We start from the raw sequence: 51091 nt of genomic DNA on the forward strand, positions 1-51091 counted from the left end.
AGGCAAAAATTCAAAGGGAATCTCAAAAAGGGGTTCGGAATTTTTTAATTCCGAACCCCTTTTGTCTACAAACTGAGGCGTTTCTACAAAAGTAGAACGCCTTTTTATTATTAACATTAACGAGGATTCAATAATTCTTACAGCGATAAAGAGTTGATTATCGGCATTAATTAGGTAATGATTGAAATAGTAAAGAATGGAAAAAGGGACTTGGGGGGAGGGGATTTGGATGGAAAAAGCATTTCCGCTTATTGAAACACGCCGATTGATTTTAAGGAAAGTTACAATAGAGGATGCTGGAGATATGTTTACATACCTATCTGATACAGATGTCGTGAAGCCAATGGGGTTATATCCATGCCAATCAGAAAATGAAGTATGGGATGAAATTAAGTGGTACGAATCTATATTCAAAGAAGGTACAGGAATTAGATGGGGAATTACATTAAAAGAATCCGGTAAGGTTATAGGCAGTTGCGGTTTCCTGAATATGGTCACCAAACATCATCGAGCTGAAATTGGATATGAATTAAATAAAGATCATTGGGGAAAAGGCATTGCAAGTGAAGCATTGGAAGCCGTTGTAAAGTATGGTTATCGTCACTTTCACCTGGAAAGGATAGAAGCTTTAATTGAACCTGCTAATAGCCCATCCTATAAACTAGTGGAAAAACAAGGATTTAGAAGAGAAGGAATGCTGAGGCATTATGAATATACTTGTGGCAAATTCGATGATTTATATATGTACTCACTTATAAAAGAAGATCTTAATGACATTTTCTTATTACAGTGTGAAGACCGCTAAAAAGCGGTCTTTTTCTATAGCTGAAAATTCATAAACACAACATCTATGTACATGAAGTCTTAGTTTGCTTACTTGATTGAATAATCTCTTTCAACCTTGCAAATTCGGGTTGTGTATGACGAGTACCAATCTTTCATTCCTTTTTCTTGTGCTTTTTTGTGGGCAGCATTTTCTTTCCAAAGCTTAATGGCATCTAGGGATTTCCAATAGGATACTGTAATTCCTACTCCGTTTTGATCTCTTACGCTTTCGACTCCTAAATAGCCATCTTGTTGGGCGGCAAGTTCGTCCATGAAATCAGCGGTTGAATTGTAGCTTGTAGCATCTCTATCGTTTCTTTGAGAAGTGAAAATACAAGCGTAATAGGGTGGTTCAGGTGTATTTGCAAGAAACATGGAATGGCGCCTCCCTCTATCTTAATATTCAAAATAATATCACATAGGGAAGAACGTGGATAGGGGCTATTCCACAATATAGAAAACTGATTGTAAAATTGAAAATCGGTCCAGGTAAGAAAATATTTACAGACAGCCTGTGCAAGGTGAAGTGGGGCCTTGATCTCTAGCCAAGAAACTAATAAAAGCCTAAAAAGTTTTCAGAAGCTCTTAATTTCCTTAATAAGCCTGTTCAGCGGAAGGTTTTTTCTCCTGATGCACGAATATATTACATTTAAGGTTTTTACAAAAAAAGGAGATGGTTTCTGTGTGCGGGATTTGTCAGTAAACATAAAGAAAGAGATGTATTTTTACCGAAACAACGCGATATTCATTTGAAAAAGGCATTAAAGGATCTATCAGCAGATCCTGATGTTTTAGCTATTTACCTAGCCGGTTCATTAGCAAAAGGAAACTATGATCATTACTCTGATATAGATTTGCACACCATTGTTATTTCAGAAAGGAAAGCAGATTTTTTAAAGGGAAAAAGGGATAGAGCCAATAACTGGGGAAATGTTTCATTTCACGAAGACTACAATCCTTCTTCACCGTATGTCGTAACTCATTATGATACCTTTGTGAAAGTGGATAGCTGGTATCACTCACCTGAGGAAATGGTACCTTCCATCTGGTTAAAAGAGGTTGAAGTCATTTATGATCCCTTTCATATTATGGGACATGTTATTGAGGAATCAGCAAAGCAAGTGTATAAACCTTCACCAGATGAAGTTGAACATTGGAGAGGAAAGCTGCTTGCTTTTGTCCAGGAACCCACAGAGCCGTTATGAGGAGAGAAATGTTATATGCACTATCCAATCTTGATAGGATACGGTGGCTGATTGTGTCTGGGTGGTATATGGAAATGGGAGAACATATAGATGGGCCCTATGGAGTTTGGTCGAAAATTGAGGGCAAAATAAGTAAATTAGATGAAAAACAATTATCCCTTTTAGAAAGTTGGAGTTGTGGACGTAATTCAAATGAAATTATTAAAACGTTGAGAGGTATGATCCCAGAATTCCTTAGACTAAATAAATATCTTTGTACTCAAGTGGGTGTCGAAATAAATGAAGATCATATCAAAAGAATAATAGATATGGTTATCTGATACCATTTACAAAAGGTGATGGGACACTCGTTGTTCATGTAAAATGTATAATCACTTTTGGAGGGATGACTAAGTGGCAGAATTGGTATATCATGTAGCGGTTTCACTGGACAATTTCATTGCCGACCAAGCTCTTTTGGATGGGAATATCGATCAAACACTTTTCTTATTTGAAGGTGATCATGTCCCAGACTTTTTATCCGATATCCAGCAATATGAAGCAGTGTTGATGGGAAGAAAAACGTATGAATTTGGATTTCAATTCGGAGCTAAACCGGGTGAACCAGGCTATAAGGGTTTGAAACATTATATTTTCTCGAACTCCCTTCAGTTTGAATCGAACGAGGAAGTAGAACTTATAAAAGGAAACGCCGTAGCTTTTATTGAAGACCTAAGGCAGAAAAGTGACGGTAAGTTATGGCTTTGCGGGGGCGGCGAATTGGCTGGAACGTTGTTGAAACATAAACTCATAGATCAATTGGTGCTGAAAGTGAATCCAATCATCATCGGTGAAGGTATCCCTCTTTTTGGCAGTGTTAAGCCAGGTCTGAAATTAGATTTAGTTGAAATGAAACAATATCAAAACGGAGTGATTAAATCCGCGTATAATATTATTTATACATAGGAATTAGGGACGGGCAGCTAAATAAGAACTTCATTCCCTAATTAGGGATGTTTTATTTCATGGTGGGGGTTGCGTTGGAGCAGCCCTTTTCTTTTGTAATAATTAAAGTTTACTAGTGAAGTGACTTTTTAATTCCCTGGTTATTGAAGATGAATTCTCCTCAAAATGAACAAATGATGGCTTATCTTAAGTGAAAAGCGAAAATATTCAATGAAAATTAATGAGAAGTTTATTTTTAAATCATATCCTTTCAATATAACTTGAAAGGAGAATACTATGAAAAGATTATTTAAAGTATTAAAGAATATATTTTTTATATTCATTGCCGTTATGGCTCCAAAGGTTATTTGATAACATTTTTCAAAACGCATTAAAGCACTCGAAGGCTGACAAACTTGAGATAACCATTGAAAAAAATGTGGTGATTATCAAGGATAATGGAATTGGTTTTGTTATCGATAGTAAAAGTAGAGGGCTTGGTTTAAAAATAATTGAGGACATAGCAAGGATCCTGCAAATAAAATATAATTTACAATCAAATGAAAGAGGAACTTTATTTTGTTTTACAGTCGAAAAAACGATTTAAATCTCACTTAGCTCGTTATTTTGCGGCGTGATGCAAGATTATTTCATGTTGGGCTTTTTGTCAAGTTTCCGTAAATATTATTCTTTTCAGATAGTTTACCGAATGCAACATAGTTATCTAGCACTTACTTATATAAAACGATACAAAAAGGTTGCTATAGACCCACCCATTTTTAAGTTGATATTATATTCATGTACTTAATTGTGGGGGGAAGTTGAATGGAAGAACAAAAATATAATGACCTCAAATTAGGCGAACGTGGTGCAATCATTAGTATCATTGCTTATATTTGTCTATCAATCATGAAATTGGCTATAGGATACATAAGTGACTCAGCTGCATTAAAGGCGGATGGTTTGAACAACACCACTGATATTATCGCCTCGATTGCTGTACTGATCGGATTAAGGCTGGCTCAAAGACCCCCCGATAAAGATCATGGTTATGGCCATTGGAAAAGTGAAACGATTGCTTCGATGGTTGCTTCATTTATTATGTTTGCTGTTGGTTTACAAGTTTTAATAGATGCAGTTGCTTCCATGCTAAAAGGTGGAAAAGAATCACCTGACATTATGGCAGGGTATGTAGGCGTTTTATCAGCAATAGCTATGTATTTTGTATATCGGTATAATAAAAAGCTTGCTATTAAGATTAACAGTAAAGCCGTTCTGGCAGCGTCAAAAGATAATATTTCCGATGCTTGGGTAAGTATCGGAACAGCTATAGGGATTTTCGGCTCCCAATTAAAAATGCCTTGGCTGGATTCCCTAACTGCCATCATTGTTGGACTATTAATATGCAAAACAGCCTGGGATATATTCATTCAAGCCTCCCATGAACTTTCTGACGGATTTGATGAAAATAAAATTCAACTTTATAAGGATGTAATTACAAATCTGAATGGAGTCAAGGGGATAAAAGAAATTAAAGGGAGGAATTACGGGAATAATGAAGTGATTGATGTTGTGATCCTTGTCAATTCTACGTTGGATATTAAAGAAGCTCATGATATTGCGACCCATGTAGAAAAAGTGATGATGAAGAATCATGGAGTATACGATGTTCATGTGCATGTAGAACCTAATTAATGAACTCTTTTTTTTTTGAGCATTAAGAAAAGCGGGTATATATTAGCTTTACAAACATATAATAATGTGCAATCATTAATTTATTACATTGGAAGGAAAAGGTACCTTATACAATGAAGCAGTAATCTTATCTAATAAACAGTAAATCTAAATCTATTTCAATGGGTGTAAACGGTTAGGTATGTTCAATGCAAGTGTGCGTCACTTTGTGTGCTTACCGATTTTATTGGTGAGTTCTAAGTGAGCGTCAATTTTTCATTTGAACAAGAATCTTTTTAGATACCCATGTGAGATTTTTAATGATTATGTTTAGAGATGGGATTCGTCTGTTCGTTTATAGGTACTAATTCATATACAAATACTTTTTCTGGTATCGAAATCAGGAGAGGTATATTTGGTTTATGTATATTAATTTAGTAACAGGCGATCTCTCTCTAGAAAAAATAGAGGGGGATTTTTCATGTTATTTTTAAAGGCGAATGATTTAAAGAAAAGCTACGGGAACCGTGAAGTTATTTCCGTTGATTCACTTCATCTATACAGTCATGACCGTGTTGGTTTAGTTGGTAGAAATGGAGAAGGCAAAACGACTCTGCTTTCTATATTAGCAGGCGTTAATGAACCAGATTCCGGTCATATAGAAAGCTATGGAACAGTCAGCTATATCCCACAGATAGAGGAAAATGAACAAGAAATAAGCGGAGTATTAACGAGTATATGGAAACTGCCAGATGAGGATCAAGAAATGATAAGCGGCGGCGAACGGACTCGAAGAAAAATCGCCGCTGCCCTGACCTCCAATGCGGATGTATTGATTGCGGATGAACCTACTAGCCATTTAGATGTATTCGGAATTGAACAATTGGAAAAGGATTTAAAGTCTTTTAATGGCGCTATATTGCTTACTTCACATGATAAGGCATTCTTAAATCATCTTTGTACAACAATATGGGAAGTTGAGCAAGGCAAGGTTACTGTATATGAAGGGAATTACGAAGCGTATACAAAGCAGAAGCAAGCAAAAACAGAAAAAGAAAAGAAGGAATTTGAAGAGTATACTCGCGAAAAGAATAGATTGAAACAGGCTGCACAAAACCTGCAAGGCAAATCTGATTCAATTAGGAAAGCCCCTAAACGAATGGGCAATTCAGAAGCAAGGCTGCATAAACGCAGCGCTGGGAAACAAAAAGCGAAACTGAACCGTTCTGCTGAAGCGATTGAAACTCGGATCGAAAAATTAGCAAAAAAAGAAAAACCGCGGGAAGATCCTCCTATCATTTTTGATATTTCAGAATTTCCATCACTGCACAGCAAAAGGGTCATTCGATTTAATGGCTGTTCCCTGAAGGTCGGTTCTAGAATGCTGAAACAACATATTTATGGCGATGTTCCCCTGGCATGCAGACTCGCCATCAATGGTCAAAATGGTTCAGGAAAATCGACATTACTGAAAAAGATAGTGAAACGTCACACAGATATATATGTCGCGAAGCCGGCAAAGATAGGATTTTTTGCACAACAACAAGAAAATTTGAATGAAAGTAAAACGGTACTTGAAAATATTTTGGAGGATAGTCCCTACAATCAAGCCTTCATTCGTACATTATTATCACGATTGGCTTTTAAAGAAAATGACGTTCACAAACAAGTATCACTCTTAAGCGGTGGGGAAAGAGTCAGGGCCTCGCTGGCAAAAGTTTTTTTGGGAAACTATAATGTATTGGTTTTGGATGAACCTACAAATTACCTGGATATAAATACGAAAGAGGCTTTAATCGAAGTGTTAAAAGCATATCCAGGAACAATCGTTTTTGTGAGTCATGATCGTTCATTGATCCAATCACTTGCAACGCATGTACTTTCACTCGAGGATGAACCTCTGAGAGTAAGAACTGTCAACCAGGAATCAACAAAATTGGATAAGGGCATGGATGGCCATCAAGTTAAACAGGATGAACTTCTTATGATTGAAGTGCAAATCATCGATACACTTGGGAAACTTTCAAGGGTTATGAATGAAGAGGAAAAGGAGGAATTGGATAGGGAATTCCTACAGCTTTTAAGTAAGAAAAAGCAGCTTGAAGGTTAAGTGTTAAGTGCAATCATAAAAGGCTCTTCTCCATCGAGAGGGGCCTTTTAATGGATAAAAAAATGTTTATAGTAAAGAATTAGTTTCTCAGAACATCGTATGAACATATTCCCTCTATTATCAAGTTAACTTATATGCTTAAAATAGAATTCTATAAAAATAAATTAGTAGTCATTAATGAAAAAGTGGATGATAAATGTTGAAATTAACCAGGAACATTAAGGAGGGACTTATTTTGATTGGAATTCAAATTGAAAAAATAAATGAAAATTTGATCATTAAATGGCAGTTTTCCAAAGTGACAATCCCAATCTCGGACATCATGGCAATAACTAACGATGATACCTATGGGGGAGAAGGGAAAAGTGCGATTAGAATATTTTAGCTTCTCTTTTAATAAACTTTTTAATTAACTTTAAAGAGCCTTTGTTACGGTAAGTACAAAGGCTCTTACTTTTTAGCATTAAAAATTAAAAACGACTTTATTACCGAGATGCATTAATCAAACTATTCTGCTTCTGAAGTATACCCTCTTCTCCACTGCTATGGGTGGATTTAGTAACCTATTTCTTCTTTTTTATGCAAAGTAGACCAAGAATTAAAGCCAATTGTTCCAATTATATCTTTGGCATCTTTTCTTTCAATCCCTCAGCGAATGCGTCTTTTTTTCATTATAGTTTTTTTGAAAGAAAATCTATCAATCTCTCTGCTTGTCTATATTCTGTAATGTTTCTTGCTCATAAAAACGTGTTACATCTTCGTTAGAAATGCAAGTAAAATACCTTCTGCATCCTCTTTTGTCATTTCTCTTAGTAATAGTCTTTCTGTGCTAATTTTGGGAAAACATTTTATCTTCTTTCCCTCTTTTTAATAATTAACTATTCTTCTTTAACGGATGAAATATAATCCACATCCTTTTTAGATTAGTGGTATCAGTATGTCAAAGTTTCATAGATTTCTTGCACCAGAACCTCTACTCCTATTTTTTTTGTCTAAACCACACACATAAACATTTGTCCTGCGCAAATAGGTCAGACCTTTTGAACGGGAACTTGAATTTCAAAGGTAACCTCGTTTGGTTTATCTGTGATCGTAATATCAACATGCATAATTTGCAGCGCATCGCCGGTAATTTGATAACCACCTTCATCAAGATAATCCATTATTTTACTCAAGCTTTCACTTCGGTTCCATAATAATTCCCCATTATAACGGATACACGCAAACAACCCAGCCTGAATGATTCTTTGGTGCTGCTTTGGTATTTTTTCTTTATTTTTTGCCACAACAAAAATGACTGATGGTTCTTCAAAACGTTTAGATTTAAGATCTGCTTCCTGGATGAGAATTCCTAGTCTGTTACTGGCCAGAATTGGTGACTTCTCAGCAAGCATATTTTCTAGCCTTATAACTCCATAACAGAGCTCTAAATTATTATTGATTTTTTCATTCAATGTAATTAATTTCCTGGCTCCTATTTTGTGGAACATGACTGTTTGTAGTTCCTTTTCTCTTGATATTTGATCTAAATATTTAATTTTTTTCTGGATATTTTCTTCCAAGTCAGTTAATTCATTTAGCTTTGAAACAAGATCTGCGTGTTTGACTTTAAGAATGTCTAAAGACTTACTGAAATTACGTTCATTGAAATAATCCTTTATTTCGTCCGTACTCATTCCAAGTTGCCGTAATTCTTTAATGGTTCCTAAAACCTCGTACTGGAAAATAGAATAGTAGCGATATCCCGAATGTGAATCGATATATTGCGGCTTGAATAAGTTAATCCGATCATAATGGCGCAAGGTCTCCGTAGTCATCCCTCGTAACTTTGCCATCTCACCAATAGTTAATTTTTCTTTCAGTTTAATCGCCCCCTTAAAAAATATAATACAGGTGTTGACCTTTGTGTTACAACAACCTTTATAATCAAAATACACAATAATTCAAATCTTCTGAGTATTCTTTATAAATGTGGGGGAGCTGATTATGAAACGGAAAAAACTTGCTAGAACACTTACTTTGTCACAGGTTGTTTTTTTAGGGATTGCTTGGAATAACCCCATGGTATTTTTTAATACCTATGGAATAGCTACCGTAACCTCACATGGTGTAATTACGGGTGCGTATAGTATTGCATTTCTAGCAATATTTTTTACAGCACTCAGCTATGGAAAGATGGCAAAAGCATACCCTATCTCAGGTTCAGCTTATACATTTACTCAAAAATCTATTAATCCTAAAGTTGGGTTTATTGTTGGTTGGACAATTATGCTTGATTATATGTTAACACCTATGGTGACGTGTTTGATGTCCACTGTCTTTTTAAGTGCAGTGTTTCCAGGGATTCCACATTATGTGTGGATTATTCTTTTAACTTCTATCATAGTTGTACCGAGCATTCTAGGGGTAAAGACATCAGCATCTGCAAGTAAAATTTTCGTTATTGCTCAAATCATTTTCGTTAGTCTTTTCTGGATATTAACCGTCAAAAATTTATTAGATGGAGTAGGGACAGGCACTCTTTTCTCGAGTAAACCATTATTCAATTCAGAGGTTCCCTTGTCAGTAATCTTAGCAGGATCCTCAATTCTTTGTTTTAGTTTTCTTGGTTTTGACTCACTTACTACCTTGTCAGAGGAAACAATCAATCCTGAAAAAACCATCCCAAGAGCTATTATCATAATGTTGCTGTTAATAGGGGTTTTGTATATTGGCTCTTCCTACTTAGCACAATTGGTCTTTCCGGGTTTTTCATTTGAAAACACTGATTCAGCAGCCATGGAAATCGCTATACTTGTAGGAGGAAACCTATTCAAATCATTATTTATTACTGCGGTAATTATTGGTAACTTTTCTTCAGGAGTTGCTTCAATTACAAGCGCATCACGTGTGTTATATGCAATGGGCCGGGATTCAGTATTGCCTGAAAATCTATTTGGTTATATTCATCCCAAATTTAAAACACCGTCACACGGTATTATCGTGATAGGAATAATTTCTTTACTAGGCGTCGTGTTAACTTTGGAGCAAGTTATCAAGTTTATCAATTTTGGAGGGCTCATTGCTTTTGCATCTGTTAATCTATCTGTCATCGCCCATTATTTTATAAAAAATCAGAAACGATCTTTTAACGATTGCATAAGGTATTTATTTTTACCGTCCATGGGCGCAGTATTTACTATGTGGTTATGGTCACATTTAGAAATAGAGGCATTGATTCTTGGAGGCATTTGGGTGATATGTGGCTTAGCATATCTTCTTTATATGACAAACTTTTTTCGCAAGCCTCTTCCTGAGTTTCATTTTGATGAAGAGATCATTCCTCAAGAGGTAGAAGATGTGAATGAAAAAATTCTTTCCCAAAAGGTAGAAGACTTTTAATCAGTTTCTTACACTGAAGTAAGTAAATGTATCTAAAGGAGGTGTAATATTTTGAAAATAAAGAAAAATGAAAGCGCTACCTATTTTTAAAGCGAGATCGTTAAAGTAAGAATAACGAACAGGAGGTTTTTTCAAATTGTTGAAGCTGAAAAAGTTTATAAACGGTGAGTGGATGGATTCTTTGAGTAAAGAAAAGAGTAATGTTGTTAACCCCGCAAACGGTAAGATCATTGCGGAGTCTCCCAACGGAAATGCAGAAGATGCCCGGATGGCCATTGATGCGGCTCGAACCGCCTTTGATTCCGGCATTTGGTCAGACCTGCCGGCTTCGGAGCGGGCTACCTATTTATTTAAAATAGCAAAGAAAATTGAAGAACATGCATCTGAGCTTAGCCAACTTGAAACAGCCAATACCGGAAAACCTCTTAAAGAGTCAGAGTTTGACATTGCTGACGCAGCGGATTGTTTTCGCTACTATGCCGGTTTAGTCACAAAACCGGATGGCCAAACGTATCCTGTTTCTGGTCCTGTACAGGCTATGGCTGTTCGAGAGCCGGTAGGGGTATGTGGACTGATCGCTCCGTGGAATTTTCCTTTACTGACGGGAGCTTGGAAAATAGCCCCTGCCCTTGCTGCAGGAAATACGATTGTATTTAAAACATCCGAGGTCACTCCGATTACGACTACTAAATTATTTGAGATTATCGAAGAAGTTGGCATACCAGATGGCGTTGCCAATCTAGTTATGGGTGGTGGTGCAACAGTAGGAAATGAACTAGCGGAAAGCGATAAAGTTGATATGGTTTCGTTTACTGGCAGTACCTCAACGGGCAGAAGCATCATGAAAGCAGCAGCTGGAAATATTAAAAACATTGCACTCGAATTAGGCGGCAAGTCACCTAACATCGTTTTTGCCGACGCAGACTTTGAGACAGCCGTAGATTATGCTTTATATGGCATTTTTGTCAACGCCGGCCAAATTTGTAATGCAGGATCGCGTTTGCTGCTGGAAGAGAGCATTCACGACAAGTTTATCGATAGACTGTCAGAGAAAGCAAAAAAGATCCGGGTCGGCCCAGGTGATCAACCGTCTACACAAATGGGTGCCCTTGTCAGTGAAGCACATATGAATAAGGTACTCCAATATATTCAACTTGGCATAGAAGAAGGGGCGACATTAGCCTGCGGAGGCAAGCGTATAACAAGCAATGGACTTGAAATGGGCTATTTTGTTGAGCCGACGATATTTGTTGATACCAAACCGGACATGAGAATTGTTCAGGAAGAAATATTCGGGCCAGTACTTACCGTGCAAAAATTTAAAGATGAAGCGGAAGCCATCCAACTTGCCAATGATACTCCATACGGCCTCGCAGCAGGTGTATTTTCACAAGACGGTGCGAAGGCTTTAAGCGTGACTAAGAAAATAAGAGCCGGAATTACGTGGATTAATGCTTATAACCTAGCCTACAATGAAGCACCGTGGGGAGGCTACAAACAGAGCGGAATTGGCCGTGGATTAGGAACTTTTGGTTTAGATGAGTTTAGTGAGGTAAAACAAATCAACATTAATTTAGAAGTGGAGCCAACAAAGTGGTTTGATCATTAAAAATGGAGAAGTAGATATAAAAGAGGAAAAGAGAGTGAGTCACTTACTATTACACTGTTTGAAAAATTGAAAGGGGATATTAATGATGATCTGGGATTTTAATTTCAATCTACCTACATCTATAGAGTTCGGGAACGGAAAAGTTAAAAATATTGGGAAAAGAGCAAAAGAGCTAGGAGGAAAAAAGGCACTTCTTATTACCGATAAAGGACTGGCGCAAACTGGAATTTTACAAAAGGTTACCGATTCGTTAGACCAAGAAAGTGTCAATTATATTGTTTTTGATGAAATTACTCCTAATCCAAAAGATGTAGATTGCCATAGAGCCTATCAACAATTTAAAGACGAGGAAATAGATCTTTTGATAGGTCTTGGCGGCGGAAGTTCGATGGATACAGCAAAAGCAATTGGTACACTTTTAACCCATGGAGGAGAGCTTAGGGATCGTTACGGTTTAAATTTACTAGAGCGAGAAATAACTCCCCTTATTTGTATCCCTACAACTTCAGGTACCGGAAGTGAGGTTACAACAGGTTCTGTCATTACAGATACAGTTACAAAACAGAAAGAGGCTATACTTGACATTAAATTGGCTCCAAAACTAGCAATTTTGGACCCTGAATTAACTCTAACTCTGCCTAAATCTATTACTGCTGCTACCGGAATGGATGCACTTACACATGCTATCGAAGCTTATACCAGCAATATTGCTGAACCCATTTCCGATGCTCTCAGCCTTTATGCAATTGAATTAATTGCTAAGTACCTTCCGTTAGCTGTAGAAAATGGGACCGACTTAGAGGCAAGGAAAAATATGCTTGTAGCCAGTTTAATTGCAGGTATGGCATTTGATAACGCGGATCTTGGTGCTGTACATGCTATGGCTGAACCACTCGGCGGTCTTTATGATACTCCACATGGGGTAGCGAATTCTATCTTTCTTCCTCATGTTTTTGAATTTAATATTCCTTCAAACCTGGAAAAGCATGCAATTGTAGCTGAAAAACTTGGAGCAAATAAAGAAGGGAAAACAATAGAAGAAACTGCCTATGATGGTGTTGTATTGTTAAAAGAGCTTGCACGTAAAATTGGCATTCCTGATTTTCGAGATTTAAGTAATGTCAATCCCGAAGATTTCCCATTCCTCGCTGAAGGGGCATCCGTTCATTTGTGTACACAGGCTAATTCACGAAAAGTGACACCTGCAGATTATTTGGAATTATTTCAAAAGACTTATGAGGCGAAAAACACAACATTAATTTAAAAATTTAACTAGATTAATGTTGATCTAGAATTTTTGAATCGGCGGCCGGCTTGATGGGAGTTTTAATTGGGCGGCCGCCATGGTTTACAGAAAACATGCGTATGCCCACTTGCTGCGGGTACATAATTAGCTATTTATGGATATGAGATTGCTATAAAGTAAGAATAACGAACTGGAGGTTTTTCAAATTGCATAAGTTGAAAATGTTTATAAACGGTGAGTGGATGGATTCTTCAAGTAAACAGAAGAAAAATATTGTAAATCCGGCAAACGGCAAGATCATTGCAGAGGCTCCCAATGGAAATGCAGAAGATGCCAAGATGGCTATTGATGCAGCACGACTAGCATTTGATTCTGGGATTTGGTCGGACTTACCGGCTTCGGAACGGGCTTCCTATTTATATAAAATAGCGGAGAAGATTGAAGAAAATGTATCTGAGCTTAGCCAACTTGAAACAGCCAATACCGGAAAACCTCTTAAAGAGTCAGAGTTTGACATTGCTGACGCAGCGGATTGTTTTCGCTACTATGCCGGTTTAGTCACAAAACCGGATGGCCAAACGTATCCTGTTTCTGGTCCTGTACAGGCTATGGTTGTTCGAGAGCCGGTAGGGGTATGTGGACTGATCGCTCCGTGGAATTTTCCTTTACTGACGGGAGCTTGGAAAATAGCCCCTGCACTTGCTGCAGGAAATGCGGTCGTGTTTAAACCAGCCGGGATAACTCCGGTTACCACTACCAAATTGTTCGAGATTATCAAAGAAGTTGGCATTCCAGATGGCGTTGCCAATCTCGTGATGGGCGGTGGGGGAACCGTAGGAAATGAAATAGCGGAAAGCGATAAAGTCGATATGGTTTCATTCACTGGCAGCACCTCAACGGGGAGAAGCATCATGAAAACAGCTGCTGGAAATATTAAGAACATTGCCCTCGAACTAGGCGGCAAGTCGCCTAACATCGTTTTCGCCGACGCAGACTTTGAGACAGCAGTGGATTATGCTTTATATGGGATTTTTGTAAATGCAGGTCAAGTTTGTAATGCAGGATCGCGTTTGCTGCTTGAAGAAAGCATTCACGACAAGTTTATCAATAGACTGATAGAGAAAGCGAAAAAGATCCAAGTCGGTCCTGGTGATCATCCTTCTACAGAAATGGGTGCCCTTGTCAGTGAAGCACATATGAATGAGGTACTCCAATATATTCAACATGGCATAGAAGAAGGGGCGACATTAGCCTGCGGCGGCAAGCGTATAACAAGCAATGGGCTTGAAAAGGGCTATTTTGTTGAGCCGACAATATTTGTTAATACCAAACCGGACATGAGAATTGTTCAGGAAGAAATATTTGGGCCAGTACTGACTGTACAAAAGTTTAAAGATGAAGCGGAAGCCATCCAGCTTGCCAATGATACCCCATATGGCCTCGCAGCAGGTGTATTTTCCCAAGACGGTGCAAAGGCTTTAAGAGTGATTAAGAAAATAAGAGCCGGAATTACATGGATTAATGCCTATAATTTAGCCTACAATGAAGCCCCGTGGGGAGGCTATAAGCAGAGCGGAATTGGCCGCGGATTAGGAACTTTTGGTTTAGATGAGTTTAGTGAGGTAAAACAAATCAACATTAATTTAGAAGTGGAGCCAACCAAGTGGTTTGATCATTAAAAATGGAGAAGTAAAGATAATTGAGTAAAAGAGAGTGCTTACATCGAGAAATTTTTGACTTTTTTTAATAGAGGAAGCATTTTTTTGAATTACCATTATTTCAAATATTATATCTAAAGATGGCCTGGAACAGAAAGAAATCTGTGTCGGTTCCTGGTAGTCATTATTGACAACACAATTCCGTTTTGTCTAGTTTTATAGGTTGGCATGAAGCTTGCATATATATTAGGAGAACATTAGGAGACATTAGGAGAACGTAATACAAGTGGGAGGCAAAGTTCATGTCGAATAATAAAAAACAACATCTTAATTTACCTTTTACCGGAATCTGTACTTTCGGGAAATATCCCGTATGTCCTGATCTAGACCAGTTAGATGCAGATGTAGCTGTCATTGGAGTTCCAAATGATATGGGAACACAATGGAAGTCAGGAGCAAGAATGGGTCCAAGAGGAATTCGTGAAGGCTCTACATTATATAGTTTCGGGTTAGATGGCGCCTATGATATTGAAAATGATATCATGTATCTTGGCCCGAAATGGAAAGTAGTTGATTGCGGCGATGTAGACATGGTACATGGGGATATGATGCAATCCCATGATAATACGGAAGAAGCCATTCGAAAAATCGTTTCAAAAGGTGCAATGCCGGTTGTTTTAGGTGGAGATCATTCCATTACAATACCAGTAGGAAGGGGCTTGGGAGAACTCGGGCCATTTCATGTGATCCAGATTGATGCGCATTTAGACTGGGCAGATCACCGTTCAGGAATGCGGGTTGGACATGGAAGCTGCATCCGCCGCTTATCTGAAATGAATCATGTTCAAAAGATTTTCCAATTGGGCATTCGTGGAATCAGCAGCAGTAAAAAAGAAGATGTCGATGCTTCCAGAGAATACGGAAGTGTCATCTTGTCTCCACGTCAAATGAGAAAGATGGGATTTGAACAGGTGCTGGAACTTATTCCAGCAGGTGAAAAATATTATATTACCATGGACATTGATGGCCTCGATCCATCGATCGCCCCTGCGACAGGCACGCCTTCTCCTGGAGGCCTGCTTTATGATGAAGTCAACGAAATACTCCATGGAATTGCAAAAAGAGGAGAAGTAATCGGTTTTGATATGGTAGAAGTAGCTCCTCCTTACGATCATGCGGGAATAACTGGACAAGTGGCAGCACGTCTCTCATTAGACTTGCTTAGTTATGTTTTAAAAGAAAAAGAGAAAAACCAGGATACAATCAGCGATCAGCAAGAGCTGAACTTCATAAAAAAGCATTAGTCTATTAAATTTGAAGGCGTTTGCTGATATAAAGTGATTTTCCTTCGTTTTATCATTTCTTAGTTTTCTGAATATGTATAAATAAAGAGTGATACCATAAAAACCACTTATGCAAATAATTTACGGTCACAAATATTTACAGTGTTTCAAAAAAATATAGCGGATGACGATTGTGTGAGAGTGCAATGCACAGCCACCGAAGGATCAAGTTCCAAAAAAAAACTTGGAACAAATCTCTCAGGTAAAAGGACAGAGAAGGGAATGTTGCCATTACCCTTTTCTGTCCTTTTTTGCGAACAAAAAAGAGGGTGTTCATATGACGAAAACGAAAGAGGATCTATCTGAATTAACATTTCAATTAATTCTCCATAGCGGAAATGCCCGCAGTTGTGCAATGGAAGCCATCGCCTTGCAAAAACAGGGTAAATCAAGCGATGCCCAAGAAAAATTAAAGGAAGCGGAAGATGAGTTTGCTGCACATAAAATCCAAACCGGTTTGATTCAACAAGAAGTGAGTGGTGAGGTATTCGAAATTCCAATGCTCTTATCCATGCTCAAGATCACTTGATGACTTCCATGACAACAAAAGATTTAGCGATAGAAATCGTTGAATTACACAAGAAAACTTCAAAGAACTAACTAAGGATTTTGATATTTCATGCTAGCTAGATGGAAATGAATTCTTGATTATTCGATTAGGAGGTTGCTACGGCAGCCTTTTTCTTATGGATCTTACGTGGGATTCTGCATCCACAAGGGGGCGATATATAACTTATCTAAAGTTCATGAACCTAACGTTCTAAAAATGTGGCATGTGAGGGTCACTCAAGATTAGGATTCTTCGAAATTTTAAATTATACTAAGATTCATTGCAGGAGCCAAGGATACTAGCACAGAATTAACCAATATGTTATGAAGGATAATAAGGAAAGAAACCGCAACATAGGTAAGCCATGACAAACACCTAATTAGCAAGCCCAATCATGATATAAAAGGGGAGAAACAACATGCAAAGAGTCAATCTAACTGAAGATCTAAGTCTTTCACGCATTGTTCACGGTATGTGGAGATTGGCAGATTGGAAATTTTCCACCGAAGAAATCCTATCTCTTATTGAACATGGAATGGATCGGGGGGTCACTACATATGATCACGCTGATATATATGGTAGCTACACATGTGAGGAGATTTTTGGGAACGCCCTTTCATTAAAGCCATCTTTACGCGAAAAAATGGAGATCGTTACGAAATGTGGCATAGTCATACAATCAGAAAACCGCCCTTCTCATAAAAGCCACCATTATAACACTAATAAAACTCACATTATAAAGTCTGTTGAACAATCCCTTATGAATCTTAAAACGGATTATATTGATTTATTACTTATCCATCGTCCTGATCCCCTGATGGACCCATCGGAAACGGCTGAGGCGTTTAATCAATTAAAAGAATCAGGAAAGGTCCGTAACTTTGGGGTATCGAACTTCAAAAAACCGCAATGGGATATGCTTCAAGCGTACCTTGAATATCCTCTAGTAACAAATCAACTGGAACTTTCTACATACAATCTTGAAAACTTCGAAGACGGAACCATTAACTTATGTCAGGAAATGGGCGTGGCTCCTATGGCATGGTCACCACTCGCAGGAGGAAGCATCTTTGAAGAATCAAACGAAAAGGCTGTCCGCTTAAGAAAAACGTTAGAAATCGTAAAAGAAGAAATCGGTGCTAATGGAATAGATGAGGTTATGTATGCATGGCTGTTGAGACATCCTGCAAAAATCATTCCGATCGTTGGTTCCGGTAAGAAAGAACGACTGGATAGCGCCATTGATTCACTAAATCTAAGTATGAAAAAAGAACAATGGTTTAACATTTTAACTAGCTCGATGGGGCATGATATCCCGTAATGCATTTGTGCCCTTGAACAAGAATCCTTCCCCAGAAGCAATGGGACACCCGGATGGGGGGTCCCATTCTTAAATTGCAAAAATAACAACTGGAATCATCTCTCCATTTAAATTGGGAATCGTTTATACCAATCTTCTAATGACATCTCTCCAAAACTTCCCTCAAAGTCCAGCCTTAATGGAGCAATCAATTCAAGTACATTTCCGTCTGGATCATCAAAATAAATGGCCGCATGGGCTTGCGGGTTATTATCGAGAACCAAAGGCTGCTGTCCTTCAGTAAAATTAAAGAAAGGCCGAATGTCAATTCCTCTATTTTTCAGCCAATCTTTCGCCGATGGCATGTCACCTATATCAATTTGTAATGCCACATGACGGATGGAAGGATGATAGGGAATTTCCACTTGGTTCGTTTTCCAAAGACCAAGCCAACTTTTCCCTTTCTCAAGCCAGAAGAAAACGACCCTCTCGCTTTGATAGGCAAGTTCTAAATCAAGTTTGCGGTAAAAATCAATCGACCTTTGCATATCTGATACTGGTAAATGGGCTTCATAGAGACCTTTGATCATCTTGAACTCCTCTCAGAAAAAACGTTTTGTCAGTGATTTAGTTACTTTAAATGTGAAACTAAAAGTTGGTCATTCGAAATTAAAACCGGATAAATTCCATGGGAACGTAATACAACATGATTCTCCATTCCCTATTAATAAGATACAATAAAAAACAAATATGGGCGATGTTAGTTTGTCGTAAGGTGACATTTCCGAAATTTGATGATGAAACAGGCTTAAACTCAGATGCAGGATTTTGGTGAATATTTGTAGTTACTAATACGATTCTACCGTTATAATAAAAATAAAATTTCATTTTCGAGGTGAAGCAACATGAAAATCGGTGTAATAGGCTCAAAGTATTTTTTGGAATCCTTATCTGTCCACTTTCCTTTGTTTCCTGAGGTACAATTCATTTCCTTTCAATATGATCTGCCGGAAGAAACCAGTCTATTAATAGAAGATGCCGGTAAACAAACTGATCTAGTATTGTTTTCAGGTTCCATCCCTTTTTATTATGGATACGAACAAGTTAAAAGAAATTTAATAGAAGCTATATATGTCCCTTTTGATGAATTGACAGTTGCGCTTTCGTTGTTATCTATTTCTCATACGGAAAAGGTTACTATAAATGAAATCTCAATCGATTTACCGGATAAAAACCAGTTAATGAAGGTATTGGAAGAATCGGAAGTCGTAGTAAAATCCCTTTATGTGAAGGATTACCCGTGGGTTTACAAAAGGGAAGAAGGCACCCAGACACTAAATATTGCCGAATTCGTTCAATTCCATAGCAACAGGCATAAAGAAGGAAAAACCCATTTCGCACTAACGAGCATTCATGCTGTTTATCAGGAACTTCAAAGGCTATCCATTCCTTCCAGATTTATGGTTCAGCCCAAACATACCTTAATAGAAAGTCTTACAGGAGCTATATCTTTGCTGAAACTGAGGAAAACGGAAGAATCACAGATTGCTGTCATTTCCATTCAAGATTATCAACAAAAGCTTAATGAAAGTGATCTATTTTTAAATTTTTTACAGAAATTGAGTAAGAGATTACAGGCTCGCGTTTCTCTTGAATACTTTAATCCACATTTGATTTATACTACACGCGGAGCATTGCAGGCGTTTGAATCAGATATTTATGATGAAATCATCGGACAAATGGAACAAGAATTTAAAACCTTCTTCCAAATTGGCATTGGATATGGATATACGATTCAAGAGGCGGAAAAACATTCGGCACAAGCATTATTTTTTACCGATAAATTCCTAAAAAGAAAAACGGTAGCATGCTTGGTGGATGAAGATCAAAAACTTCAGGGACCATTATTTGAAGGGAATCACCAAGTGGAATTGAAAAATGAAGATGAAACCATTCAAATACTGGCCAGGGAACTAAAAATGAGTGCGAAAAATATAAAATTGATTCATCGGTTTATTTCGATAAATCATTTTCGGGCTTTTTCAGCAGCAGAGCTAGAGGAATACATGAGTTGTACCAGACGATCGGCAGAAAGATTCGTTAAAAGACTTACTGAAGGCGGCTGTCTCAGCAAAATTGGAGAGGAACATCCATATGGGCAAGGAAGACCTCGGAACTTATATGTACCAGCGGAGAAATTCAAGAAACTTACCGAAAATTAAATTTTCAGACTTTACAGGAAAAGGAGATTGGTATATATTGTTTTTATTAACGACATATAGCGACAGTGAAAGGGGAGGTTTATTTTGCTTATTGAACGTTGTGAAATTCATGCCACACATTTGCCATTAAAAGAGCCATTTGTCATTTCCTATGAAACATACAAGCATATGCCCTCTGTTATCGTAAAATTAATAGCCGATAACGGGCTGGTGGGATATGGGGAGGCAGTGCCTGATGAACATGTAACTGGGGAATCGTTTTATTCGACATTCGAAGTACTAAAGCATGTCCTGTTACCTGCTGTAAAGCAGGAAAACCCATTTAATATGGAAATGATTCACGATATCATGAATTCCGCCATCAGCGGAAATCCCTCGGCAAAAGCGGCCATTGATATAGCTTGCTATGACCTGATGGGGAAATACACCAAATTGCCGATTTATGATTTATTAGGTGGGAAGTTCCATGAATCCCTCTCTTTCGCTAAGGTTTTAAGTATAGACGAACCGGGCATGATGGCTGAAAAAGCACAGGAAGCTGTCGACCAAGGTTATAGTTCTTTAAAGCTTAAGGTTGGCTGGGATATTGAATCAGATGTAGATCGGATTGCTGCAGTTCGACAAAAAGTCGGGAAGAAGGTTCCAATTCGGGTTGATGCGAATCAAGGATGGGGCACCTATGCCAATGCACTTCAGGCAGTGAAGGCTCTGGAACCATTTAACCTTTCATGGTTGGAACAGCCGATTAGAATGGGGGATATTGACGGTCTTGCTGAGCTTAAGGAAAAAACGACGATACCACTAATGGCAGATGAAAGCATCCATAACGGAACCCATCTGCAGGAAATCATTAAAAAGAAAGCTGTAGATAAAATCAATATTAAACTAATGAAATGCGGCGGAATCTATCAGGCTATCCAATTGGCAAAGACAGCAGAGGTCGCAGGAATCAGCTGCCAAATCGGATCAATGGTAGAATCCTCGATCGGGTCTGCAGCAGGGTACCATACAGCCATTTCACGAAAAAACATTACCAGCACTGAATTGACTGGTCCGCTGCTATTCAGTCTCGATATTGGGAATCTTGATTATGAAATACCGTATGTCCATCTTACAAGGGAACCTGGGCTTGGAATCGTAATTAACGAGGAGGTTCTTGAGCAATTAACCATAAAAAAAGAGCTGGTTTAATTATAAGATTTACAGGATGAGGTGAATGGATGGAAACCGAAAAAAATATTGTGCCGGTCAAGAAAAAAGCTTGGTTAAAAGTACCGCATACATACACACTTATCTTCATCATAATCATCTTGGCAGGACTTGCTTCATATGTGATTCCGGCCGGTGAATTCGACCGGGTTAAGGATGAAGAATCGGGGAGAATGCTTGTAGTTGATGGAAGCTATCATGCTATTGAACAAGACCCTGTTAGCTTTTTTGACCTTTTCACCTCCATTCCATTGGGATTGGAAAAGGGAGCCCAAATTATTTTTTATATTTTTCTTGTAAGTGGTGTATTCGCAATCATACGAACTACCGGGGCCATTGAAGCAGGGGTATACAAAGGGGTCCGATCTCTTGCGGGGAGGGAAAAGCTTTTAATTCCTTTGAGTATGCTGCTTTTTTCCATTGGCGGTTTTAGCATGGGGATGGCAGAAGAGACCATTATCTTTGTACCGATCGGTATCGCTATAGCAAGGGCAATGGGCTTTGATGCAGTTACTGGAACGGCCATGATTACACTTGGTGCAGCCAGTGGGTTTTTCGGGGGCATGCTCAATCCATTTACGGTAGGGGTGGCGCAATCACTGGCTGAAGTACCTTTATTCTCTGGAATCGGTTTTCGATTCGTTATTTATATTTTTGTACTGTCATTTGCCATTTGGTATGTTAGCCGGTATGCGAATAAGGTTAAGCGAAATCCTGAAAATAGTGTAATCTATGATATTGAACTAAAAGAAAAACAAACGGCTGGTTTGGTCGATTTCCCCGAATTGACGGGCCGACACAAGCTGGTCTTCATAGCGATGACCTTTGGGCTGGCTTTTAACATTTATGGTGTGTTCAAATGGGATTGGTTTTTAACCGAGCTTACCGCTTCTTTTTTGATTATGGGCATCGTTAGCGGGCTTGTAGGGGGGCTTCAGCTTGGGAAAATTTTCGATTCATTTATCGATGGGGCCAAAGCAGTAACATTTGGGGCATTGATCGTCGGTTTTGCAAGGGCTATAACAGTAGTGCTGGAAGAAGGGAAAATCATAGATTCATTGGTCTTCATGGCGGCGTCCGGGATAAGCCACTTACCGCAAACGTTGAATGTGGTAGGCATGTTCTTCACTCAAGCAATCCTGAATTTATTCATTTCTTCGGGTAGCGGACAGGCTGCCGCAACAATGCCGATCATGGTTCCCATTACGGATATATTGGGTTTGGAAAGACAGCTTGCCGTTCTTGCCTTCCAATATGGGGATTCGGTTACGAATTCCATCATTCCAACGTCATCAGCGTTGATGGGATATTTGGCCATCGCTGGGATTCCCTATGAGCGATGGGTTAAATTCATTTGGAAATTAGTTCTCGGGTGGACTTTGATTGCTTGCATTGCACTCATGGTTGCAGTGGCCCTTGGTATTTCCTGAGAGAAAGGAGTGGTTTGATGAAGGAATTATTGAATGAAATAAAACCTCAAGTTTTGGAGATTTTCCACCATCTTCATGAGAATCCTGAAGTGAGCTGGAATGAATATGAGACTACATCTTATATTTCAAGGGTCCTCAAACAAAACGATCTTAAAGTGACCAGTTTTGTGGATATCCCTGGAATCGTGGGGACATGGTATCCAGAGGAAGGGCGAAATAAGTTAACGGTCGGATTGAGGGCTGATATGGATGCTCTCCTTCAGGAGGTGGATGGGACAATACGTGCCAACCACTCATGTGGGCATGATGCTCACATGACGATTGTATTGGGTGTGTTGTTGTTATTAAGAAAAATGAAGGCAATTCTTCCAGGTACGTTAAAGTTTATTTTTCAGCCTGCCGAAGAAGTTGGTGAGGGTGCTTTAAAGATGATTGAAAAACAGGTATTGGATGATGTTGACTTTCTCTTTGGTCTTCATTTGCGCCCTATTCATGAGATTAAGCATGGACAAGCTGCTTCAGGCATCATTCACGGGTCAGCCGATACAGTGTTTGGTGAGATTCACGGATTTGATGGACATGGTGCCAGGCCTCATTTGACTTTAAACGCCATTGAAGTGATCAGTGCCATCGTTGAACAGCTTAAAGGAATACGGCTAAACCCGCAATTATCTTATTCAGTCAAAATGACACAGGTTTCCGCAGGAGGGGAAAATGCAAATATTATACCTGGGTCCTCCAAGTTCAGTCTTGACTTACGCGCCCAAACGAATGAAGCGATGGACGAATTGATCGAGAAGGTGGACGATGTTTTGAAGAAAATGTCCATCTTCCATCAATGTCAAATTACCTTCAAGCACAAAGAAAGAGTTTATGCAGCATCCATTGATCAAGAAGCGGAACGATTGATGGGGAAGGCAATAGAAAAAACCTTGGGGGCTAAAGGGCTCGTTAAGCCCATCATCACTCCCGGCGGTGAGGATTTTCATTTTTATACAAAGGAAAGACCTGCAATTAAAGCCACGATGCTGGGTGTTGGCTGCAATTTAGAGCCAGGGTTGCACCATCCCAACATGGTATTCAATCAGGAAGCCATTTTCACTGGTATTGAGATATTAACCAGGGCAGTCATTGAAACTTTTTATAAGTATAACAAATAAAAAGGTACCACTTAATTTTTAGCCGGCTAAATTCTCCGAAAATGATTGCTAGGAATTAGACTTATTTTGTCTTTAATTATTCAAGTTAATGGTAAACAAGCGAGGCCACTAATTGATTAGTGGCCTTTGCTTGTTAAAGATTGGTCTTGGCAGAGAATTTTTTGTTATTTCCCCCAAAAAATCTTCCATTCCAACGATGAACCTGGAGTCGAACAGCGGGACATATGTCCTTTCCGGAATTTTATATGCTATTAAATAATATGTCTAACTTTATTGGGTCAGATCAAAGGAGTTCCATCTAACTGTTAAAACAAAGTTGATTGGAACGAGTGCGAGACTCCTGCGGGAAAGGTGCGTCAGAGGGAGACACCGCAGGGCAAAGAGCACTGGGGGACGGACCGCGAGTGCCTTACGTTCCACGCAAAGGTCAAATTTTAAAAACCTAAAAAAAACTGGTCTATAGGTCTGAGAGGAGCATCCTAGCTCCTCTTTTTATTATTTAAATATAAATAAGTACAGATTATTCATTTTTCTCCGATTTTAATACACTTCGTTAAATCGTTAATGAAAGTAAATGAAAATCAATCCTTTTAAAGTGAGGAAAAAATTCTTGACAGAACCTGTACGTACAGGATAATATGAAAGCGTATACAAAACCTATACGTATAGGTTGTAAAATAAACTATATTTTGCTTTCTAGGGAAAGGAAGTAGTGAAATGGGTAAATACACAGAACCAGCAATGGATTTGCTTCAACATGTCGGAGGGAAAGAAAATATTGCGACAGTTACGCATTGTGCGACAAGAATGCGTTTTGCTTTGAAAGTCCCCGCCAAGGCGGACGTAACGAATATTGAATCGATTAAACTTGTGAAGGGAACCTTTACACAAGCTGGCCAGTTCCAGGTCATAATCGGGAATGAAGTATCATCCTTTTATAATGAATTCGTTTCCATAGCTGGACTGCAGGAAGCGTCAAAAGAAGATGTGAAAACGGCAGCTAAACAGAATATGAGCTGGCTGCAGCGGATGATTTCCCATCTTGCGGATATTTTCACCCCGCTGATTCCTGCCATTGTCGTTGGCGGCCTTATTCTTGGATTCCGCAATATCATCGGGGATATAAAAATGTTCGATGATAGCACAAAGACACTTGTGGATATTTCACAATTTTGGTCAGGGGTCCACGCCTTCCTTTGGCTTATAGGTGAAGCTATTTTTCATTTCCTTCCTGTTGGGATTACATGGTCCATCTCGAAGAAAATGGGCACAACTCAAATTCTCGGCATCGTCCTTGGTCTGACCTTGGTTTCCCCACAACTACTTAATGCATATGCAGTGGCAGGAACGAAGGCAAGTGACATACCTTTTTGGGATTTCGGTTTTGCGCAAGTCGATATGATCGGCTACCAGGCCCAAGTCATTCCAGCTATACTTGCAGGGTTCGTTTTGGCGTATTTAGAACGGTACTTGAGAGATAAAGTGCACAATTCCATTTCCATGATCGTCGTTCCATTTTTTGCTTTACTTCCAACTGTGATCATTGCCCACACCATTTTGGGGCCTTTAGGTTGGAAAATCGGTTCAGTCATTTCTACGGTTGTATATTCCGGATTGAATTCATCAGTTGGCTGGCTATTTGCTGCCGTTTTCGGCTTTGCATATGCTCCGCTTGTCATCACAGGCCTGCATCACATGACGAACGCTATCGATCTGCAGCTTATGAGTGAACTGGGCGGAACGAATCTATGGCCAATGATCGCTTTATCCAATATTGCACAAGGTACAGCAGTTCTTGCGATGATTTACATCAACAGAAAGGATCAGGAGGAAAGACAAGTTTCCATTCCCGCCACGATCTCATGTTATCTCGGTGTAACCGAGCCAGCCATGTTCGGCATTAACCTTAAATACGGCTTTCCGTTCTTAGCCGGTATGATCGGTTCACTTTTCGCAGGCATCGTTTCAGTCGGATCGGGAGTAATGGCAAACTCTATCGGTGTTGGAGGGATCCCAGGTATCCTTTCCATCCAGCCACAGTATATGGGAATGTTTGCACTCGCGATGTTGGTCGCTTTCGTTGTGCCATTCATTTTGACTATAGCATTCTCCAAACGTCCTCAAATGAACTTGAAAACAAGAACGAAAACAACGAAATTAAATGCTTGATAATGCGGAGGGAGAGCATTCTCCCTCTTTTTTATCATACTGATAAATGATACACCCGGGACAGCAGAGGAGGAATTACAATGAATGATTTTAAAAAAAGCATCATATATCAAATTTATCCGAAGTCTTTTAAGGACTCGAATGGTGACGGCATCGGTGACATAAATGGTGTTATTGAAAAACTTGATTATTTGAACATACTGGGAGTGGATTATATTTGGCTGACCCCCTTTTATCGTTCACCTCAAAATGATAATGGATATGATGTAGCGGATTACACATCCATTGATCCTGCATTTGGGACAATGGATGATTTCGAGAGATTGGTGAAGGAAGCTAATTCGCGGGATATCCAGATCATGCTGGATATGGTATTCAACCATACATCAATAGAGCATGAATGGTTCCAAAAGGCATTGGCAGGAGAGAAAGAATATAAGGACTATTATATTTTCAAGAAATCGAAAGATGGAGAGCCCCCAACCAATTGGATTTCAAAATTCGGCGGCTCCGCATGGGAATATCTAGCGGAACATGATGAATACTACCTTCATTTGTTCGATCGGACACAAGCTGACCTTAACTGGGAAAATCCCAGAGTAAGGCGAGAAATCTTCAATGTAGTTAACTTCTGGCTGGATAAAGGTGTTAAAGGATTCCGATTGGATGTCATCAATCTCATTTCGAAACCTGATTCCTTTGAAAATGACAAAGAAGGGGATGGACGTTGCTTTTATACAGATGGTCCCAAAATTCATCAATTCCTTAAAGAGATGAATGAAGAAACTTTTGGGAAGGATGAAGAGGTGATGACAGTTGGGGAAATGTCATCGACGACCATTGATCATTGCGTCAAATATTCATCACCAGATGAAAAGGAGCTATCCATGGTATTCAATTTCCATCATCTAAAGGTGGATTACAAGGATGGGGAAAAGTGGTCCATTGCAGATTTTGACTTCAGGAAGTTAAAGGATATCCTAAGCAACTGGCAATATGGGATGCAAGAAGGGAATGGGTGGAATGCTCTGTTCTGGTGCAACCATGACCAGCCGAGGATCGTGTCCAGGTTTGGGGATGATCAAGAGTATCAAAAGGAATCTGCCAAGATGCTAGCAACATCCATTCACATGCTTAGGGGGACCCCTTATATTTATCAAGGCGAGGAAATAGGGATGACCAACCCGAAATTCAATGATATTGAACAATATCGGGACGTGGAGTCAATTAATTATTACAATATTTTAAAAGAGGAAGGCAAAGATGAGCAGGAAATAATCGAAATCCTTCAAGCTAAATCCCGCGATAACTCGCGAACTCCCATGCAGTGGGAAAATACGGAGCATGCAGGGTTTACAAAAGGGACTCCATGGATTTCAGTGCCTGATAATGGAAAGTTCATCAATGCTGAACATGCACTGATGGATAAGGATTCCATTTTTTATCATTACCAAAAACTTATATTTTTACGAAAGAAACATGATATCATTGCATATGGGGACTATCAGGAAATTCTTGGCGATCACGATCAATTGTTCGCCTATGTACGCAGTCATGAAGATGAGAAACTTTTGGTCATCAATAACTTTTATGCAAAAGAAGTGTCCTTCGAAATTCCAAAAGATGCAGACCTATCCGGATTCAAGTCAGAGCTCCTACTCTCGAACTATATCGATTCGAAAGACTTTGCAGATGACATTATCCTTCGTCCCTATGAATCGGTTGTCTATTTGTTGAAAAAGGACGAGTAGCAGACTAACAAAAATATATTGTGGTGATGAAATGAACAGCAAATACCTATCACTATATGGTGATATCGTTTCAAAAATTGAAGGAGGAACCTTTCCGACAAATTCAAAGCTTCCTTCCGAAAGCAGCTTCATGGAAGAGTATGACATCTCCAGGGATACTGTAAGAAAGTCCTTGCAATTGCTTGAACAAAATGGGTATATCCATAAAATCAAAGGCAAGGGTTCCTTTGTATTGGATTTCAGCAAATTTAATTTTCCTGTAGCAGGCTTGATTTCCTATAAAGAAATGGTGGAAAAGTTGAATCTGCATTCCAAAACGATCATCCATACCATGGAGCTTGAGTCCCCGGACACAAGCATGATCAAGCTTCTTAACTTAACTGAAGGTGAGGAAGTGTGGAAAGTGTTCCGGGTTCGGCAAATCAATGGAAATAAAATCATTCTGGACAAAGACTATTTCAATAGTGGGTTCGTAACTAATCTGACAAAGGAAATTTGTGAGGATTCGATCTATGGATATATCGAAAAGGAACTCGGGCTCCAGATTGGTTTTTCCAATAAGGAAATTACTGTGGAGCCATGCAGTGAAGAAGATAAACAATTATTGGACATAGAAGACTACGATATGGTGGCAGTGGTGAAAAGTACGGTTCATTTAATTGATGGAAGCTTGTTTCAGTATAGCGAATCCAGGCATAGACCCGATAAATTCAAGTTCACGGACTTTGCTCGACGGACTTGGTGAAACCCTGAGAAATATGCTGGCAAGCTAAGGAGGAAATGAAAAAACAAATAGGTTATTATGAAAAAAAGTCTGTAAAAATTAAATTCAAATGAAGGACTGATTCATGAAACTCAGCTCCATTCAAAAGAGAAGGTCGCGCAGGCGGCCTTTTCTAATGCAGTTCAGGGTATCGTGTTTTTCTTATAGACATAGGAGGAATCGCAAACCATTAGTTTGACGATCCTTCTGCTTGTTTGGGAGTATGGGAAGCATTTAGTAAAACCACTCCACCAATGATTAATACTAAGCCTCCTAATGTAGTGATGCTAAATGGCTCACTCCATAATAGTACGCCTATTAATGCAGTTAAAGCTGTGCCAATTCCTGCCCAAATGGCATATGCCAAGCTTAACGGAATTGTTTTAAGACATATGGATAAGCTATAAAATGCGATTCCGAATCCAATAATGACCCCAAATGAAGCGAATAAATGAGTGAATCCTTCAGATAACTTAAGCATGGTTGTGCCAAATATTTCACTTATGATTGATATTCCTAAAGCTATGTATCCTTTCATATAATTACCTCCGTTTCTCAAAATATTAATGAGCGTCGCCACTGGAGAGTTTCAAAACAACCACTCCGCCAATGATTAGGGCTAAACCTAAAATTTTTTTCAGGTTAAAGCTTTCTTTATAAACGATAACTCCCACTAATGCAGTTAAAGCAGTACCTATTCCGGACCATATAGCATAAGCCGTTCCAAGTGGAATTGTTTTAAGAGATAAAGACAGGCAATAAAAAGCCAAACCCATTCCAATTACAACACCAATTGAAGGGAATAACTTTTTGAATCCGTTTGATACTTTTAACATCGAGCTGCCAAACACTTCACTTATGATGGCTATTGCCAAATATGCATATGGATTCAAGATGAACTCCTCCAATATTTTCATTATTTCTTCACCAAGCATCTTAACATCCAAAGGCCCCATAATTAAACTAAAACCACCTATATCCAGTCTAATAATCCTTACCGTTTCAGGATATATCCTATCATGTTCCACAATATTAGGCTTATCCTATGATGGGCCATCTCGTATATCAGTAAGATTAAGAGAATCGGTTTGTACGCATTGCCTGCGAGACTTTTCTTTAAAACGAATGCTACTGGGCTGATCTTTCCTTTTGCAAGGCTCGCAATATAAGAAAGTCAAACAGGAACTTTTAGGGATTTTGCCGAATTAAGTTCATTAAATGCTTATGATAGGGTGAACTTCTTTCATGGAATTTATATTAAATAATGAATGTTTCATTGTATATACAGGGGGATTATTATGTATGTAAGTCAAACCCGGGATTATGAAGTAATTGCAAAATTAAATCAAAATGTCCACAGCCTGCATGCGAAACTATATCCTAAGTATTTTAAGGAATATAATTATAGTGCAATGAAAGAAACTTTCAAAAGTTTGGTTGAAAATAAAAGTTTTGTTTTTCTTCTTTTAAAAGAACATGAAGAACCGATCGGTTACGCATGGATTGAAATTAAAACCTATCCAGAAAGTGCTTTTAAAAATGAATATAAATCAGTATATGTGCATCAGCTTAGTATCGCTGAAAGTCAAACCCAAAAGGGCTACGGTAAGCAACTAATGAATGAGATATATGAAATTGCGAAAAAGAATGATATAGATTTAATTGAACTGGATTATTGGTTTGAAAACACTGATGCAAAAGAGTTTTATAAGAAACAACACTTTAAAAAATATAGGGAGTTTGCATTTAGACAGTTGTAAATCCTTTGAATGTCAAATTTCAAAGGTTGATGGAAGGAATTAATAAAAACCCCGAATCGGGGTTTTTTAAATTAATATCTTAGCATTCTCCTCGAAAAACAGGGGGATTGAGGAACTCCGCAAACAAAGCTTTGGGTATAACACTCTTTCACGATACTTCGGGTATGCGGTATATATGTGGTGAAATGTTTATTCACGGTAGTTGTATGTGTCGGGTGAAAAACCGGAATCACAGTGTTAATGACATTAGTTTTAACATATTGCTTTGTCGGCGAGATTTGAGGTGGATTATACTGAGTAGGGATTCTGTGAGGTGGGCAATATTGTAGTGGACATTGACCGCCTTTCGGATGCCCCCAGGGCTTATTATACATTTAAACACCTCCTGGATTTTTTTGGAATTCATTGTTAGTTTATGAAAAAAGTTGATAAAGGGACTGGTATAAATGCCTTTATCAAAAGTTCATAGGCATATCAGATCTGTCACTCCTTTTAAAAAAATTGAAGATACATTAATTTAAACGAATTTGGTTAATTGCTTGACGAACAAATGACTTGTGTCTTTTCTTCCAGCTATTTTCCTTGCTTTTTTCCAAGCCCCATTCAGGAAAATCAGATAACCGTAATGCGGCAAATAATTGCCAGAAGGGTAAGTTTGTAAAATTCAACTCCGGCATCATGGATTTATATTGAATGGTAAAGTCACTCATTGCATCCATTCCAAAATGAAATAAAATCTCGAGTTGACTATTGGCAAGGTCAGCCAAAGGGTCCCCTAAGCCTGAGTCTTCCCAATCAATTATAGAAACTAGTTTATCTTCTTTCCATAATATATTTCCTGGCCAATAATCACCGTGAAGGATCACTTCTTTATTCGTTGGGCGTAATGGCATGTATGATTTTAACAAATCTCTGATCAAGCTCAGATTTAAGGTTTCGTCCAGGATTGCCCCATCTTTACTATCTAACATTTCTCCATATGAATTTTCTAGTTTAGGGAGGAAAGATAAAGGTAGCTTCGCACAATCAACATGATGGATTTTTGCTAGATTGATTGCCAATTGTAAGATATGATCATTAAGATTTGAGGGGGTAAAATCTGGCTTGCCCTCAATAAACTCGATAAGTATACATGGCCTGGAAAAAACCTCACAGGATTGCTCGATGTAATAAGGCTTCGGTACAGGCAAACCTGCAGCCTTCAATATCCCTAAAAGCCTGTGTTCATCTGCCGCAATATTCGGATTCCGTTTCAAGTCATTATCACCATGCTGACGAAGGATCATCCTTATGATCCTCCCTGTAGATTGTAACATTTCAAGTCCTGTCACTTGAGCAGAAATTCCGCCTTTTAATTCCCATGCGCGAATGAGTTTGATGCCTGGATCCAACTTTTGAACCAATTGTTCAAACTTACCATATTCATTTTTCATACGTCTTCTCCTTTTAAAATCCCGGTCAATGTTCAGGCGTTTAAGTTCACATTATAGATGGGATATCAATATTAGCGTTCAAACACTTTTTTTCATGGCTCTTTTCGTAAAGATTGTTGTTTTTAAAACGAAACTATTTAAGGTTGATTGGAGCGGAAGTGCGAGACTCCTGCGGGAGCAGCGGGACAGGTGAGACCCCACAGGCGTTTACGCCGAGGAGGCTCACCGCCCGCCCCGCGGAAAGCGAGCATCTGAAGGGGGAATCAACCACAACTCACTACCTGGTAAATAGCAACATAGTATGTGAAAACAGCCTTTTTCATCTTTTAAGAAGTACCCACAATAAAAAGAGAAAAAATAGCACAATAGGGAAAGAAGAATCCATATTGTGCAGGATGCAATTGCGAAAAGGAATTTTCAGCTGCTGTTGGCCCAAAATCATTCTAATATAGATTATTAAGCAGCTTAAATGAGTGGAAAGATAGCCAATGGGAATAAAGGACAGTTTTACATTCGTTTAAAACATTCATCAATTTTTCTCCTGTAACGTTTAAAAAGTATTTTTATATCATCACTGTCTTCATCAGTTGCTTCAAAAGAGTTTTGTATAAGGTTAATCAACACCTGTTTCATTAGGTTTTGATCACATACTGCCTTAAGGGAGGTTGTTTGGATTCAAAAATAATCCGGATGCCTTAAATTTCACTGTGGTTCCATGAATTTAATGATATTCGATATGTTGGAGTAAATATTGTTTCTACTGATTTTAATAGTTTCATCAGGTTTTGCTATAAATATAAATTCATTAACGATGTTATTAATCCTATCCAGTTCCACCACTATGATCCCAAGATATTCTAGGATGCTTGCATCATGTATCCGCTCACTGATGATTTGGTTAAGGAAGTCAAAGGATTCGGATTTCATGGGCTATTCCAGCACCAATTCACCTGCAGCCGCTAATTTTTTCAATTCTCGAATTCTGCTTTCACTTCTTTTTTTCGGTGATATCGATTGCCGATCCGATAACCTCACATCAACCATCAAAGGATTCTATGGTGCAACAAAATGGTTATCATCGACTTCCCCTTCATTTAATTCACCGTTTCCCCACACCATGCCATTTTATAAAATCTTTGTTTTTGTGTTGCTTGTTCTATTGGTAAAAAGTCAGATGATTTTTTTCCAAATAACCATAGAAGTTGGAGTGATTGATTTTGTAATGAAATCCCCTTCAACGAAAGTATGAATGAAGTCGTTATCCTTTTTTATAAATTTGAATAAAGGTCCATTTCACGGGATTAAATCTCGGTCATAACATTATCCAAATCCTTAATTTCATTTGTTTCCATGTATCAGCATCCTTAAAAGAACCTGGTTAGTGAATTCCATATATTATGGAACCTCTATTTGATTTAAGTTATAGTTCAATTTTACCAAAGTAAAATAATAGAAGATAGCTTTTTCAAGAAGTCAAAAAGAGTCTCGTGCATTGTAGGGAATGTTTTAATCCTGCCATTTTAAAACAAAAAAGACTGAAGGCAAAAGAGATTTTATCTAAATTTTATAATAAAGTTGATTGGAACGGGTGTGTGAGACTCCTGCGGGAAAAGCGCGTCTATGGGAGACCCCGCAGGCGCAAGCAGAGGGCGGACCGCCCGCGGAAAGCGAGTTCCCTACATTCCAATCAACGTTCAAATTGTCTACAGACTGAAACACCAGGAGAGGTGTTTTTTTTTAGGGAAAAGGAAGAACGCATTTCATGTTAACCGTAGACCTAGTGAGGAAACCGAATCTAATATTATTATGAAATTTTCTTTAATCCGGTAGTTATGTGTACAGGCATTTGTTAATGTGCAACATAAGATTAATAGAGGTGAGTGAAATGGTAAAAATATTTATTGATCCCGGCCACGGCGGTACGGATTCAGGATCAGTGGGTAATGGATTGAGAGAAAAGGATTTAACTTTATCTATTGCAACTAGAATCAAAGACATATTATTAATAGAATATAATAACGTTTCTGTAAAAATGAGCAGGCCCCAAGATACGTACCCCTCTTTAGACGATCGGACGAATCAAGCGAACGCTTGGGGAGCTGACTTCTACCTCTCCATCCACATTAATGCTGGCGGAGGCACTGGGTATGAGGATTACGTTTATACGTCAACCAACCAGATAACGAAAACGTATCAAGATCATATTCATTCAGAGGTCATGAAGCTTATCAGCTTCCAAGACAGGGGACAAAAAACAGGCGATTTACATGTGCTCCGTGAAACGGACATGCCCGCACTCCTGACTGAAAATGGATTTATCGATAATGTCAATGACGCAGCCAAATTAAAAATGGCATCCTTTATTGAAACACTGGCTCGCGGACATGTAAACGGTATAGTTAAATGCTTCAATCTTACCAAGAAAATTACAGCGGTATACCATACTGTCGTTAGTGGGGACACTGTATACTCCTTAAGCGGGGCATATGGCAGTACAGTTCAGCAAATTAAGGATTGGAACGATCTTGACAGCCAGTTCACCATTACCGTAGAGCAGAAATTGCGGGTGAAATGAATAATTTATAGTTGACTGGTTAAATTATTTATAGCTTCCAGAAAGCACATCACGCAGATAGTCCTTCTCTAAAAAGAGAGGGACTTTTCCCGTTTCCGCCATTCTTTCAATAATGGCGGAAGCCTTTGTGAAAATATTGAATATATTTTTAACCTTAACTGTTTTTTTTGGAATTATAAAAAAGCAATTCTAAAACTGATAAACGGGGAAATTAAAGATTGAAAGACAGCGATGGCACAGCCTCTTCACAAATCATAAATTTGCACTGAAGGCAAATACAGAAGGTTTTTCTTATGAGGTTGAACATTTACTGGGAAAAATAAAGGAGCACCTTGGCTGGGTTGACAAAATGGTTTAGTCTGCATAAAAAGCAAGGAGATTGAAAAAAGCGTCCTGGGCGAAGTTAGTTGCCGAATGCATTCACTCATAAAAAATAATATTAAAAAGCACAAACCAAAATGGCTTGTACCTAATATGTATAAGTGGATAAATGTTTGACTTAACGAATTGAATTAATCTATGTATTTTAGCTTGTCACTAATTTGCAAATGAAACCCTAGAGTTGGGTATTAATCGTATATTTTAATGGCCTGTACCACTTTTCCTAAAATTCGGACTCTATCATTTTTGATATGATAGGTTTTTTCTTCATAAAAAGGATCCGTGCTGCAGGGGATGAGTGTGATGTTTTCTTCATTGATAATCACTTTTTTGACTGTACCATCGTGACCATTTACTAAGACCACACCAATTTTTCCGCTGTCGACGTAGGTTGTTTTTTCAACGAGGATCAATGAACCGTCACTGAATTCTTTGTTCATGCTGTTGCCTTTTACTCTAAGGAAAAAATATTCCTTGTTCGATTTTAGCATGGAATTTAACGTCGGCATATACGCTTCTATATATTCGTTGGTAAAGTTAGGCTCTCCGGCAGGTATATTTCCATAGACACCAATTAATCTGACATTCTTTTCATTTAAAAATTCCATTGCAGGATCATTTCTAATGATAGGTGCTCCTTCAATGAGGTGGGATAGCGGGATTTCGAAGCATGTGGATATCATGCTCAATTTATCCATTAAAGGTTTATTCCGTCCGGATTCCCATGCTGATACTGCCGTTGGGGCCACTTTTAATATGTTTGCCAAATCTTCTTGTGTCATTTTTCTTTCTTTTCTTAACATTTTAATCCTTTCACCAATGTGCATATTTCTTCACCTCTAACTTGAATATACACTATGAGTGAAAGTGAGTAAACTTAAAGTGCGTGAATTTTACAAAAAATCGTTGGTAACTATACTTCAAGTGTGATATCATTTTTTTAGATAGGTGGTGACAAGGTATGACAAACGTTAAGTTTACACTTAAACAAGCGAGGAAGTATAAAGGGTTAACCCAAGAGGAAATGGCTAAAGTGCTAAAAATGGCCAAGAGGACCTACATTGACTATGAGCAATATAAGATTCCTCTGCGAATCGATAAGGCGTATATGTTCGCTGAATGTGTAGGATTCTCCATCGACGATATCATTTTTTTTGACCCTCATCTACACTTCAAATGTAGTTGAAAGTTCAATCGATATTGTGTGTCTATACTAGAGAAGCCATTCCTGGAATGAAAAATCTAATCAATAGTAATCCTAACCTGCCAAGGGACAAAGTTCATGGTTATGATGATTCGAGTGAGAATGGAAAGAAGGTGAGAAAAGTGGAAAGAGAAATTAGGTCTATTGAAGTTGCAGTAGGAGTTGCTGTTAGCACCTTTGCGATTGGAAAGGAAATTCGTGGAGAAATCATTGAGGATATTATCCTACACAACGGTATATTCAAACTGTACAATCGAAAGGATGAGCTTATCACTGAAGTCAATTATCCAGTTCTCAGGGTGAAATACAGGTATGATGGGGGAGGGGTAAGTGCTTAACGGAGTTAATAATCCAAACTCCGAATCGGCATGCTGGTAGTGTTTTTATGGAAATGTACTTGATGGCGGACCCAATTGTTATGGACTCACCCACAGGGGGAAACATTTTGATGGAGTATCATGAGAGCTGTTTAAGTGAAATGTATCGATCATTTGTATAAAATAGCCGTTTGATACTGGAATTCTATTAATACAGCCAATTGCTGTGATTTATTTCTTACAAAGGACGGATTTAAAAACAACATGATTAGGGGCAATTGGACAGTGGCATATTCGACGGAAAAATTAATAATGTTGTTCATAAGAAAGTCAAGCCCTCTATCCTTTGAAGGAGAAGGGCTTGTTTTCTTTTTTTCTTCGTGTTTACTAGCAATCGCTATTAACATATCCTTCATAAGTTCTTCTGAAGCCAATCGTTCAGGAAGTGATGTGAACCAGATAAACTCATGTAGGCATCAAACTAACCCGAATTTTTTACAAGGCGCACTCTTTTTAACATCTTCATACTTTATCTCTATATTTATAATTTTCTTCTAGTTTTTTTTTCCCATCTTTTATGAAGTTAGCAGGTAATGGCAGGAAAAAGTACAAATATAAACTAATGAATGATATAGGAGACCCGTAAAGGAGGGCATTGATAATAGGTGAATTCGAAAAATAACATGGGAGGAGAATAACAATTGAAAAGGAATATAATCAATTATGTCGTTTTTCTTGTCCTCATACTAACCATATTAATTATGGCAAAGCCGAACTTTTCCTCAGCGGGAAAATTGAAGCCGCCATCCGAAACTTTCAACCCAGGGGATTGGTTTCTGGGAAGTACCCCTCCCAACCTTGACACAAATAAACCACCGATCGTATTTGTCCAAGGTAAAAATGGCAATTCAGCCAGCTGGTACGGTGAAACGGACTATCACGGTGTCAATGATATGTATACTAAGGCATATGAAGCGGGCTATCAAACGGTTTTTGTTCAGCTTTACGATTCTGCTGGAAATGGATCAGTTAGCCAATATGCTAATGGAAGGCTGCTAGCTCAAATGCTTGCAGAAATCAGTAACCATTTCGGGGGCGAAAAAGTAAATATTATAGCTCACAGCAAGGGGGGGCCAGACACCCAAGCGGCTCTAGTACACTTTGGAGCACACCAATATGTTGGAAGGGTCATCACTTTAGCTTCCCCTCATCACGGTTCCAACTTGGCTGATTTGGCATATAGCTGGTATGCGGGCTGGCTTGGTTCCCTATTGGGCCAAAAAGATGAAGGAACTTATTCTTTACAGGTTGGTAAAATGGCGGAGTTTCGTTCTGTCACGGATAACCATGTTAACGCCCGGAAAAATATGTATTTCACCGTGGCCGGTATGAATAGAGGGCCGGTTCTTTCCGCTTTATCAATGGGTGGACAATATTTATCTTCATATGGAGAAAATGATGGCTTAGTGAATGTATGGAGTACAAAAATACCCTACGCGTCACATTTATTTACGGATCCCAACTATGATCACGACAATATTCGAATAGGTTCAGCTGTATTTTCAAGGATTGAACCCTATTTAAGAAGCACTTCTATTGCTGGGATTCCTGGTTTAAATGTCAATTATAAAGAAAACGTTGAAGATGATGTCATCACAACCGCTCTTTCGCAAACCGTCCTGGGAGATGTCCTGCAACAAAATGTCTGGAACGAACAAAGTTTCCATGTAAATGAAGCAGCTCCAAGTGATATAACCATATACACTGCCACAAATGATGTCGAGGTTGAATTGATTTCTCCATCTAATAAAAAGTATAGACCTTCCTTAAAAGTTCAATCTGCAAAAAATCAAACTTCCTTTTTTAATGGTGCAACCATACAAACATTTAATAGGAATAAACTTGAAATTGGTGACTGGAGAGTGCGAATGAAGACTAAATCACCAAAAGATGCATACCTTTTCACGGCACAATTTAACGAAAAGAATCCGATTACATTAAGTATGGCTGGAAAAGTTAAGCAAAAAGATGCTAAATTTATCATTAAGAATCCGATGAATGATAAAAAAAGGCCAATCAGCACAACATTTCTGGTTCATCTAATAGATGAAAGCGGTAAAGAAATTAGTGGAAAAAGCACAATTCAGGAAATGGATACCGAAAATTTTTCGGGTACCCTTCCAGAAGTGCCTAAATCAGGTGTTTATAATGTAACAATTGACGTCAAGGAAAAAAGCGTGAATGGTCCTGAAAGAACCCGTACGCTGATTCGTTCGGTCTATATTGAAAAGTAGTGGAACTTACCAAAAAATCCCCTCTCTTAATTGAGAGGTTTTTTTAGGTTGAAATGTGAAGGTGTGAATTGGTTTTATTTACTTTTACTTTGGGCTATGTTGATTCAGCTAAGTAAAAAGCTATGCCGTAATTGCCATAAAGGAATGAATATTGGATTGTTCGATGGGAATATAAGCTAGTTTGGTATCCTGGCAGAACAAGATTGATGACCCTAGGCGTGTGCTATCATGTATAGTTCAATCCTACTTTTGATAAGATTCTCTATAAGACAAAATACTAGTTTTGAGAGCAGCATAGTTGCCTATGCTTGCATAGCCATAAAACCAGCCCATGAAAATTCCTGCAACTAAATGGTGTCGATGGCTGATGAAAATGGAAATGAATAAGCCTAGAACCAAAGCGATGGCAGGGATGAATTTTGGAGGAATTGGAAACATGACCTTAATAAGTTGAGTAAGTGTCATGATGGTAGGGATGGCTATCACTGCATCCCAAAAGTTTGTATGGATAGTTGGGAAGTCCATAATGTCACCACCTTAGAAGTTTTCACAATTAATTTTTACCATTTACAAAGGATTTATACCATATTAATTAATGCAATATAAACGATTGATCAATGAAAGTTGATACAACAAGTTTCGAAGACTTTCAGAGTTCAATGTGAAGCCGCTCAGTGTATGCTTGCTCTTTTTTGATCATAGTGAAGACAATTAACCAAATATCAGTACCTTTTTTGCTGGACATGCTTGTAACCCTTTTCATGGTTTAGAATATGATATGAATGAAGATAACCAGTTAAGAAAGTGAGCCCTAATAATGGAGGTTCTAATGAGCAAGGAAACGTTTATTAAGGAAATTGCTCCATATGCCCTGAAAATTCAAAAGGAATTTAAAATTTTGCCTTCTGCGATCATTGCACAAGCTTGTTTGGAGAGTGGATATGGGACAAGCTTTTTAGCAAATCAAGGAAAGAATATATTCGGTACAAAAGATGATTTTAAGGGCGAGTCAGTCATTATACAAACAATTGAATACGTCAACGGTGCACCCGTTCAAGTATGGAACAAATTCAGAAAATACCCAACATGGGAAGAAAGTCTAAGAGATCTTGCCAATCTATATGTAAAGGGAACTTCATGGAATAGAAGTTTGTATACAGCCGTCATTGGAGAACAAGATTACAAAAAAGCACTCAAAGCGATATTCGATGCGGGTTACGCCTCGGATCCGAAATATATAGAAAAACTGGCGAACCTAATCGAAACAAGCGATTTAACTAAATATGATGAAAGCATCGAAGAGGTCTATCATATCGTCAAAAAAGGGGATTCCGTATCTGCGCTTGCAAAAGCATATGGTTCTACGCAAATGCAGATTCAACAGTGGAATGGATTGGTCGATCTTAACCTTATTAAAGTGAACCAAAGATTAAGAGTGAAATGAACATTTACAGGGAGCGGGGTTTTATCTCGCTCTTTATTAATTTTATGGTTTCATATTTTTCCTAAAGTACATATATCCAGAAAGCGATACTTTGCCTATCAACCGCCATAAATGAATAATGTTTTAATACTCCATGAAAACACGCTTCTATTAAAAAAATATTTCAAACCTAGTCTTCCAAATGCATAATGAGAGAATTTCGGACATAAATTAAACAAACAAAAAAAAGCGCGTTTAGCGCTTTTAATGTATTTGTCTATATAAGCCTATTACTTTTCCAAGTATCGAAACATCTCTTAAAATAATTGGTTCCATATTTGAGTTCTCAGGCTGAAGCCTTATGTAATCCGGTTCCTTAAAGAATCGTTTTACAGTGGCTTCATCATCTTCCGTCATGGCCACGACGATATCTCCATTATTGGCACTGCTTTGTTGTTTCACGATGACATAATCTCCATCATGAATTCCTGCTTCAATCATACTTTCACCCATGATTTCTAGCATGAAAACATGGTCATCATGTGGAACCATGCTTTCGGGAAGCGGAAAGTATTCTTCTATGTTCTCAATTGCAGTTATCGGCATGCCCGCGGTTACTTTACCAAGTAACGGCACGTTCACGACACTAGCTTTGGGGATATTATTCGCTTCCTCCAAGTTTAGTATTTCAATGGCCCTCGGCTTGGTTGGGTCACGTCTTATCAGACCTTTACTTTCCAGGCGGGATAAATGTCCGTGTACTGTTGAACTTGATGCAAGTCCCACTGCTTCGCCAATCTCCCGGACGGAAGGTGGATACCCTTTTTGGCGGACCTCTTCTTTAATGAAATCAAGGATATCTTGCTGCCGTTTTGATAGTTTAGTCATATGTGCACCTCTTCTCCAATGTTCTTTGCCCCATTATAGCATGGCCCCCAATTCTATACAAACATAAGTTCGAATTTAGTTGTTGACTGAAACAAACGTTCGTATTATAATTTTGACATAACATACGAACGAACATTCGCTTTGGAGGGATATTTATGAAAAAAATATACAAAAATTATGTATATACGATTCTGTTAGCTGGATCAGTATTCATCTTTTCAATTTTATTCTCTTGTACATTGGACAATGATCAAAAAAAAGATTTCCTTTCTATAGAAGTAGGTGAAGGCGACACCCTATGGGGAATTGCCGAAAAATATGATGAAGCTGATTTGACAAAAAAAGAATTCATTGGTTGGATAGAAGAGCATAATGGAGTCAGGGCAGATTCGATTAAACCTGGTCAAGTCATTGTCATACCGGTTAAAGGGGAAGAACTTGTTCAGAATTTGGCAAGTCAGCAGTAAGCAGTGAAGGTAGGGTATTATGAAGGCAATAATCTATTGTAGGGTTAGCACAGAAAAAGAGTCACAGGAGACATCATTGGCAAGGCAGGAAGATGAATTAGTCAAATTGGCCGAAAAGTTGGATATGGAAGTTGTTTCCATAATAAAGGAGCAGGAAAGTGGTTATGAGTTAAACCGGGATGGCATTTTTGACATGATCGAACTATTTAAAGCCAAAGAAGCCGAAGTTCTATTAATCCAGGACGAAACAAGACTAGGAAGAGGGAATGCCAAAATAGCCCTTTTCCATGTCATCCTTAAAGAAGACGTGAAAATTTATACGCTCTCACACGATGGGGAAATAGAGTTATCGGATTCGGATGCCATGGTCATCCAGATAGTCGGTATTGTAGAGGAATATCAAAGGAAATTACATAACCTAAAAATAAAACGCGGGATGATAAGAGCCGTTGAAAAAGGCTACCGCCCTCAAAACAATCTTCAGAACCAAAGGAATTCTACTGGAAGGGAACGTATGGAAATTCCCATTGAAGAGATTATTAAACTCCGGGCCAATGGATTGACATTTGCAGAAATCGCAGCCACTTTAAGGGGCTTTGGATACAATGTATCCAAAGCTACGGTGAACAGGCGTTTTCTCGAACATCAACTAAATATACAGGAAAGTCAATCATAGAACTTGTAATTTCGCTTTTTTTTTAATACCATGACAATATCCGCAGATTACGAAGGAGCGAAATTATGCTATCAAAAGAAAAAATAGCCCGTATTAATGAACTTTCTAAAAAGGCAAAGGCTGAAGGTTTAACGGAAGTCGAGGCGAAAGAGCAAACCCAATTAAGAAGTGAGTATTTAGAAACATTCAGACGGTCCATGTCCGATACGTTGGAGCACGTGAAAGTCGTTGATCCAGAAGGAAATGACGTCACTCCTCAAAAGATAAAGAATATTAAAGAAAAAAGAAACTTACATTAATGCTTGGACTATTATCATGAAACACCCCATTTTAAGCTTTAAGGATTAAAAAGGGAGTGCATTCATGTATGTATTCTCCTATTTAGCTTAATCTAAATAGGGGACTTCTTTAATTTCCAGAAAATATTGTAATATCGGGGTTTTAAATAGTGTTTTTAGTTGTGATATTATGCTGGTCACTATAATATAAAGAGGTACATTACAGGAAGGGATGTTTTACGATATGTTAGATAAATTAGATGCACTTTCTATCAATACGATTCGTACATTATCGATTGATGCAATTGAAAAGGCTAATTCCGGCCATCCAGGCATGCCCATGGGTGCAGCGCCGATGGCGTACAAATTATGGACTGAATATATGAATCATAACCCGAAAAATCCAGATTGGTTTAATAGAGATCGCTTCGTTCTTTCAGCTGGTCATGGGTCTATGCTGTTATACAGCCTTCTTCATTTATCGGGCTATGGCTTATCTATCGATGATTTGAAAAGCTTCCGCCAATGGGGCAGTAAAACTCCAGGACATCCCGAATTCGGACATACCGCTGGGGTAGATGCAACGACAGGACCTCTTGGACAAGGTATTGCAATGGCAGTCGGAATGGCAATGGCAGAACGCCACTTGGCAGAAAGCTATAACCGTGAATCTTATAATGTGGTCGATCATTATACATATAGCATTTGTGGGGATGGAGATTTAATGGAAGGTGTTTCTGCAGAAGCGGCTTCATTAGCAGGACATCTGCAACTTGGAAGACTTGTCGTTTTATATGATTCTAATGATATATCCCTTGACGGCGACTTAAGTCAATCATTTAGTGAAAGTGTAGCAAACCGGTTCAAATCTTATGGATGGCAATATGTCCGCGTTGAGGACGGGAACGATCTTCAGGAAATTGCCAAAGCGATTGAAGAAGCGAAAACCGATGAGGCACGTCCAACATTAATCGAAGTGAAAACGGTTATTGGTTACGGTTCACCAAACCGTTCAGGTAAATCTGCTGTTCACGGCGCTCCGCTTGGTGCAGATGAGCTGAAGTTGACTAAGGAAGCTTATAAATGGACATTCGAAGAGGATTTCCATGTTCCAGAAGAAGTTTATTCTCACTTCAATGAATCTGTTGTAGAGGCAGGCGCCCAAAAAGAAGAAGCTTGGAATGAATTGTTCAAAAATTACAAAGAAGCACACCCTGAGTTAGCCAAGCAATTGGAGTTGGCAATCAAAGGTGAACTGCCTGCTGAGTGGGATCAGGAAATTCCGGTTTATGAAGAAGGAAAAACATTAGCTTCCCGTGCTTCAAGCGGAGAAGTATTGAATGCAATTGCCAAAAAGGTCCCTAGCTTCATTGGTGGTTCTGCAGATTTAGCAGGATCTAATAATACTGCCATCAAAGGTGAGACAGATCTATTACCTGGTAATTACAGTGGCCGTAATATATGGTTCGGTGTACGTGAATTCGCTATGGGTGCGGCTTTAAATGGAATGACCCTTCATGGTGGATTAAAAGTGTACGGAGGTACATTCTTCGTATTCTCTGATTATTTGCGTCCTGCCATAAGAATGGCAGCACTGATGGGACTACCTGTAACGTATGTTTTCACCCACGATAGCATTGCTGTAGGGGAAGACGGACCGACACATGAGCCAATCGAACAATTAGCATCATTGCGGGCAATGCCTAACCTAGGGGTAATCCGTCCAGCTGATGGCAATGAAACGGCAGCAGCTTGGAAAGTGGCTATGGAGTCTACAAATAAACCGACTGCCCTTGTACTGACTCGTCAAGGGTTGCCAACAATAAAAGATACTTCCGAAACTGCTTATGATGGTGTTTCAAAAGGGGCTTACATCATATCCGCTGCTAAGAAAGAAGAAGCGGATGCATTACTACTTGCGACTGGTTCTGAAGTGAACTTGGCTGTGGAAGCACAGAAAGCTTTAGCGAACGATGGAATTGATGTTTCGGTAATCAGCATGCCATCATGGGATCGATTTGAAACTCAATCTAAAGAATATAAACAAAGTGTAATCAATCCAGCAGTGAAAAAACGTCTAGCTATCGAAGTGGCTTCACCGTTTGGCTGGGATCGTTATGCAGGTGATGAGGGTGAAATATTGGCCATCAATCATTTTGGAGCTTCTGCACCAGGCGGTAAGATCATGGAGGAATTTGGTTTCACTGTAGAAAATGTAGTTGCTCGTGTTAAAGAAATGCTTAAATAATAGTAATGGGGAACTGACACCAACTAGTTTGGTGTCAGTTTTTTTATCGAACCTTCTAATTGTATGTTGAAAGTGCTCTTATTCTCTGGGATAGCATCCATTCGACAAAAAAAGAAAAAAATTTCTCCAGCAAACAACATATCTTTTTAGTTTGTCAATATATAATGAGAATAAATAATTTTCGTTTAAATGTGTCAGTTAAAGGGGAAAGTCATCAAGGGTAGGAAATAATGGAAGGTCCTGATGGTAAGTTGTTCTGGTGACCAAAATAGGAATGCTAGGAGGCGTTGGCTGATGAGAACCTATCAAATCTTTTTAATCGAAGATGAATTTGCCCATCATTATTATGGAAGAGAAAAGCTATTTTTCAATTTGTTTTTGGAGTATATTCAAGCAAGGGGCAGACTGAAGAGTATTTTGCAAAAACAAATCGAATTTGTCACCAAAACAGTCCCCATTATCCAGTTGCAGGTAGCAATTGAACAACGTTTACAAAAAAAGATGAATTTTTGGTCTCAAAATGGAAAATACTATTTAGAAAAAACAAACGGATCAAGTAAAGCCGTGTTAATCATCCAGGATGAGTCCATTACGCTTAAAGCTGAAGGAGACTATGAAGCGGAGACGGCTTTCTTTGAATGCATTCGAAAATATGAAGCGAGTTTTCTAGCCATTGATTTTGAACACGAAAAATACGGTTGGTTAAAACCGATAAAAGAAAGAAAATTTGTCTAAATGGGGGACTTTTCGGTAGCGGGTATTGTATAATAACCTTTGGTCTAGTACACTGATGTTAGACAACACGAAGGAGGAAATAGTATGTGGGTTTACATTCTAGTTGGCGTACTGGCATTGATTGCTGGAGTAGTGCTGGGATTTTTCATCGCTCGTAAATACATGATGGATTACTTAAAGAAAAATCCGCCAATTAACGAACAGATGCTGAAAATGATGATGATGCAAATGGGTATGAAACCATCCCAAAAGAAAATTAATCAAATGATGAGCGCCATGAATAAACAACAAACAAAATAATAAGCATGAAATACCGCTATTATAACCTTGTTTTTATAAAAAGATAGGATAAATGTAAAGTTATAACGATAAACCACGTAAGGATCGAACCTTCAATTGATTTAAGTGATAATTAAGTTTATCTTCCTTTTTAAACGTAAAGCCACTTTTCCTGGACGAGTTTCAGGAAAAGTGGCTTTTATTTTGGAGTTCGAATATCATTGGTAACAATTTATGAGAATGGGAAGCAATAAAGGTTTTGGAACTAGAAGAGAAGCAATAGTGGACTTGAACTTGTGAACTAAGCTAAATAGCTTGAAGAATAGTACCTGGAGTCAATAAATTCAGTAACCTACAAAATATCACTGCTATGTCAGGGCTTCAGCACCACTTTAATGCATCCGTCTGTCCTTGTATCGAATACTTGATAACCATGTTTAGCTTGATCGATTGGAAGTACGTGGGTTACGACATCGCCAGGATCAACCTTTCCTTCAGATATAAGGTTATAGAGATATGGCATATAAGGGATAACAGGAGCTTGTCCGGTCTTGATATCCACGTTTCTTTGAAATATATCTCCTAACGGAAATCCGTTATAACGCCCTCCGTAAACACCTGTTATTTGAATGGTTCCAGCTTTACGCACGGCTTGGGAGGCAATTACAATACCACCCATGGCACCTCCATGCAGCTTAAGGCCAGTTGCAAGATATTCCATAGGAGTCATTTTACCGCTCATGCCAGAACAGTCAATAACGATGTCGGCTCCGCCTTTAGTTATTTCTTTGAGATATTCCCCTACGTTTTCATATTGTTCGAAATTAACAATTTCGACTTTATTTGTCCGTTTAGCATGTTCCAAACGATAGTTGAGATGATCGACGGCAATGACCCTTTTCGCTCCTTTGAACCAAGCGAATTTTTGAGCGAGTAATCCAACGGGACCGCAGCCTAAAATGATAACTGTATCACCAGGTTTAACTCCTGCATGGTCTACGCTCCAAAATGCAGTTGAAGCTGCATCTGCGAGTAATACCAATTTTTCATCTTCTACCTCACAGTCTTCTGGAATCTTAAAAGGTGTGAAATTTCCATAAGGAACCCGCATGTATTCTGCTTGTCCTCCCGCATACCCACCAGTTGTTTCTGAATATCCCAAAAAACCACCTATTTCGCCATGAGGGTTTGAGTTATCGCACTGACTTGTAAGGTCATTCTCGCAATACCAGCAGCTTCCGCAGCTAACGTTAAAGGGGATGATTACACGATCTCCCTTTTTTAACTTATTTACACCTGGACCGACTTCCTCGACAACTCCCATTGGCTCGTGGCCAATAACATAATCCGTTGGCATATTTGGAATCATTTGGTGAATCAAGTGCAAATCCGAACCGCAAATGGCTGAAGTTGTAACTTTTACGATAATATCATCTGAATTTTTGATATGGGGATCTTTAACATTTTTGACCTGCACGTTTTTATTGCCCTGGTAAGTTACGGCTTTCATAAAACTTCCTCCTCTATTTATTTGGCGTTGCGAACATTCCAAGTCTATCTGTATCGTTTGGGAATAACTTCATCCGAGCGATGCTAATTGCCATTTCAGCTGATTTCAAATCCAATTCAACTTGCTTTCCTAAATCATTTGGATAAAGCCAGTCTTTACTTATCATTAAATCGGATATTTCAGCATGTAAATCAATGGACTGCTCCATTTGCCGGTATAGGGCTTGTCTCAATTCTGGACTTATTGTTTCCGTTATAGCTATTGCATACGTATGAATCCCGCTTTTGATTGACAGTAGGAAATCCAGGGCAAAAGAAGAATCAGCCATTTCAGGCATATGTTCAGCGCCTTGGGGATCTAAATAATCCATTTCCATTAAAGCTCACCTCATTGTAAATAGTTTGTTCGGGCACCTTCGTAAAAACTCTTCAGTTCATTAATGGCTATTATGGATTGCTGTACGTCTTTTTCCATTAATGCCTTTAAATCATTATCGAAACAAATTCCTTGCATTAATTTGGATTTCATCAAGCTTATTGTTTTAAAATTTATTATTTCATGCGTCTCCATGGTTTCATGAAAGGCCAGCTTTTCATTTTCCATCCAATCACCCCCTAAGTCTATGTAACAAAAGTAATTTTCCCTATTCAACTCATTGGTATACAGGGGGGCTAGGTTTTACCTTCTTTAAAAACAATGAATAAGACCTTTTGATCAACGAAAGATAAGTAAGTGAATGTAAATGAAAGGAGAGATACTTTTAATGGAAAAGTTAGGACTGCATGAAACGTTAGAATTGCATGAAATATTGAATTTCAAAAGCCTATGTTTATCCAAAAGTTCTATAATGAACGGATTAGTTCGAGATACGGAATTAAAAAACATTCTATTACAAGACATCAGCAGCGGCAGAGAGCAAATTCAAAGATTACAGGAAATTCTGGTTAATCAAGGAGAGGGGAAATAATGACCAACTTTTTGCAAAATATGGCGGGTATGAGTGGAATGACCGATCAGGTAATTGCAACTGACTTTCTGATTTCTGCCAAATCAGGAATTAGAAATGCGGCTTTCGCTGTAACTGAAACAGTTTCACCTGAACTGAGGGCTGCATTACGGGAACAGCTTAGGTCCGCTGTAGAAACACATGGGATCATAAGTGATTATATGGTTTCAAAAGGATATTATCATCCTCAGGATATAAGTGAGCAAGCGCAGGTGAATCTAAAAGCGGCTAATACAGCATTGAATCTTTCTCAACAATAAGATTTTGGCGAGTTTGTGAAAAATGGTTCCGCTTTCCAAAAGCTAACTGATGAAGTGCCCTCTATCCTTTGATAGGGGGAAATTTCATTGCAATAATAAACAGATCAACAAAGTTGAGTTTTTTGAGTTGACTTTATCAACTGTAAATATTAAGATTACAGTAATCTCCTTGAGGAGGATGCAAAAAGTGAATAGTGATTTTACAATAGCTGTGCATAGTTTGGTCTATTTAGCTTATCTACCAGATCATATGGCTAGCAGTGAGTCTATCGCAGAAAACGTTTGTACAAACTCGGCAAGGATTCGGAAAATGATGAGCTGCTTACGGAATAAAGGATTTGTTAAGACTAAAGAAGGTGTGGGCGGAGGTTATATTCTTGACTGTAACCCTGAAGAGGTGAGTTTGGCAGATATTTATATAACGGTCTCGCATGGAGCCTTGAAGCCAAAGTGGTGTACAGGTGATCCGGAGAAAAAATGTGTCATATCTTCCAATACCCAGGTAGTCATGGATCAAATCTTCGATGAAGCTGAGTTATATTTTGAAAAATATTTAGAAGATATTACTCTCAGCACTTTTTTGGAAAAAATTAAACAATGTCCGTGATATTGATTTAGTTTTTTCTTTTGCCTTTACTGTACATTTTATTTTTACAGTTAATAATTGATAACAATAGAATATAAAAGGGGTGTTAAAAATGGCCGGAAAAAATCAGTTAAATAATGGGGATTGGGTACAGGGAAGATCAAGAGATGGAGAACTTATCCATGGTTACATTGAAACGGTAAGCGCGAATCGAGAATTCGTTAAAGTGAATGTGGTGGAAAGTGACAATGAAAAAGCGGTAGGGAAATCGATTTCGATTCCGAGTAAATGGACTGAAAAGTTGCCTGATCTAGAAATCAGTAACGAAAGTCATCTTTTGGCATTAATTGATTTGGCTTTACTATCTAAGGATGAAACATGGTTTATGGAGTTATCCGGTAAATTGGAATCGATTAAAATCCATCCGAAAATAAATATCAGGAAATCCGAGTTTCTTATCCCGGGAAATAGAATCGGGAAACTTGATTTAAATAGATGATGAGTCAAAACCATTTATACAAGGAGGACATGATCATGACAATTGAACATGTAACAGATGATAATTTTGCAAGTGAAATCAAGGAAGGTTTAGTACTGGTTGATTTTTGGGCACCGTGGTGCGGACCATGTAAAATGATTGCCCCAATGCTTAATGAAATAGATGTTGAAATGGGTGATCGGGTTAAGATCGTAAAACTGAATGTGGATGAAAATTCAGATACGACAAGCGAATATGGAGTGATGGGAATTCCAGCCCTTATTTTATTCAAAGATGGAGAAAAAGTAGATCAAGCAATTGGCTTACAGCCTAAAGAAGCCATTTCGGCATTCATTGCCAAACATGCATGATTAATATGTTTTAAACATGAGGTTGTGAGAATTTTAGGACTTATACCAACCAACACCTGTAAAGGGTTGGTAACAAAATGGAGGATTACTAAATGAATTCTAAATTTACACCATTATTTGAATCGTTCAATTTAGGAAAAGGGATAGAAGTAAAAAATCGATTGGTGATGGCGCCTTTGACAAATTTCTCTTCGAATCCTGACGGGACTGTAACCGATGCCGAAGTTAACTATTATGAACGTCGGTCTGGGGGGGTAGGCATGGTTATAACGGCTTGTACCTACGTGTCAGCAAATGGAAAAGGTTTCCACGGAGAATTTGGCGGTGATCAGGATGAAATGATTCCTAGTCTTAGCCGCTTAGCTTCAGCAATTAAAGCGAAAGGTGCTAAAGCAATCCTCCAAATTTTTCATGGCGGCCGCGAGGTTCCACCGGAATTAATCCCGAATGGCGATGTCGTCAGTGCAAGCAATATCCCATCGGAAGGCGAAGGTAAAACAGTACCTCGCCCACTTTCTGAAAAAGAAATTGAATCGATCATTCTAGACTTTGGTGAAGCAACTAGGCGTGCCATTGAAGCTGGTTTTGACGGTGTCGAAATTCACGGAGCAAATGGTTACTTGCTTCAGCAATTCTTTTCGCCCCATTCAAACCGTCGTGAAGACAAGTGGGGAGGGACCCTTGAAAAGCGCCTGACTTTTCCATTAGCGGTTGTGGATGCAGTGAAAAAGTCTGTTGCTGAACATGCAAATGATCCGTTCATCGTTGGTTATCGCTTTTCACCGGAGGAACCGGAAACACCGGGAATCACTATGGATGATACCCTTGCATTAATTGATGGATTAGTGAAAAAGGATCTGGATTATCTTCATGTTTCATTAATGGATTTTTGGTCAAAAGCAAGACGGGGAGCGGAGGTTGACCGACCTCGGATAGAAATTATAAAAGAACGTATCGGTGATCAAGTTCCTATCATCGGTGTTGGTTCCATCTATACAGCGGATGATGCAATCAAAGCACTGCAATCAGGGGTTCCGTTAATCGCATTAGGCCGTGAAATCATAATTGATCCTGAATGGGTACAAAAAGTGGAACAAGGCAGGGAAACTGAAATCGTGACAAAAATAAACAAGGATAATCAGCAGCAACTTGATATTCCAGACCCATTATGGCAAGCGATCATCCATTCTCCAGGCTGGTTTCCGGGGATTGAATAGGTAGGTCTCCATATTTAATAAAATTTAACGATACTATCTTGTCACAAGAATTCGATAGCACTGGAGAAAGTGAACAACAAAAAGAAGACCTAGTCATTATGTGAAGTGAACCCAAAAAGTTAGACACTTTATTTAATTAGGCAACCTTGAGGGCATGAACCCGGTAATCTACTGGG

Annotated in this window: 52 protein-coding genes, 2 pseudogenes and 1 riboswitch; of the genes and pseudogenes, 40 read left to right on the forward strand and 14 right to left on the reverse strand. The window is 38.6% G+C overall.

What is annotated here, in order from left to right; all coding sequences use genetic code 11:
• Positions 1-229 precede the first annotated feature (229 nt).
• Entirely contained in the window at positions 230-805 is a 576-nt protein-coding gene (locus ACFX4X_RS18815; protein ID WP_377385277.1) for a GNAT family N-acetyltransferase, read from the forward strand.
• A 68-nt stretch (positions 806-873) separates the two neighbouring features.
• Here ACFX4X_RS18815 and ACFX4X_RS18820 read toward each other — a convergent pair whose 3' ends face one another.
• The gene (locus tag ACFX4X_RS18820; RefSeq protein ID WP_377385278.1) at positions 874-1200 is read right to left on the reverse strand and encodes an antibiotic biosynthesis monooxygenase family protein; all 327 of its coding nucleotides are present in this window, start codon (positions 1198-1200) and stop codon (positions 874-876) included.
• Between the two features lie 374 nt (positions 1201-1574).
• Between ACFX4X_RS18820 and ACFX4X_RS18825 the strand changes: the two genes are divergently transcribed.
• The 7 genes and pseudogenes from ACFX4X_RS18825 to ACFX4X_RS18855 all read left to right on the forward strand — a co-directional run bounded on the left by ACFX4X_RS18825 (position 1575) and on the right by ACFX4X_RS18855 (position 7123).
• On the forward strand, positions 1575-2030 hold the full coding sequence (locus ACFX4X_RS18825; RefSeq protein ID WP_377385279.1) for a nucleotidyltransferase domain-containing protein: 456 nt from the start codon (positions 1575-1577) through the stop codon (positions 2028-2030).
• 74 nt (positions 2031-2104) lie between these two features.
• The gene (locus ACFX4X_RS18830; RefSeq protein WP_377385280.1) at positions 2105-2350 is read left to right on the forward strand and encodes a hypothetical protein; all 246 of its coding nucleotides are present in this window, start codon (positions 2105-2107) and stop codon (positions 2348-2350) included.
• Positions 2351-2423: 73 nt separating this feature from the next.
• The gene (locus tag ACFX4X_RS18835) at positions 2424-2975 is read left to right on the forward strand and encodes a dihydrofolate reductase family protein (RefSeq protein ID WP_377385281.1); all 552 of its coding nucleotides are present in this window, start codon (positions 2424-2426) and stop codon (positions 2973-2975) included.
• A gap of 328 nt (positions 2976-3303) precedes the next feature.
• A pseudogene (locus tag ACFX4X_RS18840) lies at positions 3304-3561 on the forward strand (ATP-binding protein); the annotation flags it as partial.
• 218 nt (positions 3562-3779) lie between these two features.
• Entirely contained in the window at positions 3780-4649 is an 870-nt protein-coding gene (locus tag ACFX4X_RS18845) for a cation diffusion facilitator family transporter (protein ID WP_089365108.1), read from the forward strand.
• Between the two features lie 460 nt (positions 4650-5109).
• On the forward strand, positions 5110-6738 hold the full coding sequence (abc-f, locus tag ACFX4X_RS18850) for a ribosomal protection-like ABC-F family protein (RefSeq protein ID WP_377385283.1): 1629 nt from the start codon (positions 5110-5112) through the stop codon (positions 6736-6738).
• A 235-nt stretch (positions 6739-6973) separates the two neighbouring features.
• Entirely contained in the window at positions 6974-7123 is a 150-nt protein-coding gene (locus ACFX4X_RS18855; RefSeq protein ID WP_155727281.1) for a SunI/YnzG family protein, read from the forward strand.
• A 646-nt stretch (positions 7124-7769) separates the two neighbouring features.
• Here ACFX4X_RS18855 and ACFX4X_RS18860 read toward each other — a convergent pair.
• Complete coding sequence (locus ACFX4X_RS18860; RefSeq protein WP_377385285.1) at positions 7770-8675, reverse strand: MerR family transcriptional regulator; 906 nt, start codon at positions 8673-8675, stop codon at positions 7770-7772.
• A 49-nt stretch (positions 8676-8724) separates the two neighbouring features.
• Here ACFX4X_RS18860 and ACFX4X_RS18865 point away from each other — a divergent pair, with 49 nt between their 5' ends.
• The 7 genes and pseudogenes from ACFX4X_RS18865 to ACFX4X_RS18895 all read left to right on the forward strand — a co-directional run bounded on the left by ACFX4X_RS18865 (position 8725) and on the right by ACFX4X_RS18895 (position 17846).
• Complete coding sequence (locus tag ACFX4X_RS18865) at positions 8725-10119, forward strand: APC family permease (protein WP_377385286.1); 1395 nt, start codon at positions 8725-8727, stop codon at positions 10117-10119.
• Positions 10120-10255: 136 nt separating this feature from the next.
• Positions 10256-11728, forward strand: coding sequence for an aldehyde dehydrogenase family protein (locus tag ACFX4X_RS18870; RefSeq protein WP_377385288.1), 1473 nt, complete (start codon positions 10256-10258; stop codon positions 11726-11728).
• Between the two features lie 82 nt (positions 11729-11810).
• Positions 11811-12992, forward strand: a complete 1182-nt coding sequence (locus ACFX4X_RS18875) for an iron-containing alcohol dehydrogenase (RefSeq protein ID WP_286141139.1) — start codon at positions 11811-11813, stop codon at positions 12990-12992.
• A gap of 188 nt (positions 12993-13180) precedes the next feature.
• On the forward strand, positions 13181-14653 hold the full coding sequence (locus ACFX4X_RS18880; protein WP_377385291.1) for an aldehyde dehydrogenase family protein: 1473 nt from the start codon (positions 13181-13183) through the stop codon (positions 14651-14653).
• A gap of 281 nt (positions 14654-14934) precedes the next feature.
• Positions 14935-15936, forward strand: a complete 1002-nt coding sequence (speB, locus tag ACFX4X_RS18885; RefSeq protein ID WP_061462658.1) for an agmatinase — start codon at positions 14935-14937, stop codon at positions 15934-15936.
• Between the two features lie 164 nt (positions 15937-16100).
• A riboswitch (glycine riboswitch) is annotated at positions 16101-16199 on the forward strand.
• 53 nt (positions 16200-16252) lie between these two features.
• A pseudogene (locus ACFX4X_RS18890) lies at positions 16253-16575 on the forward strand (PTS sugar transporter subunit IIA).
• A 368-nt stretch (positions 16576-16943) separates the two neighbouring features.
• On the forward strand, positions 16944-17846 hold the full coding sequence (locus tag ACFX4X_RS18895) for an aldo/keto reductase (protein ID WP_377385293.1): 903 nt from the start codon (positions 16944-16946) through the stop codon (positions 17844-17846).
• Between the two features lie 107 nt (positions 17847-17953).
• Here the strand turns inward: ACFX4X_RS18895 and ACFX4X_RS18900 are convergent, their stop codons facing one another.
• Complete coding sequence (locus tag ACFX4X_RS18900) at positions 17954-18415, reverse strand: VOC family protein (protein ID WP_061462662.1); 462 nt, start codon at positions 18413-18415, stop codon at positions 17954-17956.
• A gap of 315 nt (positions 18416-18730) precedes the next feature.
• Between ACFX4X_RS18900 and ACFX4X_RS18905 the strand changes: the two genes are divergently transcribed.
• From ACFX4X_RS18905 to treR, 7 genes are all read left to right on the forward strand, one after another.
• Positions 18731-20047 (forward strand): MarR family transcriptional regulator, encoded by a 1317-nt coding sequence (locus ACFX4X_RS18905; protein WP_377385295.1) that lies wholly within the window; start codon positions 18731-18733, stop codon positions 20045-20047.
• Positions 20048-20131: 84 nt separating this feature from the next.
• Positions 20132-21238, forward strand: coding sequence for a mandelate racemase/muconate lactonizing enzyme family protein (locus ACFX4X_RS18910; RefSeq protein ID WP_377385297.1), 1107 nt, complete (start codon positions 20132-20134; stop codon positions 21236-21238).
• 29 nt (positions 21239-21267) lie between these two features.
• Positions 21268-22686 (forward strand): YfcC family protein, encoded by a 1419-nt coding sequence (locus ACFX4X_RS18915; protein WP_284471106.1) that lies wholly within the window; start codon positions 21268-21270, stop codon positions 22684-22686.
• A gap of 17 nt (positions 22687-22703) precedes the next feature.
• Positions 22704-23846, forward strand: coding sequence for a M20 peptidase aminoacylase family protein (locus tag ACFX4X_RS18920; RefSeq protein ID WP_284471105.1), 1143 nt, complete (start codon positions 22704-22706; stop codon positions 23844-23846).
• 717 nt (positions 23847-24563) lie between these two features.
• Positions 24564-26015, forward strand: a complete 1452-nt coding sequence (treP, locus tag ACFX4X_RS18925) for a PTS system trehalose-specific EIIBC component (RefSeq protein WP_377385300.1) — start codon at positions 24564-24566, stop codon at positions 26013-26015.
• Between the two features lie 80 nt (positions 26016-26095).
• Positions 26096-27766, forward strand: a complete 1671-nt coding sequence (gene treC, locus ACFX4X_RS18930; RefSeq protein ID WP_377385302.1) for an alpha,alpha-phosphotrehalase — start codon at positions 26096-26098, stop codon at positions 27764-27766.
• Positions 27767-27797: 31 nt separating this feature from the next.
• A complete protein-coding gene (gene treR / locus ACFX4X_RS18935) occupies positions 27798-28511 on the forward strand; it encodes a trehalose operon repressor (protein ID WP_377385305.1) in 714 nt (237 codons plus the stop codon).
• Between the two features lie 208 nt (positions 28512-28719).
• Here treR and ACFX4X_RS18940 read toward each other — a convergent pair whose 3' ends face one another.
• A complete protein-coding gene (locus ACFX4X_RS18940; RefSeq protein WP_089364980.1) occupies positions 28720-29067 on the reverse strand; it encodes a DMT family transporter in 348 nt (115 codons plus the stop codon).
• 25 nt (positions 29068-29092) lie between these two features.
• Positions 29093-29422, reverse strand: coding sequence for a DMT family transporter (locus ACFX4X_RS18945; RefSeq protein WP_317777608.1), 330 nt, complete (start codon positions 29420-29422; stop codon positions 29093-29095).
• 405 nt (positions 29423-29827) lie between these two features.
• Here ACFX4X_RS18945 and ACFX4X_RS18950 point away from each other — a divergent pair, with 405 nt between their 5' ends.
• Positions 29828-30289 carry a GNAT family N-acetyltransferase gene (locus ACFX4X_RS18950; RefSeq protein ID WP_377385308.1) on the forward strand — a complete coding sequence of 154 codons (462 nt, stop codon included), beginning with the start codon at positions 29828-29830 and terminating at the stop codon, positions 30287-30289.
• Positions 30290-30360: 71 nt separating this feature from the next.
• Here the strand turns inward: ACFX4X_RS18950 and ACFX4X_RS18955 are convergent, their stop codons facing one another.
• Together ACFX4X_RS18955 and ACFX4X_RS18960 are read right to left on the reverse strand one after the other, a co-directional pair.
• Complete coding sequence (locus ACFX4X_RS18955) at positions 30361-30663, reverse strand: CotD family spore coat protein (RefSeq protein WP_284471101.1); 303 nt, start codon at positions 30661-30663, stop codon at positions 30361-30363.
• 138 nt (positions 30664-30801) lie between these two features.
• Positions 30802-31722 (reverse strand): phosphotransferase, encoded by a 921-nt coding sequence (locus ACFX4X_RS18960; RefSeq protein ID WP_377385313.1) that lies wholly within the window; start codon positions 31720-31722, stop codon positions 30802-30804.
• Positions 31723-33607: 1885 nt separating this feature from the next.
• Here ACFX4X_RS18960 and ACFX4X_RS18965 point away from each other — a divergent pair.
• Positions 33608-34297: an N-acetylmuramoyl-L-alanine amidase gene (locus ACFX4X_RS18965; protein WP_318687255.1), complete on the forward strand. Its 690-nt coding sequence runs from the start codon at positions 33608-33610 to the stop codon at positions 34295-34297.
• A 569-nt stretch (positions 34298-34866) separates the two neighbouring features.
• On the opposite strand, the gene ACFX4X_RS18970 is transcribed toward ACFX4X_RS18965, so the two are convergent.
• Complete coding sequence (locus tag ACFX4X_RS18970) at positions 34867-35505, reverse strand: LexA family protein (RefSeq protein ID WP_089364973.1); 639 nt, start codon at positions 35503-35505, stop codon at positions 34867-34869.
• A gap of 134 nt (positions 35506-35639) precedes the next feature.
• On the opposite strand from ACFX4X_RS18970, the gene ACFX4X_RS18975 reads away from it, so the two are divergent.
• The gene (locus ACFX4X_RS18975) at positions 35640-35864 is read left to right on the forward strand and encodes a helix-turn-helix transcriptional regulator (protein ID WP_061462697.1); all 225 of its coding nucleotides are present in this window, start codon (positions 35640-35642) and stop codon (positions 35862-35864) included.
• Between the two features lie 47 nt (positions 35865-35911).
• On the forward strand, positions 35912-36220 hold the full coding sequence (locus ACFX4X_RS18980; protein WP_377385318.1) for a hypothetical protein: 309 nt from the start codon (positions 35912-35914) through the stop codon (positions 36218-36220).
• A 149-nt stretch (positions 36221-36369) separates the two neighbouring features.
• On the opposite strand, the gene ACFX4X_RS18985 is transcribed toward ACFX4X_RS18980, so the two are convergent.
• A complete protein-coding gene (locus ACFX4X_RS18985; RefSeq protein WP_377385321.1) occupies positions 36370-36615 on the reverse strand; it encodes a hypothetical protein in 246 nt (81 codons plus the stop codon).
• Positions 36616-36960: 345 nt separating this feature from the next.
• Between ACFX4X_RS18985 and ACFX4X_RS18990 the strand changes: the two genes are divergently transcribed.
• Positions 36961-38493 carry an esterase/lipase family protein gene (locus ACFX4X_RS18990; RefSeq protein WP_377385355.1) on the forward strand — a complete coding sequence of 511 codons (1533 nt, stop codon included), beginning with the start codon at positions 36961-36963 and terminating at the stop codon, positions 38491-38493.
• Between the two features lie 243 nt (positions 38494-38736).
• On the opposite strand, the gene ACFX4X_RS18995 is transcribed toward ACFX4X_RS18990, so the two are convergent.
• Positions 38737-39018, reverse strand: coding sequence for a hypothetical protein (locus tag ACFX4X_RS18995; protein ID WP_061462701.1), 282 nt, complete (start codon positions 39016-39018; stop codon positions 38737-38739).
• A 304-nt stretch (positions 39019-39322) separates the two neighbouring features.
• Here ACFX4X_RS18995 and ACFX4X_RS19000 point away from each other — a divergent pair, with 304 nt between their 5' ends.
• Positions 39323-39937 (forward strand): glucosaminidase domain-containing protein, encoded by a 615-nt coding sequence (locus ACFX4X_RS19000; RefSeq protein WP_377385324.1) that lies wholly within the window; start codon positions 39323-39325, stop codon positions 39935-39937.
• Between the two features lie 243 nt (positions 39938-40180).
• Here the strand turns inward: ACFX4X_RS19000 and lexA are convergent, their stop codons facing one another.
• Complete coding sequence (lexA, locus tag ACFX4X_RS19005) at positions 40181-40804, reverse strand: transcriptional repressor LexA (RefSeq protein ID WP_061462705.1); 624 nt, start codon at positions 40802-40804, stop codon at positions 40181-40183.
• A 155-nt stretch (positions 40805-40959) separates the two neighbouring features.
• Between lexA and yneA the strand changes: the two genes are divergently transcribed.
• The 6 genes from yneA to ACFX4X_RS19035 all read left to right on the forward strand — a co-directional run bounded on the left by yneA (position 40960) and on the right by ACFX4X_RS19035 (position 45508).
• Positions 40960-41271 carry a cell division suppressor protein YneA gene (gene yneA / locus ACFX4X_RS19010; protein ID WP_061462707.1) on the forward strand — a complete coding sequence of 104 codons (312 nt, stop codon included), beginning with the start codon at positions 40960-40962 and terminating at the stop codon, positions 41269-41271.
• A gap of 19 nt (positions 41272-41290) precedes the next feature.
• Complete coding sequence (locus ACFX4X_RS19015) at positions 41291-41947, forward strand: YneB family resolvase-like protein (protein WP_061462709.1); 657 nt, start codon at positions 41291-41293, stop codon at positions 41945-41947.
• Positions 41948-42012: 65 nt separating this feature from the next.
• Positions 42013-42246, forward strand: a complete 234-nt coding sequence (locus ACFX4X_RS19020) for a DUF896 domain-containing protein (RefSeq protein ID WP_061462711.1) — start codon at positions 42013-42015, stop codon at positions 42244-42246.
• Between the two features lie 223 nt (positions 42247-42469).
• Positions 42470-44473, forward strand: a complete 2004-nt coding sequence (tkt, locus tag ACFX4X_RS19025) for a transketolase (RefSeq protein WP_377385330.1) — start codon at positions 42470-42472, stop codon at positions 44471-44473.
• Between the two features lie 294 nt (positions 44474-44767).
• The gene (gene sirA / locus ACFX4X_RS19030; protein ID WP_061462713.1) at positions 44768-45208 is read left to right on the forward strand and encodes a sporulation inhibitor of replication protein SirA; all 441 of its coding nucleotides are present in this window, start codon (positions 44768-44770) and stop codon (positions 45206-45208) included.
• Between the two features lie 84 nt (positions 45209-45292).
• Positions 45293-45508: a YneF family protein gene (locus ACFX4X_RS19035; protein ID WP_034312934.1), complete on the forward strand. Its 216-nt coding sequence runs from the start codon at positions 45293-45295 to the stop codon at positions 45506-45508.
• A gap of 352 nt (positions 45509-45860) precedes the next feature.
• Here the strand turns inward: ACFX4X_RS19035 and ACFX4X_RS19040 are convergent, their stop codons facing one another.
• From ACFX4X_RS19040 to ACFX4X_RS19050, 3 genes are read right to left on the reverse strand one after another with little or no spacing between them, the layout of a single operon-like run.
• Positions 45861-46997 (reverse strand): zinc-dependent alcohol dehydrogenase, encoded by a 1137-nt coding sequence (locus ACFX4X_RS19040; protein ID WP_377385333.1) that lies wholly within the window; start codon positions 46995-46997, stop codon positions 45861-45863.
• A gap of 13 nt (positions 46998-47010) precedes the next feature.
• The gene (locus ACFX4X_RS19045) at positions 47011-47373 is read right to left on the reverse strand and encodes a spore coat protein (protein WP_377385336.1); all 363 of its coding nucleotides are present in this window, start codon (positions 47371-47373) and stop codon (positions 47011-47013) included.
• Between the two features lie 11 nt (positions 47374-47384).
• Positions 47385-47600 (reverse strand): spore coat protein, encoded by a 216-nt coding sequence (locus ACFX4X_RS19050; protein WP_377385339.1) that lies wholly within the window; start codon positions 47598-47600, stop codon positions 47385-47387.
• A gap of 160 nt (positions 47601-47760) precedes the next feature.
• Here ACFX4X_RS19050 and ACFX4X_RS19055 point away from each other — a divergent pair, with 160 nt between their 5' ends.
• The 6 genes from ACFX4X_RS19055 to ACFX4X_RS19080 all read left to right on the forward strand — a co-directional run bounded on the left by ACFX4X_RS19055 (position 47761) and on the right by ACFX4X_RS19080 (position 50915).
• Entirely contained in the window at positions 47761-47964 is a 204-nt protein-coding gene (locus ACFX4X_RS19055; RefSeq protein ID WP_377385342.1) for a hypothetical protein, read from the forward strand.
• Positions 47964-48263: a spore coat protein gene (locus ACFX4X_RS19060; RefSeq protein WP_377385345.1), complete on the forward strand. Its 300-nt coding sequence runs from the start codon at positions 47964-47966 to the stop codon at positions 48261-48263. The genes ACFX4X_RS19055 and ACFX4X_RS19060 overlap by 1 nt, the downstream gene beginning before the upstream one ends.
• 187 nt (positions 48264-48450) lie before the next feature.
• Positions 48451-48870: an RrF2 family transcriptional regulator gene (locus ACFX4X_RS19065; protein ID WP_125161999.1), complete on the forward strand. Its 420-nt coding sequence runs from the start codon at positions 48451-48453 to the stop codon at positions 48868-48870.
• A 91-nt stretch (positions 48871-48961) separates the two neighbouring features.
• On the forward strand, positions 48962-49348 hold the full coding sequence (locus ACFX4X_RS19070) for an IDEAL domain-containing protein (protein WP_284471090.1): 387 nt from the start codon (positions 48962-48964) through the stop codon (positions 49346-49348).
• Positions 49349-49383: 35 nt separating this feature from the next.
• Positions 49384-49698 (forward strand): thioredoxin, encoded by a 315-nt coding sequence (gene trxA, locus ACFX4X_RS19075; RefSeq protein WP_377385349.1) that lies wholly within the window; start codon positions 49384-49386, stop codon positions 49696-49698.
• Between the two features lie 92 nt (positions 49699-49790).
• Complete coding sequence (locus tag ACFX4X_RS19080; protein WP_377385352.1) at positions 49791-50915, forward strand: NADH-dependent flavin oxidoreductase; 1125 nt, start codon at positions 49791-49793, stop codon at positions 50913-50915.
• Positions 50916-51091: the final 176 nt, after the last annotated feature.

It is taken from the genome of Peribacillus sp. YIM B13481 (genome assembly GCF_042787985.1).
Lineage (GTDB): Bacteria > Bacillota > Bacilli > Bacillales > DSM-1321 > Peribacillus > Peribacillus simplex_A.

Excerpts from the sequence above, each read along its gene's own strand:
- ACFX4X_RS18815 (WP_377385277.1), top strand. The coding sequence starts at position 230 with ATGGAAAAAGCATTTCCGCTTATTGAAACACGCCGATTGATTTTAAGG.
- ACFX4X_RS18820 (WP_377385278.1), bottom strand. The coding sequence starts at position 1,200 with ATGTTTCTTGCAAATACACCTGAACCACCCTATTACGCTTGTATTTTC.
- ACFX4X_RS18830 (WP_377385280.1), top strand. The coding sequence starts at position 2,105 with ATGGGAGAACATATAGATGGGCCCTATGGAGTTTGGTCGAAAATTGAG.
- ACFX4X_RS18845 (WP_089365108.1), top strand. The coding sequence starts at position 3,780 with ATGGAAGAACAAAAATATAATGACCTCAAATTAGGCGAACGTGGTGCA.
- abc-f (WP_377385283.1), top strand. The coding sequence starts at position 5,110 with ATGTTATTTTTAAAGGCGAATGATTTAAAGAAAAGCTACGGGAACCGT.
- ACFX4X_RS18865 (WP_377385286.1), top strand. The coding sequence starts at position 8,725 with ATGAAACGGAAAAAACTTGCTAGAACACTTACTTTGTCACAGGTTGTT.
- ACFX4X_RS18875 (WP_286141139.1), top strand. The coding sequence starts at position 11,811 with ATGATGATCTGGGATTTTAATTTCAATCTACCTACATCTATAGAGTTC.
- speB (WP_061462658.1), top strand. The coding sequence starts at position 14,935 with ATGTCGAATAATAAAAAACAACATCTTAATTTACCTTTTACCGGAATC.
- ACFX4X_RS18895 (WP_377385293.1), top strand. The coding sequence starts at position 16,944 with ATGCAAAGAGTCAATCTAACTGAAGATCTAAGTCTTTCACGCATTGTT.
- ACFX4X_RS18900 (WP_061462662.1), bottom strand. The coding sequence starts at position 18,415 with ATGATCAAAGGTCTCTATGAAGCCCATTTACCAGTATCAGATATGCAA.
- ACFX4X_RS18905 (WP_377385295.1), top strand. The coding sequence starts at position 18,731 with ATGAAAATCGGTGTAATAGGCTCAAAGTATTTTTTGGAATCCTTATCT.
- ACFX4X_RS18915 (WP_284471106.1), top strand. The coding sequence starts at position 21,268 with ATGGAAACCGAAAAAAATATTGTGCCGGTCAAGAAAAAAGCTTGGTTA.
- ACFX4X_RS18920 (WP_284471105.1), top strand. The coding sequence starts at position 22,704 with ATGAAGGAATTATTGAATGAAATAAAACCTCAAGTTTTGGAGATTTTC.
- treP (WP_377385300.1), top strand. The coding sequence starts at position 24,564 with ATGGGTAAATACACAGAACCAGCAATGGATTTGCTTCAACATGTCGGA.
- treC (WP_377385302.1), top strand. The coding sequence starts at position 26,096 with ATGAATGATTTTAAAAAAAGCATCATATATCAAATTTATCCGAAGTCT.
- treR (WP_377385305.1), top strand. The coding sequence starts at position 27,798 with ATGAACAGCAAATACCTATCACTATATGGTGATATCGTTTCAAAAATT.
- ACFX4X_RS18940 (WP_089364980.1), bottom strand. The coding sequence starts at position 29,067 with ATGAAAGGATACATAGCTTTAGGAATATCAATCATAAGTGAAATATTT.
- ACFX4X_RS18950 (WP_377385308.1), top strand. The coding sequence starts at position 29,828 with ATGTATGTAAGTCAAACCCGGGATTATGAAGTAATTGCAAAATTAAAT.
- ACFX4X_RS18955 (WP_284471101.1), bottom strand. The coding sequence starts at position 30,663 with ATGTATAATAAGCCCTGGGGGCATCCGAAAGGCGGTCAATGTCCACTA.
- ACFX4X_RS18960 (WP_377385313.1), bottom strand. The coding sequence starts at position 31,722 with ATGAAAAATGAATATGGTAAGTTTGAACAATTGGTTCAAAAGTTGGAT.
- ACFX4X_RS18965 (WP_318687255.1), top strand. The coding sequence starts at position 33,608 with ATGGTAAAAATATTTATTGATCCCGGCCACGGCGGTACGGATTCAGGA.
- ACFX4X_RS18970 (WP_089364973.1), bottom strand. The coding sequence starts at position 35,505 with ATGCACATTGGTGAAAGGATTAAAATGTTAAGAAAAGAAAGAAAAATG.
- ACFX4X_RS18975 (WP_061462697.1), top strand. The coding sequence starts at position 35,640 with ATGACAAACGTTAAGTTTACACTTAAACAAGCGAGGAAGTATAAAGGG.
- ACFX4X_RS18980 (WP_377385318.1), top strand. The coding sequence starts at position 35,912 with ATGAAAAATCTAATCAATAGTAATCCTAACCTGCCAAGGGACAAAGTT.
- ACFX4X_RS18985 (WP_377385321.1), bottom strand. The coding sequence starts at position 36,615 with ATGAAGGATATGTTAATAGCGATTGCTAGTAAACACGAAGAAAAAAAG.
- ACFX4X_RS18990 (WP_377385355.1), top strand. The coding sequence starts at position 36,961 with ATGGCAAAGCCGAACTTTTCCTCAGCGGGAAAATTGAAGCCGCCATCC.
- ACFX4X_RS18995 (WP_061462701.1), bottom strand. The coding sequence starts at position 39,018 with ATGGACTTCCCAACTATCCATACAAACTTTTGGGATGCAGTGATAGCC.
- ACFX4X_RS19000 (WP_377385324.1), top strand. The coding sequence starts at position 39,323 with ATGAGCAAGGAAACGTTTATTAAGGAAATTGCTCCATATGCCCTGAAA.
- lexA (WP_061462705.1), bottom strand. The coding sequence starts at position 40,804 with ATGACTAAACTATCAAAACGGCAGCAAGATATCCTTGATTTCATTAAA.
- yneA (WP_061462707.1), top strand. The coding sequence starts at position 40,960 with ATGAAAAAAATATACAAAAATTATGTATATACGATTCTGTTAGCTGGA.
- ACFX4X_RS19015 (WP_061462709.1), top strand. The coding sequence starts at position 41,291 with ATGAAGGCAATAATCTATTGTAGGGTTAGCACAGAAAAAGAGTCACAG.
- ACFX4X_RS19020 (WP_061462711.1), top strand. The coding sequence starts at position 42,013 with ATGCTATCAAAAGAAAAAATAGCCCGTATTAATGAACTTTCTAAAAAG.
- tkt (WP_377385330.1), top strand. The coding sequence starts at position 42,470 with ATGTTAGATAAATTAGATGCACTTTCTATCAATACGATTCGTACATTA.
- sirA (WP_061462713.1), top strand. The coding sequence starts at position 44,768 with ATGAGAACCTATCAAATCTTTTTAATCGAAGATGAATTTGCCCATCAT.
- ACFX4X_RS19035 (WP_034312934.1), top strand. The coding sequence starts at position 45,293 with ATGTGGGTTTACATTCTAGTTGGCGTACTGGCATTGATTGCTGGAGTA.
- ACFX4X_RS19040 (WP_377385333.1), bottom strand. The coding sequence starts at position 46,997 with ATGAAAGCCGTAACTTACCAGGGCAATAAAAACGTGCAGGTCAAAAAT.
- ACFX4X_RS19045 (WP_377385336.1), bottom strand. The coding sequence starts at position 47,373 with ATGGAAATGGATTATTTAGATCCCCAAGGCGCTGAACATATGCCTGAA.
- ACFX4X_RS19050 (WP_377385339.1), bottom strand. The coding sequence starts at position 47,600 with ATGGAAAATGAAAAGCTGGCCTTTCATGAAACCATGGAGACGCATGAA.
- ACFX4X_RS19055 (WP_377385342.1), top strand. The coding sequence starts at position 47,761 with ATGGAAAAGTTAGGACTGCATGAAACGTTAGAATTGCATGAAATATTG.
- ACFX4X_RS19060 (WP_377385345.1), top strand. The coding sequence starts at position 47,964 with ATGACCAACTTTTTGCAAAATATGGCGGGTATGAGTGGAATGACCGAT.
- ACFX4X_RS19070 (WP_284471090.1), top strand. The coding sequence starts at position 48,962 with ATGGCCGGAAAAAATCAGTTAAATAATGGGGATTGGGTACAGGGAAGA.
- trxA (WP_377385349.1), top strand. The coding sequence starts at position 49,384 with ATGACAATTGAACATGTAACAGATGATAATTTTGCAAGTGAAATCAAG.
- ACFX4X_RS19080 (WP_377385352.1), top strand. The coding sequence starts at position 49,791 with ATGAATTCTAAATTTACACCATTATTTGAATCGTTCAATTTAGGAAAA.